The 57,671-nt window shown below is 68.9% G+C and carries 47 protein-coding genes (1 of these 47 running past the window's edge); 21 read left to right on the top strand and 26 right to left on the bottom strand.

Going from position 1 to position 57,671, the window contains the following annotated elements; translation table 11 throughout:
• Both G582_RS0111450 and G582_RS0111445 read right to left on the bottom strand, forming a co-directional pair.
• Positions 1–972, bottom strand: the 5' portion of a protein-coding gene (locus G582_RS0111450) for a tyrosine-type recombinase/integrase (protein ID WP_028839952.1). It extends 270 nt beyond the left edge of the window; only the first 972 of its 1,242 coding nucleotides appear in the window; its start codon is at positions 970–972; its stop codon lies beyond the left edge, outside the window.
• A 201-nt stretch (positions 973–1,173) separates the two neighbouring features.
• Complete coding sequence (locus G582_RS0111445) at positions 1,174–2,157, bottom strand: LysR family transcriptional regulator (protein WP_028839951.1); 984 nt, start codon at positions 2,155–2,157, stop codon at positions 1,174–1,176.
• A 114-nt stretch (positions 2,158–2,271) separates the two neighbouring features.
• Here G582_RS0111445 and G582_RS0111440 point away from each other — a divergent pair, with 114 nt between their 5' ends.
• Entirely contained in the window at positions 2,272–2,856 is a 585-nt protein-coding gene (locus G582_RS0111440) for an FMN-dependent NADH-azoreductase (protein ID WP_028839950.1), read from the top strand.
• 206 nt (positions 2,857–3,062) lie between these two features.
• On the opposite strand, the gene serS is transcribed toward G582_RS0111440, so the two are convergent.
• On the bottom strand, positions 3,063–4,343 hold the full coding sequence (serS, locus tag G582_RS0111435; protein ID WP_028839949.1) for a serine--tRNA ligase: 1,281 nt from the start codon (positions 4,341–4,343) through the stop codon (positions 3,063–3,065).
• Between the two features lie 89 nt (positions 4,344–4,432).
• On the opposite strand from serS, the gene G582_RS0111430 reads away from it, so the two are divergent.
• Positions 4,433–5,089 (top strand): energy transducer TonB, encoded by a 657-nt coding sequence (locus tag G582_RS0111430; RefSeq protein ID WP_028839948.1) that lies wholly within the window; start codon positions 4,433–4,435, stop codon positions 5,087–5,089.
• Positions 5,090–5,132: 43 nt separating this feature from the next.
• Here the strand turns inward: G582_RS0111430 and G582_RS0111425 are convergent, their stop codons facing one another.
• On the bottom strand, positions 5,133–6,530 hold the full coding sequence (locus G582_RS0111425) for a class II fumarate hydratase (protein WP_028839947.1): 1,398 nt from the start codon (positions 6,528–6,530) through the stop codon (positions 5,133–5,135).
• Between the two features lie 119 nt (positions 6,531–6,649).
• On the opposite strand from G582_RS0111425, the gene purB reads away from it, so the two are divergent.
• The 10 genes from purB to pilH all read left to right on the top strand — a co-directional run bounded on the left by purB (position 6,650) and on the right by pilH (position 18,388).
• Positions 6,650–8,014, top strand: a complete 1,365-nt coding sequence (purB, locus tag G582_RS0111420; protein ID WP_028839946.1) for an adenylosuccinate lyase — start codon at positions 6,650–6,652, stop codon at positions 8,012–8,014.
• A gap of 28 nt (positions 8,015–8,042) precedes the next feature.
• The gene (locus tag G582_RS16440; protein ID WP_051247179.1) at positions 8,043–8,579 is read left to right on the top strand and encodes a hypothetical protein; all 537 of its coding nucleotides are present in this window, start codon (positions 8,043–8,045) and stop codon (positions 8,577–8,579) included.
• Complete coding sequence (locus tag G582_RS16435; protein WP_083961184.1) at positions 8,576–9,796, top strand: cupin domain-containing protein; 1,221 nt, start codon at positions 8,576–8,578, stop codon at positions 9,794–9,796. The genes G582_RS16440 and G582_RS16435 overlap by 4 nt, the downstream gene beginning before the upstream one ends.
• Complete coding sequence (locus G582_RS16430; protein WP_051247175.1) at positions 9,793–10,290, top strand: DUF7931 domain-containing protein; 498 nt, start codon at positions 9,793–9,795, stop codon at positions 10,288–10,290. Before G582_RS16435 ends, G582_RS16430 begins: the two co-directional genes overlap by 4 nt.
• A gap of 160 nt (positions 10,291–10,450) precedes the next feature.
• The gene (locus tag G582_RS0111400; RefSeq protein WP_028839945.1) at positions 10,451–13,285 is read left to right on the top strand and encodes a 2-oxoglutarate dehydrogenase E1 component; all 2,835 of its coding nucleotides are present in this window, start codon (positions 10,451–10,453) and stop codon (positions 13,283–13,285) included.
• A gap of 30 nt (positions 13,286–13,315) precedes the next feature.
• Entirely contained in the window at positions 13,316–14,536 is a 1,221-nt protein-coding gene (gene sucB, locus G582_RS0111395; protein WP_028839944.1) for a dihydrolipoyllysine-residue succinyltransferase, read from the top strand.
• Between the two features lie 93 nt (positions 14,537–14,629).
• Positions 14,630–16,060 carry a dihydrolipoyl dehydrogenase gene (gene lpdA, locus G582_RS0111390; RefSeq protein ID WP_028839943.1) on the top strand — a complete coding sequence of 477 codons (1,431 nt, stop codon included), beginning with the start codon at positions 14,630–14,632 and terminating at the stop codon, positions 16,058–16,060.
• A gap of 276 nt (positions 16,061–16,336) precedes the next feature.
• Positions 16,337–16,948, top strand: a complete 612-nt coding sequence (locus G582_RS0111385; protein WP_028839942.1) for an LOG family protein — start codon at positions 16,337–16,339, stop codon at positions 16,946–16,948.
• Positions 16,945–17,949 (top strand): YhdH/YhfP family quinone oxidoreductase, encoded by a 1,005-nt coding sequence (locus G582_RS0111380; RefSeq protein WP_028839941.1) that lies wholly within the window; start codon positions 16,945–16,947, stop codon positions 17,947–17,949. The genes G582_RS0111385 and G582_RS0111380 overlap by 4 nt, the downstream gene beginning before the upstream one ends.
• A gap of 58 nt (positions 17,950–18,007) precedes the next feature.
• Entirely contained in the window at positions 18,008–18,388 is a 381-nt protein-coding gene (gene pilH / locus G582_RS0111375; RefSeq protein WP_028839940.1) for a twitching motility response regulator PilH, read from the top strand.
• A 79-nt stretch (positions 18,389–18,467) separates the two neighbouring features.
• On the opposite strand, the gene G582_RS0111370 is transcribed toward pilH, so the two are convergent.
• Entirely contained in the window at positions 18,468–19,373 is a 906-nt protein-coding gene (locus tag G582_RS0111370) for a DnaJ C-terminal domain-containing protein (RefSeq protein ID WP_028839939.1), read from the bottom strand.
• A 99-nt stretch (positions 19,374–19,472) separates the two neighbouring features.
• Here G582_RS0111370 and G582_RS0111365 point away from each other — a divergent pair, with 99 nt between their 5' ends.
• A complete protein-coding gene (locus G582_RS0111365) occupies positions 19,473–19,955 on the top strand; it encodes a peroxiredoxin (protein WP_028839938.1) in 483 nt (160 codons plus the stop codon).
• Between the two features lie 58 nt (positions 19,956–20,013).
• Here G582_RS0111365 and pbpC read toward each other — a convergent pair whose 3' ends face one another.
• The 13 genes from pbpC to G582_RS0111300 form a co-directional block, all read right to left on the bottom strand.
• Complete coding sequence (gene pbpC, locus G582_RS0111360) at positions 20,014–22,401, bottom strand: penicillin-binding protein 1C (RefSeq protein ID WP_028839937.1); 2,388 nt, start codon at positions 22,399–22,401, stop codon at positions 20,014–20,016.
• A gap of 7 nt (positions 22,402–22,408) precedes the next feature.
• Positions 22,409–27,352, bottom strand: a complete 4,944-nt coding sequence (locus G582_RS0111355) for an alpha-2-macroglobulin family protein (protein ID WP_028839936.1) — start codon at positions 27,350–27,352, stop codon at positions 22,409–22,411.
• Between the two features lie 98 nt (positions 27,353–27,450).
• Positions 27,451–28,566, bottom strand: a complete 1,116-nt coding sequence (locus G582_RS16425) for an HDOD domain-containing protein (RefSeq protein WP_051247173.1) — start codon at positions 28,564–28,566, stop codon at positions 27,451–27,453.
• A 132-nt stretch (positions 28,567–28,698) separates the two neighbouring features.
• On the bottom strand, positions 28,699–31,266 hold the full coding sequence (gene gyrA / locus G582_RS0111345) for a DNA gyrase subunit A (RefSeq protein WP_028839935.1): 2,568 nt from the start codon (positions 31,264–31,266) through the stop codon (positions 28,699–28,701).
• 289 nt (positions 31,267–31,555) lie between these two features.
• Positions 31,556–32,623 carry an S-methyl-5-thioribose-1-phosphate isomerase gene (mtnA, locus tag G582_RS0111340; RefSeq protein ID WP_028839934.1) on the bottom strand — a complete coding sequence of 356 codons (1,068 nt, stop codon included), beginning with the start codon at positions 32,621–32,623 and terminating at the stop codon, positions 31,556–31,558.
• Positions 32,624–32,692: 69 nt separating this feature from the next.
• Positions 32,693–33,424 (bottom strand): DUF3011 domain-containing protein, encoded by a 732-nt coding sequence (locus tag G582_RS0111335; RefSeq protein ID WP_038053902.1) that lies wholly within the window; start codon positions 33,422–33,424, stop codon positions 32,693–32,695.
• Positions 33,425–33,570: 146 nt separating this feature from the next.
• Positions 33,571–34,542, bottom strand: a complete 972-nt coding sequence (gene epmA, locus G582_RS0111330) for an EF-P lysine aminoacylase EpmA (protein ID WP_028839932.1) — start codon at positions 34,540–34,542, stop codon at positions 33,571–33,573.
• Positions 34,543–34,612: 70 nt separating this feature from the next.
• A complete protein-coding gene (gene ligA / locus G582_RS0111325) occupies positions 34,613–36,985 on the bottom strand; it encodes an NAD-dependent DNA ligase LigA (protein WP_028839931.1) in 2,373 nt (790 codons plus the stop codon).
• Positions 36,986–37,114: 129 nt separating this feature from the next.
• On the bottom strand, positions 37,115–37,330 hold the full coding sequence (locus G582_RS0111320) for a hypothetical protein (protein ID WP_028839930.1): 216 nt from the start codon (positions 37,328–37,330) through the stop codon (positions 37,115–37,117).
• Between the two features lie 63 nt (positions 37,331–37,393).
• On the bottom strand, positions 37,394–38,110 hold the full coding sequence (gene zipA / locus G582_RS0111315; protein ID WP_028839929.1) for a cell division protein ZipA: 717 nt from the start codon (positions 38,108–38,110) through the stop codon (positions 37,394–37,396).
• 22 nt (positions 38,111–38,132) lie between these two features.
• Positions 38,133–41,636 carry a chromosome segregation protein SMC gene (smc, locus tag G582_RS0111310; protein WP_028839928.1) on the bottom strand — a complete coding sequence of 1,168 codons (3,504 nt, stop codon included), beginning with the start codon at positions 41,634–41,636 and terminating at the stop codon, positions 38,133–38,135.
• Positions 41,637–41,767: 131 nt separating this feature from the next.
• Positions 41,768–42,004, bottom strand: coding sequence for a BolA family protein (locus tag G582_RS0111305; RefSeq protein WP_051247187.1), 237 nt, complete (start codon positions 42,002–42,004; stop codon positions 41,768–41,770).
• Between the two features lie 71 nt (positions 42,005–42,075).
• Complete coding sequence (locus tag G582_RS0111300; RefSeq protein ID WP_028839926.1) at positions 42,076–42,375, bottom strand: YciI family protein; 300 nt, start codon at positions 42,373–42,375, stop codon at positions 42,076–42,078.
• A gap of 348 nt (positions 42,376–42,723) precedes the next feature.
• Here G582_RS0111300 and G582_RS0111295 point away from each other — a divergent pair, with 348 nt between their 5' ends.
• Genes G582_RS0111295 through G582_RS0111285 form a run of 3 tightly spaced genes read left to right on the top strand, consistent with a single transcriptional unit; the run spans position 42,724 to position 46,041 of the window.
• Positions 42,724–43,629 (top strand): segregation and condensation protein A, encoded by a 906-nt coding sequence (locus G582_RS0111295; protein WP_156880473.1) that lies wholly within the window; start codon positions 42,724–42,726, stop codon positions 43,627–43,629.
• A complete protein-coding gene (gene scpB / locus G582_RS16420; RefSeq protein WP_425476551.1) occupies positions 43,626–44,399 on the top strand; it encodes an SMC-Scp complex subunit ScpB in 774 nt (257 codons plus the stop codon). Before G582_RS0111295 ends, scpB begins: the two co-directional genes overlap by 4 nt.
• A complete protein-coding gene (locus tag G582_RS0111285; RefSeq protein ID WP_028839924.1) occupies positions 44,389–46,041 on the top strand; it encodes a pseudouridine synthase in 1,653 nt (550 codons plus the stop codon). Before scpB ends, G582_RS0111285 begins: the two co-directional genes overlap by 11 nt.
• Positions 46,042–46,149: 108 nt before the next feature.
• On the opposite strand, the gene G582_RS0111280 is transcribed toward G582_RS0111285, so the two are convergent.
• Positions 46,150–48,201, bottom strand: a complete 2,052-nt coding sequence (locus G582_RS0111280) for a GGDEF domain-containing protein (RefSeq protein WP_169380626.1) — start codon at positions 48,199–48,201, stop codon at positions 46,150–46,152.
• A gap of 144 nt (positions 48,202–48,345) precedes the next feature.
• Here G582_RS0111280 and G582_RS0111275 point away from each other — a divergent pair, with 144 nt between their 5' ends.
• Entirely contained in the window at positions 48,346–48,729 is a 384-nt protein-coding gene (locus G582_RS0111275; protein WP_028839922.1) for a hypothetical protein, read from the top strand.
• Positions 48,730–48,853: 124 nt separating this feature from the next.
• Positions 48,854–49,723: a pirin family protein gene (locus tag G582_RS0111270; RefSeq protein WP_028839921.1), complete on the top strand. Its 870-nt coding sequence runs from the start codon at positions 48,854–48,856 to the stop codon at positions 49,721–49,723.
• A 111-nt stretch (positions 49,724–49,834) separates the two neighbouring features.
• On the opposite strand, the gene tpx is transcribed toward G582_RS0111270, so the two are convergent.
• From tpx to G582_RS0111240, 6 genes are all read right to left on the bottom strand, one after another.
• Positions 49,835–50,335: a thiol peroxidase gene (tpx, locus tag G582_RS0111265; RefSeq protein ID WP_028839920.1), complete on the bottom strand. Its 501-nt coding sequence runs from the start codon at positions 50,333–50,335 to the stop codon at positions 49,835–49,837.
• A 65-nt stretch (positions 50,336–50,400) separates the two neighbouring features.
• Positions 50,401–51,171 carry a lipoate--protein ligase family protein gene (locus tag G582_RS0111260; RefSeq protein ID WP_028839919.1) on the bottom strand — a complete coding sequence of 257 codons (771 nt, stop codon included), beginning with the start codon at positions 51,169–51,171 and terminating at the stop codon, positions 50,401–50,403.
• On the bottom strand, positions 51,168–51,512 hold the full coding sequence (gene lplB / locus G582_RS18225) for a lipoate-protein ligase small subunit (RefSeq protein ID WP_248642771.1): 345 nt from the start codon (positions 51,510–51,512) through the stop codon (positions 51,168–51,170). The genes G582_RS0111260 and lplB overlap by 4 nt, the downstream gene beginning before the upstream one ends.
• Positions 51,509–52,327 (bottom strand): amidohydrolase, encoded by an 819-nt coding sequence (locus G582_RS0111250; RefSeq protein ID WP_038053898.1) that lies wholly within the window; start codon positions 52,325–52,327, stop codon positions 51,509–51,511. The genes lplB and G582_RS0111250 overlap by 4 nt, the downstream gene beginning before the upstream one ends.
• A gap of 5 nt (positions 52,328–52,332) precedes the next feature.
• A complete protein-coding gene (msrA, locus tag G582_RS0111245) occupies positions 52,333–53,547 on the bottom strand; it encodes a peptide-methionine (S)-S-oxide reductase MsrA (RefSeq protein ID WP_038053913.1) in 1,215 nt (404 codons plus the stop codon).
• Between the two features lie 142 nt (positions 53,548–53,689).
• Positions 53,690–54,838, bottom strand: coding sequence for a pyridoxal phosphate-dependent aminotransferase (locus tag G582_RS0111240; protein WP_028839915.1), 1,149 nt, complete (start codon positions 54,836–54,838; stop codon positions 53,690–53,692).
• Between the two features lie 115 nt (positions 54,839–54,953).
• Between G582_RS0111240 and ccmA the strand changes: the two genes are divergently transcribed.
• Both ccmA and ccmB read left to right on the top strand, forming a co-directional pair.
• Entirely contained in the window at positions 54,954–55,601 is a 648-nt protein-coding gene (ccmA, locus tag G582_RS0111235) for a heme ABC exporter ATP-binding protein CcmA (protein WP_028839914.1), read from the top strand.
• Positions 55,598–56,269 (top strand): heme exporter protein CcmB, encoded by a 672-nt coding sequence (gene ccmB, locus G582_RS0111230; protein WP_028839913.1) that lies wholly within the window; start codon positions 55,598–55,600, stop codon positions 56,267–56,269. The genes ccmA and ccmB overlap by 4 nt, the downstream gene beginning before the upstream one ends.
• 22 nt (positions 56,270–56,291) lie before the next feature.
• On the opposite strand, the gene G582_RS18220 is transcribed toward ccmB, so the two are convergent.
• Entirely contained in the window at positions 56,292–56,459 is a 168-nt protein-coding gene (locus tag G582_RS18220; protein WP_169380624.1) for a hypothetical protein, read from the bottom strand.
• On the opposite strand from G582_RS18220, the gene G582_RS0111225 reads away from it, so the two are divergent.
• Positions 56,445–57,668 carry an ISL3 family transposase gene (locus G582_RS0111225; RefSeq protein ID WP_083961090.1) on the top strand — a complete coding sequence of 408 codons (1,224 nt, stop codon included), beginning with the start codon at positions 56,445–56,447 and terminating at the stop codon, positions 57,666–57,668. The genes G582_RS18220 and G582_RS0111225 overlap by 15 nt on opposite strands.
• The last annotated feature ends 3 nt before the right edge of the window (positions 57,669–57,671 follow it).

The following is a 57,671-nucleotide window of genomic DNA, read 5'->3' as shown; positions in this document are numbered from 1 at the left end:
CGTCGCAGCAATGGTCAACGGCCCCGGCTTGCGGCCCGAACCCGGAAACACCCAGCCATCCCGGTGCGGCATGGCCTCCAGCAGCGCCATAAGCTCATCCGACAGCGGTACGCGGTGATCCTTGCCCGCCTTCATCCGTGCGCCCGGAATCGTCCAGACCTTCGCCCTCAGGTCGATTTCATCCCAATGCACGGCGGTCGCCTCACTTGGCCGGACAGCGGCCAAGATTTGCAGCCGTAGCGCCTTGCTTGCCAGCGTGTCGACGGCGACAAGCTCGCGCCAGAATGTCCCCATGTCGGCATAAGGCAATGCAGCGCGCGGCACCCTCTGCCTCACCTTGTTGGCTTCCGGCAGCAGGTTTTCCAAGTGTCCGCGCCAGCGGGCGGGATTGTCGCCCTTGCGATAGCCGCGCGCTGCGGCCCAGTCCAGCACGGCCTCGATGCGTTGCCGGACGCGGGTTGCCGTTTCCGTCTTTGTCGTCCAAATGGGTTCCAGCGCGCCCAGCACTAGCGCCGTGTCGATTGCCTGCACTGGCAGCGGCAGCAGGTCGGCCGCGTGGGCGTCCAGCGTGTTTCCCCACTGCTGCGCATGCTTGGCGTTGCGCCAGCCCGCACGGTGCGCGCTGATAAACGCGTCCCGGCACTCCAAAAACGTCTTTTGCTTCGCCCGCTCCAGCTTGGCCGCCAGATCGGCCTCGCGCTTCGCCTGATCCGCGTCGCGCTTCGCCTGAATCGGGTCTAGGCCATTTCTTAGGCCGTCGCGCGCCTTGCCGACCTCAACGCGGGCATCGGCCAGCGTGACAGCAGGGAACGCCCCTAGCCCCTTGTCGCGCAGCTTGCCGGTCACGCGGTCGCGGTAGCGGAAGATCCACGAACGCGAACCGCTCGGGCGGACATTCAGGTAAAGCCCGTCGCCATCGTTGTGCATCCCCTCCGGCAGCTTGCCCAGATGCTTTGCAACCAGCTTACCCATGACAGCCTCCGCCCCGTGCCCGCCCATACTCTAGCCCATACTTCAGCCCATACAAAATGCGCCGGTCACGGACGGACGGAAAAGGACGGTTGTGGACGGGTTTCGCAGGAAAGCTAGCTGCAATGCGGCTTTCAGGCAGGATGCGCGGACGGGCACGGACTCGGAAAAACGCTAGTCAGGCAGACACCGCTTCCGCCACCCCTACGCCGCCTTGGCCTTCCCACCCGCACGCGCTTTCGCCTTCGCCTTCAGGCATTCCGGGTCGCTGCATTCCAGCCGTGCTTCCTCCAGCATCTTCGGCAATTTCTGGGCGAGGAAATCGATGAACACCCGCACCGCCGGCAGCATGCCGCGACGCGAGGCGAACACCGCGTGCGCGATGCCTTGCGGCAGTCGCCAGTCCGGCAGCACCACTTCCAGCGCGCCGCTGCGCACCGCCTCGGCGCAGATGGTTTCCGGCAGCAACGTGATGCCCACGCCACCTTCCGCCATCGCCTGCATCATCGGGAAATCGAAGCCGGTGACGCGCGGCTGCAGCTCGATGCGGCGCACCTCCCCATTGGGGCCGTGCAGCTCCCAGCGCTGCCGCGCCTCGTCCTCGCTCACGCTCAGGGTAACGTGGTCGGCCAGTTCCTCCGGCGTGCGCGGGCGACCGGCGCGGTCCAGGTATTTCGGGCTGGCGACCAGCAGCTCCTGGATCTGGCCGAAGCTGCGCATGACCAGGCTGCCGTCCTCGTCCAGCTTGCTGCGCACGCGGATGGCCACGTCCACGCCTTCGTTGATGACGTCGATGCGGCGGTTGCTGACGGTCAGCAGCACCCGCACCTTCGGATGCAGGGCCATGAACTCCGGCAGCAGCTTGGGCATCTGCTGCTGCGCCATCGACACCGGCACGCTGACCCGCACGCTGCCGCGCGGCTCGGCGCTGAGCCGGTCCACCGCCTCGCGCGCGGCCTGCGCTTCGGCCAGCATCGACTGCGCGTGGCGATGCACGCTGGTGCCGACATCGGTGACCGCGAAACGGCGGGTGGAACGCTGCAGCAGGCGCACGCCGAGTTCGGCCTCCAGCGCGCTGATGCGCCGACTCAGGCGCGACTTGGGGATGCCCAGCGCGCGTTCGGCAGCGGCGAATCCGCCGTGGTCGACCACCGCGGCGAAGTAGTAGAGATCGTTGAGATCCTGCATCAGGGTAATTCCAAATATGGAACGTAAAGTAGCATTTGACTAACTTTATCCCAAAAAAGCAACAATCTACATTGATCCCATCGCGGCTCGCCGCACCCACAGGGATCGCACACCATGAAACTGCTGCATCTTGATTCCAGCATCCTCGCTGAAAACTCCGCCAGCCGCGAGCTGTCCGCCGCCATCGTGGCCCGCTGGCAGCGCGACGTGGCCGGCATCGAGGTGATCCACCGCGACCTGGCCGGCAGCCACGCCCTGCCCCATCTCGATGGCGCCAGCCTCGCCAAGGCGGACGCCGTGCAGGCCGCCCGCGCCCAGCGCGCGCTGGACGAGTTCCTGGCCGCCGACGTGGTGGTCATCGGCGTGCCGATGTACAACTTCGGCATCCCCAGCCAGCTCAAGGCGTGGATCGACCGGGTGGCGGTTGCCGGGCAGACCTTCCGCTACACCGAAGCCGGCCCGGTCGGGCTGGCCGGCGGCAAGAAAGTCATCGTGGCCGGCACCTACGGCGGGCTGTATCCGCTGGAGGAAGGGCGCAATTTCATCGAGCCCTACCTGCGCCAGGTGTTCGGTTTCTTCGGCATTAACGACGTCAGCTTCATCACCGCCGAAGGCCTGGCCGTTTCGCCGGAAATGCGCAGCGACGCAATCGCCGCGGCGCACGCCCGCATCGGCGAAGCGCAGGCGCTGGCGGCCTGAGCGTTTCGCGGGTATTCGCAGGCGCGCACTGCGGGCCAGGACGCTGCGCGACACGCCGTGAATCCATCCATGGTGGCTTCTCGGCGGCATCCATGCCGCCGAGAGTCGCACACCGCCCTGGCCCGCAGTACGCGCCTGCGATTTCAATTGCTTCTCACGAAAACGGGTCCCCGCGGACCCGTTTTCGTCGACACATATCGGCGCGCTCAACCGATCCGTTCGGCCCCACCCATGTACGGGCGCAGCACTTCGGGCACGTCGATGCTGCCGTCGGCGTTCTGGTAATTCTCCATCACCGCGATCAGCGCGCGCCCCACCGCCACGCCGGAACCATTGAGCGTGTGCACCAGCTCGGGCTTGCCGGTGGCCGGGTTGCGCCAGCGCGCCTGCATGCGGCGGGCCTGGAAATCGCCGCAGTTGGAGCAGGAGGAAATCTCGCGATAGGTGTCCTGCGAAGGCAGCCAGACTTCCAGGTCGAACGTCTTGGTGGCGCCGAAGCCCATGTCGCCGGTGCACAGCAGCACCTTGCGGTACGGCAGGCCCAGTCTCTCCAGGACGGTTTCGGCACAGCGGGTCATGCGCAGGTGCTCGGCGTCGGATTCCTCGGGCCTGGCAATACTGACCAGTTCGACCTTTTCGAACTGGTGCTGGCGGATCATCCCGCGCACGTCGCGACCACCGCTACCGGCTTCGGAGCGGAAGCACATCGAATGCGCGGTCATCCGCAGCGGCAGTCGATCGGCATCGAGGATCTCGTCGCGGACGATATTGGTCAGCGGCACTTCGCTGGTCGGGATCAGGTAGCGCTTGTGTTCACCCAGCTGGGTGGAAAACAGGTCCTCTTCGAACTTGGGCAATTGCCCGGTGCCGCTCATCGACTCGGCGTTGACGATCACCGGGACGTTGGTTTCCTCGTAACCGTGCTCGCCGGTGTGCAGGTCCAGCATGAACTGCGCCAGCGCGCGGTGCAGGCGGGCCAGCTGGCCGCGCAGCACGGTGAAGCGCGAGCCGGACAGCTTGGCCGCGGTCTCGCCGTCCAGCCAGCCGTGGCGCGCGCCCAGCTCGACGTGATCCTTGACCGCGAAATCGAAGCTGCGCGGAGTGCCCCAGCAGTGCTGCTCGACGTTGTCGGCCTCGCCGCCGCCCAGCGGCACGCTGGCGTCGGGCAGGTTGGGAATGCCGGAGGCGATGGCTTCGATCTCGCCGCGGATACGCTCCAACTCCACTTCGGAAGCCTTCAGCTCTTCGCCGAAGCCAGCCACTTCCGCCATCACCGGCGCCACATCCTCGCCCTTGGCCTTGAGCATGCCGATCTGCTTGCTGCGGGTATTGCGCAGGTTCTGCAGCTCCTGGGTGCGGATCTGGATCTGCTTGCGGCTGGCTTCCAGCGCTTCGATGCGGGCGACGTCGAGTTCGAAGCCGCGGCTGGTGCGCAGGCGTTCGGCAAGGTCGGCAGGATTGGAGCGCAGCAGGGCGGGATCGAGCATGGGAGGTTCGCGGTGCAAGGTGAACGCGCATTATCGCCGAGCGCGCCCGCGATGAAAGCGCGGTGCGGCGGCTGTGCAAGAATGCGGCCATGTCCGCGTCCGACCCGCAGCTCCCGCAGCGCAAGCCGCTGCTGCCGCCCCAGCTGGCGATCCGCCTGGCCATCGCCTTCGGCGTCGGCCTGCTGCTGTTCCTGCTGGTCTGGCTGAATTCACGCCGCAACTACGACTTCTACAAGGCCGACGGCACCGAGGCGGCCGCCGGCCAGTCCGACGCCCTGCCGGTTCCGCTGCCGCCGGATCTGGCCGGCAGCGACGGCGGCGATGGCAACGCCAGCGGCCTGCGCACGGTTGGCCGCGACGGCGTCACCGACCCGGTCGCAGTCCCGGCCAGCGACCAGCCGCGGATCATCGAAGCACCCGTGCGCCCGGCACCGCCGCCCGTGGCGCAGGCCGCCCCGGCGCCCGGCGACCGCGCCCAGCCACAGCCGCTGTCCACCCCTGCCCCGCGCTACCCGCGCGAAGCGCTGCGCATGGGCGCCGGCGGCACCGTGCGGATCACCGTGACGGTGGCGGCCGATGGCAGCGTGGAACGGCAGGAGCTGACCGACAGCAGCGGCAACCGCCATCTCGACCGCGCCGCGCTGGAGGCGGTGCGCCGCTGGCGCTTCCAGCCGGCCACCCGCAACGGCAAGCCGGTGGCGGCCGAGGTGTCGGTGCCGATCGTGTTCAATCCCGACGGCAACTAGCGATCGCTTCGATTCCGCGGCTCCGTGCGCCAGTGGCGCGCGCTCAGCCCTTGATCCCGCCCTTGGTCAGTGCCGCCGGGTCCAGCAGCTTGCGCAGCTGCTTTTCGGTCAAGCCGCTGTCTTCGAGCGCCACTTCCAGCACCGGACGGTTTTCCGCGTAGGCGCGCTTGGCGATCTTCGCGGCCATTTCATAGCCGATCACCGGGTTGAGCGCCGTCACCAGGATGGGATTGCGCTCCAGCGCCTGCGCCACCACGTCGCGGCGGATCTTCAGGGTGGCGATGGCATCGTCGGCCAGCGCACGCATGGCGCTGGCCAAAAGACCAATCGCCTCATCCAGATTGCAAGCCAGCAGCGGCAGCATCACGTTGAGCTGGAAATTGCCGCTCTGGCCGGCAACGGTATTGGCCTGATGCAGCCCCATGACCTGCGCGCAGACCATGCACAGCGCCTCGGGAATGACCGGATTGACCTTGCCCGGCATGATCGAGCTGCCCGGTTGCAGCGCCTGCAATTCGATTTCGCCCAGGCCCGCCAGCGGGCCGGAATTCATCCAGCGCAGGTCGTTGCCGATCTTCATCAGCGCCACCGCCAGCACGCTCAGCTGGCCGGACAGTTCCACCAGGTCATCTTGCGCCGCCAGCCCCTCGAAAGTATTGGGATTCTGGCTGAAACCGAGGCCGGTGGCGGCGTTCATGGCCTTCGCCACCGCTTTGCCGAACTTCGGGTGCGCGTTGATGCCGGTGCCGATGGCGGTGCCGCCGATCGGCAGCCGCGCCACCCGCTTCAGGCTGTCCTCGATCCGCGCCTGCGCCGAGGCCAGCTGCGCCTCCCAGGCGCCGAATTCCTGCGCGAACGTCAGCGGCATGGCGTCCATCAGGTGGGTACGACCGGTCTTCACCACCGCGCCGATCGCCTTGGCCTGGGCGTCGATGGTGTTGCGCAGATGCTCCAACTGCGGCAGCAGCGCGGCTTCGGTTTCGCGCACCGCCATCACCCGCAGGGCGGTGGGAATGGTGTCGTTGCTGCTCTGGCCAAGATTCACATGATCGTTGGGATGGATGGCCAGCCGGCTGGCCTTGCCGGCCACGTGCGCGATCACCTCGTTGGCATTCATGTTGGACGACGTGCCCGAACCAGTCTGGTAGCGGTCGATCGGGAACTGTTCGGAATGCGCGCCGCCGGCCACGGCGGTGGCGGCTTCAACTATTGCATCGGCGCGCTTGCCATCCAGCAACCCCAAGTGCCCGTTGACCAGCGCCGCCGAGGCTTTCACCAGCGCCAGCGCGCGGATGAACGCCGCCGGCATCGGCCGCCCGGAGATGTGGAAGTTGGCCAGCGCCCGCTGCGTCTGTGCGCCCCACAGCGCCGCCTCCGGCACCAGCAGTTCGCCCATGCTGTCGTGTTCGCTGCGGAAACCCCTGCGCTTGCTGCCGGCCATGTCGCCCTGCCATTTGTTGATGGATGGAGGGCAGCTTGCCCCGCCCGGCCGCACTTCCACAAGGCAGCGCGGCAGGCTCCGCTCTACAATGGCCGCCCCGTTGCCAGCCGCTGCCGCCCATGTCCCACGCCCTGACCGCCCTGTCCCCGCTCGATGGCCGCTACGCCGGCAAGGTCGATGCCCTGCGCCCGATCTTTTCCGAATACGGCCTGATCCGCGCGCGGGTGAAGGTGGAGGTGGAATGGCTGCTGGCGCTGGCCCGCGAGCCCGGCATCCCCGAGCTGGCTGCGTTTTCCGATGCCGCCGCGGCGCGCCTGCGCGCACTGGCCGACGGCTTCAGCGTGGAGCATGCGGCGCGGGTCAAGGCCATCGAGGCCACCACCAACCACGACGTCAAGGCGGTGGAATACTTCATCAAGGAGCAGCTGAAGGACGACGCCGAGCTGGGGCCGGCGCTGGAATTCGTGCACTTCGCCTGCACCAGCGAGGACATCAACAACCTGTCCTACGCACTGATGCTGAGCCAGGCGCGGCAGGACGTTCTGTTGCCGAAACTCGACGCGCTGATCGGGAAGCTGCGCGCGATGGCGCACGAGCACGCCGCGCTGCCGATGCTCGCGCGCACCCACGGCCAGACCGCTTCCCCCACCACCGTCGGCAAGGAGCTGGCCAACGTGGTGGCACGCCTGCAGCGCCAGGGCGAAGTGCTGGCCGGGCTGCCGATGCCGGGCAAGATCAACGGCGCGGTGGGCAACTACAACGCCCACGTGGCGGCCTACCCGGACGTGGACTGGCCGGCGTTCTCGCGCCGCTTCGTCGAGTCGCTGGACCTCGACTGGCAGCCCTATACCACCCAGATCGAGCCGCACGACGGCGTGGCCGAACTGAGCGACGTCTGCAAGCGCATCGACACCATCGCCATCGACCTGTGCCGCGATATCTGGGGCTACATCTCGCAGGGCTACTTCAAGCAGGCGGTGAAGGCCGGCGAAGTAGGCAGCAGCACCATGCCGCACAAGGTCAACCCGATCGACTTCGAGAACGCCGAAGGCAACTTCGGCATCGCCAGCGCGCTGTTCGAACACTTCGCGATCAAGCTGCCGATCAGCCGCTGGCAGCGCGACCTCACCGACTCCACCGTGTTGCGCGCACTGGGCACCGCCTTCGGCCACATGCTGATCGGCTTCGACGCCCTGCAGCGCGGCCTGAACAAGCTCAGCGTCAACCCGGAGCGGCTGGCCGCCGATCTCGACGCCAGCTGGGAAGTGCTGGCCGAAGCCGTGCAGACGGTGATGCGCCGCCACGGCCTGCCCAATCCCTATGAGCAGCTCAAGGCGCTGACCCGCGGCCATGGCATCAACGCGGCATCGATGCGCGAATTCATCACCGGCCTGGATCTGCCCGCAGCCGACAAGGCGCGATTGCTGCAGATGACCCCGGGCAGCTACACCGGCCTGGCCGAACGCCTGGCACGGGAAAGCTGAGCTTCACCCCACCCCACCAGGAGCTGCCATGCCCCCCTACGCACGCCTGCTGACCCTCTTCCTCCCGCTCGGCGCGTTGGCCTGCACGCCGCAAACACCCGCCGCGCAGCAGCCCGCGCCGCCAGCGATTCCCGCACCCGCCGCGCCGGCCGCCGCCTCCACGCAAGGTGCGGGCAGCCTCACCGATCCCGCCAGCGGCGCCCAGTGCGGCGGCCAGAACGTGCGCATCACCCGTGACGATTTCCAGCTGGTGCTGGAGGGCGACTGCGGCGAGATCGTGATCGCGGGCTCCAACGGCTCGCTCAACGTCGACAAGGCGCGCGCCATCCGCGTGCAAGGCAGGCACGTCACCATTCTCAACATGAAGGTGGATGCGCTGGCGGTGACCGGCTCCAGCAATACCCTCAACATGACCGAGGTCGCCGAAGCGGTGGTCGAGGGCGACGACAACGGCCTGCTGGGGCAGCACTACGGCAAGGTGGTGTTCCGCGGCCAACGCAACTACGTCAACACCAACAACCAGCCGCAGGTGGAAGACAGCGGCACCGGCAACAAGGTGATCTGAGCATGTCCGGAAGCGCGCAGCCTGCGCTGGAGATCGACGCCGCCCGCGGCCCGTCGCCGCTGGGCATGCCGCCGGCGGAGTTCCTGCGCGACTATTGGCAGAAGCGGCCGCTGTTGGTGCGCAACGCATTCCCCGGCTTCGTCTCCCCGATCGAACCCGAGGACCTGGCCGGGCTGGCCTGCGAAGACGGCGTGCTGGCGCGGCTGATCGAGCACGACCAGGCCAGCGACGGCTGGAAGGTGCGCCACGGCCCGTTTGCCGAAGACGATTTCCCTGCCCTGCCCGACCACGATTGGACGCTGCTGGTGCAGGACGTGGACAAGTGGGACGCCGACATCCGCGCGCTGCTGGCCCATTTCGGTTTCCTGCCGCGCTGGCGGATCGACGACGTGATGGTCAGCTTCGCTGCCACCGGCGGTTCGGTGGGCGCGCACGTGGACCAGTACGACGTGTTCCTGCTGCAGGCCCATGGCCAGCGGCGCTGGCAGATCGATACCTCGCCCGCGCCGCCGCTGGATTTCCGCAATGACGTGGACATCCGGCTGCTGCGCGAATTCCACCCGACCCACGATTGGGTACTGAACCCCGGTGACATGCTCTACCTGCCGCCGGGCGTGCCGCACCACGGCGTGGCGGAAAATCCCTGCCTGACCTTCTCGGTGGGCATGCGCGCGCCCGCCGCCGCGGAGCTGCTGGGCGACTATGCCGACACCCTCGCCGCCGACGCCCCGGACGAGCTGCGCTATGCCGATCCCGACCTCGCGCTGCCTGGCGATGCGGGCGAAATCGACGAGGCCGCCATCCAGCGGGTGGAAGCCGCCCTGCAGCAGCTGCGGATGGATGATCCGGACCGCTTTGGCGACTGGTTCGGCAGTTTCATCACCACCTACCGCAGCGCCGTGCTGCCGGCTGCCGACGACTATCCCCTGCCGCGCCCCGCGATGGAACAGGCGTTGGCCGATGGTGCCCTGTTGTGGCGCCATCCCTGGTCGCGCATGGCCTGGCGCCGCGCCCGCCAAAGCGACGCCGCGGCTCCGGCACGGCTGTATGCGGGCGGCGCGCCCTATCCATTGGCCATCGACGACGCCCGCCGGCTGGCCGCCGCGGACAGCATCGACGCCAGGCTGTACGCTGCGCTGGGCGAGGCGGGACGGGCTGCGGTCGCGGCCCTGCTGGCCGCCGGCCACTACCGGCTGGAACAGGAGGACGAAGCATGAACGGCGACCCCGGCAGCGAACCGATCCGCATCACCGACCACCCGGCGGCCGTCGAAGCCGCCACCCGCATCGCCGCGGACGCGCGCCGCGGCCTGTGGATCCGCAGCCTGGATCTCGAAGGCTGGTTGTTCGACCACCCCGACTTCCTCGCCGCGCTGCGCGGCTTCGCCACCTCCGCGCGCGATGTGCAGGTGCAGGTGCTGCTGCACGACGCCGCCGCCCCGCAGGCCGCCCACGCCAAGCTGCTGACGCTGGCCCAGCGCCTGCCCAGCGTGTTCCAGTTTCGCGAAGTGGACGATCCGGTCTACCGCGAGGAGCGGGTGGCGCTGGTCGCCAATGACGCCGGCGGGTATTACGTCCGCACCCAGGGCGACCGTGTCGAGGGCGTTGCCGCGTTCGATTCACGCGGGCGGGTGCGCCAGCTGCAGCAGCGCTTCGATGAAATCTGGGAGCGTTCCCGTCCGGTAACTGAATATCGCGCCCTCGGAATATGAAATCGCCGCGTTCTTGACTTTGGTCGCATGCGCCGGCGACCCCCCTGCGGCTATAATTCCGGCTCTTTGCTTGCGCGCATTCAGAATTTGTTCCGCCCCGGTCTGACGCCAGTACCGGCGGGCACACCCCCCACCCCACCGATAGGTTGCTAGCCACACCGTGGACAGTCTCCTCAAGCAGTTCGCTCAAACCTCCCAGCTCGGCGCCAACGGCGCGTTCATCGAAGACCTCTACGAGCAGTACCTGGTCGCGCCCGACAGCGTCGATCCCAAATGGAAGCAGTACTTCGATGGCCTGAAGGGCCGCGAAGCCGGCGACATCCCGCACTCCGCGGTCATCGACCAGATCGCCGAGGCCGGCCGCCAGGCCGCGCGCGGCGTGGTCGCCGCCAGCAGCGGCAGCGGTGACGAGCGCGAGCGCCACGTCGGCCGCCTGATCACCGCCTACCGTTCGCGCGGCCACCTCGGGGCGCACACCGACCCGCTGGGCCTGACCCCGCCGATCAATCCGCCGGACCTCGACCTCGCCTTCCACAAGCTGTCCGGCAGCGACCTCGACACCGAATTCAGCACCGGCGGCGTCGGCGGCCAGGCGCGGATGAAGCTGCGCGACCTGTACGCGCGCCTGCGCGCCACCTATGCCGGCAGCATCGGCGCCGAATTCATGCACATCACCGACGCCGACCAGCGCCGCTGGCTGTACGAGCGGCTGGAAACGGCGGCCGGCAACTACGGCCGCAGCAAGGAAGACAAGCAGCGCATCCTAGAGCGGCTGACCGCTGCCGAAGGCCTGGAACGCTACCTGCACACCAAGTACGTCGGCCAGAAGCGCTTCTCGCTGGAAGGCGGCGATTCGCTGATCCCGCTGCTGGACGTGGCGATCCGCCGCGCCGGCCAGGCCGGGGTCAAGGACGTGGTGCTGGGCATGGCCCATCGCGGCCGCCTGAACGTGCTGGTCAACACCCTCGGCAAGCCGCCGCGCAAGCTGTTCGACGAGTTCGAAGGCAAGTTCGAACACAGCCGCCAAGGCGACCACACCCACACCGGCGACGTGAAATACCACATGGGCTACAGCGCCGACGTCGCCACCCCCGGCGGCCCGGTCCACCTGGCGCTGGCGTTCAATCCCTCGCACCTGGAGATCGTCGATCCGGTGGTGGTTGGCAGCGTGCGTTCGCGCCAGCACCGCCGCGGCGATGGCGAGCGCAAGCAGGTGATGCCGGTGCTGATCCACGGCGACGCCGCGTTCGCCGGCCAGGGCGTGGTGATGGAGCTGCTGCAGATGTCGCAGGCCCGCGGCTTCCGCGTGGGCGGCACCCTGCACGTGGTGGTCAACAACCAGGTTGGCTTCACCACCAGCGCCGCCGAAGATGCGCGTTCGACGTTCTATTGCACCGACGTGGCCAAGATGGTCGGCGCGCCGATCCTGCACGTGAACGGCGACGACCCGGAAGCGGTGGCGTTCGTGGCCGAGATGGCGTTCGACTTCCGCCAGGCGTTCGGCAAGGACGTGGTCATCGACCTGGTCTGCTACCGCCGCCACGGCCACAACGAAGCCGACGAGCCGGCCGCCACCCAGCCGGTGATGTACAAGAAGATCCGCGCGATGAAGACCACGCGCGAGCTGTACGCGGAGAAGCTGGCGGCGGAAGGCACCGTGGCCGCCGCCGAAGCGCAGGCGCTGGTCGATGCCTGCCGCGACCGCCTCGACGCCGGCGAAGTCACCACCGAGATCGTGAAGGCGCAGCCCGACGCGCTGACCGTGGACTGGTCGCCGTACCTGGCCGGCAAGCTGTCCGACCCGGTCGACACCAAGGTGCCGCGCAAGGCGCTGGACAAGCTGGCCGCGCAGATCAACACCATCCCGGACGCGGTCAAGCTGCATCCGCGCGTGGCCAAGATCTACGACGACCGGCGCAAGATGGCCGCCGGCGAACAGCCGGCCGACTGGGGCTTCGCCGAGAACCTGGCCTACGCCACCCTGCTGGCCGATGGCTACCGCCTGCGCCTGGTCGGCCAGGACTGCGGTCGCGGCACCTTCTTCCATCGCCACGCGATCCTGCACGACCAGAACACCGACCACTACCACCTGCCGCTGCGCGAACTGGTGCAAAACCCGGAAGACGTCACCATCATCGACTCGCTGCTCAGCGAGGAGGCGGTGATGGCGTTCGAATACGGCTATGCCACCGCCGATCCGATGACCCTGGACATCTGGGAAGCGCAGTTCGGCGACTTCGCCAACGGCGCGCAGGTCGTCATCGACCAGTTCCTGGCCGCGGGCGAAGCAAAATGGGACCGACTGTGCGGCCTTGCGCTGTACCTGCCGCACGGCTACGAAGGCCAGGGCCCCGAGCACAGCTCGGCGCGCCTGGAGCGCTTCCTGCAGCTGTGCGCGCTGGACAACATGGTGGTCTGCACGCCCACCACGCCGGCGCAGGATTTCCACATGATCCGCCGGCAGATGCGCCAGAGCACCCGCAAGCCGCTGGTGGTGATGACGCCGAAGTCGCTGCTGCGCCACAAGCTGGCGGTATCGAGCCTGGACGAACTGGCCAGCGGCGAGTTCCAGCGCCTGATCCCGGACACCACCGCCACCGCGAAGAAGGTCAAGCGGGTGGTGGTCTGCGCCGGCAAGGTCTATTACGACCTGCTGGAAGAAGCCCACAAGAAGGAGATCAAGGACGTGGCGCTGGTCCGCGTGGAACAGCTGTACCCGTTCCCGCGCCCGGAGCTGGTGGCCGAACTGAAGCGCTTCGGCTCCGCCACCGACGTGGTCTGGTGCCAGGAAGAGCCGCAGAACCAGGGTGCGTGGTACCAGATCCAGCACCATCTGCGCGCCTGCCTGCAGCCCAAGCAGGTGCTTGGCTACGCCGGCCGCCTGCGCTCGCCCTCGCCCGCCGCCGGCCACATGGCCGAGCACGTGGCCGAACTCAACAAGCTGCTTGCCGACGCACTGGTGAACCCGGTCGGCAACGACAGCGACGCCGACTAATCCCCCTCCGAATTCCGACAGGACGCCCTCATGGCCATTGAAGTCAAAGTCCCGGTTCTCCCCGAATCCGTTTCCGACGCCACCATCGCCAGCTGGCACAAGAAGGCCGGCGACGCGGTCAAGCGCGATGAAAACCTGCTCGATCTCGAAACCGACAAGGTGGTGCTGGAAGTGCCCTCGCCGGTCGATGGCGTGCTCAAGGAGATCAAGTTCGAAGCCGGCGCCACCGTCAACAGCCAGCAGGTGATCGCGGTGATCGAGGAAGGCGCCACGGCCGCTGCCGCCGCCCCCGCCGCCGAAGCGCCCAAGCCGGCCGCCGGTGCCGAGCAGGTGATGCCCAAGGCCCAGGCCGCGGCGCTGCACGCGGCGGCGCCGGCCAGCACCACGCCCAACCCCGTGGGTGGCGACCTGCCGCCGGGTGCGCGCTTCGCCGCCACCACCTCCGGCGTGAACCCGGCCGACGTGGCCGGCACCGGCCGCCGCGGCATGGTCACCAAGGAAGACATCGTCAACTACGCCAGCGGCAAGACCGCCGGCGTGACCGGCGGCGCGCGTCCAGAGGAACGCGTGCCGATGACCCGCATGCGCGCCCGCATCGCCGAGCGCCTGATGCAGTCGAAGAACTCCATCGCCATGCTGACCTCGTTCAACGAGGTCAACCTGGCGAAGGTCATGGAGATGCGCAAGGAGCTGCAGGACGACTTCGTCAAGGCCAACGGCATCAAGCTCGGCTTCATGAGCTTCTTCGCCAAGGCGGCGGCGAACGCGCTGCAGCGTCATCCGGCAGTCAACGCCTCGGTCGATGGCAACGACGTCATCTACCACGGCTATGCCGACATCAGCATCGCGGTGTCCACCGACAAGGGCCTGGTCACGCCGGTGCTGCGCAACGTCGAGCGGATGGGCTTCGCCGAGATCGAGCAGGGCATCGCGGACTACGCCAAGAAGGCGCGCGACGGCAAGCTGGGCCTGGACGACCTGCAGGGCGGCACCTTCACCATCACCAATGGCGGCACCTTCGGTTCGCTGATGTCCACCCCGATCGTGAACCCGCCGCAGAGCGCCATCCTCGGCATGCACGCGATCAAGGAGCGCGCCATCGTCGAGAACGGCCAGGTGATCGCCGCGCCGATGATGTACATCGCGCTGAGCTACGACCACCGCATCATCGACGGAAAGGACGCGGTGCTGTTCCTGGTCGACATCAAGAACCAGCTCGAAAACCCGCACCGCATGCTGCTGGGAATGTGATTCCGGCGACGGGAACCGGCAACGGTTCCCGTCCTGTTTCGGGGCACCGCGGGCCCGGAGCCTGCCCCCGCTACCAAGTTCAGGAATGAAGCAATGAGCGAACAACAGCAATTCGACGTCGTCGTCATCGGTGCCGGCCCGGCCGGCTACCACGCCGCCATCCGCGCCGCGCAGCTGGGCCTGAAGACCGCCTGCATCGACGCCGCGCTGGGCAAGGACGGCAAGCCGGCGCTGGGCGGCACCTGCCTGCGCGTAGGCTGCATCCCGTCCAAGGCGCTGCTGGATTCCAGCCGCCAGTTCTGGAACATGGGCCACATCTTCGACCAGCACGGGATCAGCTTCGACAAGCCCGCGATCGACGTGAAGAAGATGGTCGCCCGCAAGGACGGCATCGTGAAGCAGTTCACCGGCGGCATCGCCGCGCTGTTCAAGGCGAACAAGATCACCGCGTTCTACGGCTTCGGCCAGCTGCAGCCGGGCAACGTGGTGACGGTCAAGCAGCACGACGGTAGCGAAGTCGCGCTGAAGGCCACCAACGTCATCCTCGCCGCCGGTTCCGATTCCATCGAGCTGCCGTTCGCCAAGTTCGGCGAGCACATCATCGACAACGTCGGCGCGCTGGACCTCGAGAAGGTACCGAAGCGCCTCGGCGTGATCGGCGCCGGCGTGATCGGCCTGGAACTGGGCAGCGTGTGGAAGCGCCTGGGCGCCGAGGTCACCATCCTCGAAGGCCTGCCGAACTTCCTCGCCGCCGCCGATGCGGAAGTGGCGAAGGTCGCGGCGCGCGAATTCAAGAAGCAGGGCCTGGACATCAAGCTGGGCTGCAAGTGCACCGCCACCGAGGTCAAGAAGGACGGCGTCCATATCAGCTACACCGACGACAAGGGCGCGGCCCAGGAACTGGTGGTCGACAAGCTGCTGGTGGCCGTGGGCCGCCGCGCCGCCACCAAGGGCCTGCTGGCCGATGGCACCGGCGTGCAGGTCAACGAGCGCGGCCAGATCGTGGTCGACGAGCACTGCCACACCGGCGTCGATGGCGTGTGGGCGGTCGGCGATTGCGTGCGCGGGCCGATGCTGGCGCACAAGGGCTTCGAGGAAGGCATCGCGGTGGCCGAGCTGATCGCCGGCCTGCCCGGCCACGTCAACTTCGACACCATCCCGTGGGTGATCTACACCGAGCCGGAAATCGCCTGGGTTGGCAAGACCGAGGAGCAGCTGAAGGCCGAAGGCACCCCGTACAAGGCCGGCAGCTTCCCGTTCGCGGCGGTCGGCCGCGCGGTGGCGATGGCCGAGCCGGCAGGCTTCGTGAAGGTGCTGGCACATGCCGAAACCGACACCATCCTGGGCATGCACCTGGTCGGCGCCAACGTGTCAGAGCTGGTCCACGAAGGCGTGCTGGCGATGGAGTTCAAGGGCAGCGCCGACGACCTGGCGCGCATCTGCCACGCCCACCCGTCGCTGAGCGAAGCCGTGCACGACGCCGCGATGGCGGTGCACAAGCGGGCGATCCACAAGGCCAACTGATCTCGCTGGCGGCCGGATCGTGGCGCGGGGTTTCCGCGACACGCCGCAAGTACGTCCATGTAGGCTAATCGGCGGCCTGCTCGCATGCGCTTTCCTGCGCATGCGGCAGGACCGGGGCAGACCATCCATGGTCTGCCCGTCCGGCGCGATGCGCCGAACCCATGCCGCCGATTGTCGCGAAAACCCCGCGCCACGCTCCAGCCTTGTCGGATACCACGCGAAAATCACGGCCACCCCGGTGCGCCGTTTTTCGTTCGGGCGCGCGATAATCCGCGCATGAAAACACTCTGCGTCTACTGCGGCTCCAACGCCGGCAACGATCCCGCCTACGCCATCCTCTCCCGCGCGCTCGGCAAGCGCCTCGCCGGCGAAGGCATCGCGCTGGTCTACGGCGGCGGCAACGTCGGCCTGATGGGCATCGTGGCCGATGCCGTGCTGGAACACGGGGGCGAGGTGGTCGGCGTGATCCCGCAACAGCTGGTGGATTGGGAGGTCGCTCACAAGGGCGTCACCCGGCTGGAAGTGGTCGACTCCATGCACAGCCGCAAGGCGCGCATGTTCGAGCTGGCCGACGGCTTCGTCGCCCTTCCCGGCGGCTTCGGCACCCTCGATGAAATGTTCGAGATGCTGACGTGGCGCCAGCTGGGCCTCGGCAAGAAGCCCTGCGCCTTCCTAGGCGTCAACGGCTTCTGGCAGCCGCTGATGGCGATGCTGGACACGATGGTGCGCGAGCGCTTCCTGCATCCCGAGCAGCGGCAGGACATGTGGCACGGCGGCGACATCGACGCCCTGCTGGCATGGATGCAGGCCTACGTGCCCGCGCACGCCGACAAATGGCTGGACGAGAAGCGCCGCAGCCAGCTCAACCTCACCCCGGAGGATGTATGACCATTCCGGCGACGTTCCGGGCCTTCCGCATCCACAGCGACGCCGCCGGCTACCGCAGCGGCATCGAAACCCTGTCGCTGGACGACCTCAACCCCGGCGAAGTGGTGGTGAAGGCCGCCTACTCCTCGGTCAACTACAAGGACGCGCTGGCCGGGACCGGCAAGGGCAAGATCCTGCGCAGCTTCCCGCTGGTCGGAGGGATAGACGTCGCAGGCCACGTGGTGGCGTCCACCGATCCCGCGTTCCGCGAAGGCGACGCCGTGCTGGTCACCGGCAGCGGGCTGTCGGAAACCCGCGACGGCGGCTATTCGGAAGTCGCGCGGCTGGATGCGCGCTGGGTGATCCCGCTGCCCGCGGGCCTGAGCCTGCGCGAAGCGATGATCCTGGGTACCGCCGGCTTCACCGCGGCGCTGGGCCTGCTGCGGATGACCGAAAACCGGCAGACCCCCGCGCTCGGCCCGTTGGCCGTGACCGGCGCCACTGGCGGCGTGGGTTCGATGGCGGTCGCCATCTACAGCAAGGCCGGCTATGAGGTGCACGCGATCAGCGGCAAGCCCGAACATGCGGACTACCTGAAGTCACTGGGCGCGTCCGACGTGCTGGGCCGCGACGCGCTGGCCACCACCAAGCCGATGGACAGTGCCCGCTTCGGCGGCGGCCTGGACAGCGTCGGCGGGCCGATGTTGGCCGCCCTGCTGGCGCAGACCGCCCCCTACGGCAACGTCGCCAGCTGCGGGCTGGCCGCATCGCATGAGCTGCACGCCACCGTGATGCCCTTCATCATCCGCGGCGTCTCGCTGCTGGGCGTGGCCTCGGCCGGCACCGCCCGCGACATCCGTGACGAGGTCTGGCGCCGCTTGGCCGGCGACTGGAAGCCGGACAACCTGGCCGCGATCTGCACCCGCGAAGCCAGCCTGGACGAACTGCCGCAGGTGTTCGACGGCATGCTTGCCGGCGGCGCGCTGGGGCGTACGGTGGTGCGCATCGCGCCTGTCATCTGACCGCGCTTGCAGGCCGCGGGCCTGCGGCTACAATCGACCCGCATACCCGGGGATTCACATGGCACGCATCCTGATCGTCGACGATTCGCCCTCCCAGCTGATGAGCATCCGACGCATCGTCGAGAAGCTCGGCCACGACGCACTCACCGCCGAGGACGGCGCCGCCGGCGTGGAAGCGGCCAAGCGCGAGCTGCCGGACCTGATCCTGATGGACGTGGTGATGCCGAACCTCAACGGTTTCCAGGCCACCCGTTCGATCAGCCGCGAGGCCACCACCAAGCACATCCCGGTCATCCTGGTCACCACCAAGGACCAGGACACCGACCGCGTCTGGGGCATGCGCCAGGGCGCCAAGGCCTACATCACCAAGCCGTTCAGCGAATCCGAACTGGCCGATGTGATCAACCAGTATCTGGTCACCGGCCCGAGCGCCGCGTAACTCCTGCGGGCGCGGCCTCAGCAGCGAACGTCACCGCAGCCGGTGGGGCTTAACCTGAAACCCCACCCGAGAGGCCGGCTCACCCCCGCCGCCAGTCGTCGCCGAAGGCATCGCGCATCTTCGTGTAGGCCTTGCGCTGGGCGTCGTTGTGCGCCTTCGGGGCGAGGACTTCCAGCTCGACGATCTGGTCGCCATCCGCCGCGCCGCCGCTGCCCGGCAGGCCGCGCCCGCGCAGGCGCAGCTTGCGGCCGGATTCGGAATCGGCCGGAATCTTCAGTTCCACCGGCCCGCCCAGCGTGGGCACGCTGAGGGTGGCGCCCAACGCCGCTTCCCACGGCGCCACCGGCAGCACATGGATGACGTTGCGGCCATCGACCTCGAACTGCGGGTCGGCGGCGTATTCCACTTCCAGCAGCAGGTCGCGGCCACCATTGCCCTGCCGGGCCAGACGGATCACCTGACCGGGGCGCACGCCCTTGGGCACGCGCACGTCCAGGGTCTTGCCACCCACGCCGATGCGCACGCTGCTGCCGTTGTAGACCGCGCTCAGCGGCACCGCCAGCTTGGCGCGGGTGTCGCCCGCCGGCTGCCCAGGGCGCCCACCGCCGTTGCCGCGGGCGCGCTGGCCGAACAGGTTCTCGAAGAAATCGGAGAAACCGCCGCCGGCACCACCGCCGGCGAAGATCTTGTCGTAGTCGAAATCCGGCTGCCCGCCCTGCCCGCGGCCGAAGCCGCCGGGCGGCGGGCGGATCTCGTCGCCGGGGCGGTATCCGCCGGCGCGCAGCTGGTCGTAGGCCGCGCGCTTCTGCGGGTCGCGCAGCGCTTCATAGGCTTCGTTGACCGCCTTGAACTTGTCCTCGGCGCCCTTTTCCTTGCTGACGTCGGGATGGTATTTGCGCGCCAGCCGGCGGTAGGCGGTCTTGATCTCGGCCTCGCCCGCGCTGGCTTCGACCCCGAGGATCCCGTAGTAGTCCTTGAATTCCATCGATGCTCCCTGCGGTCTGCGTGCGGGGATTATCCCACCGCGCAGCCCAAGTGCAGTCACAGGCCTTAGACTGCCTGCTCATCGAAGTGAGGCCCGGTCATGTCGATTCAAGTCGGTCAGCACCTTCCCGAAGCGGTCCTGCAGTACATCGACAACGGTGTGCACCGGATCGACACCCACAGCCTGTTCGGCGGACGCAAGCTGGTGCTGTTCTCGGTGCCGGGCGCGTTCACGCCGACCTGCTCCGAACGCCACCTGCCCGGCTTCATCCAGCATTTCGATGTGTTCCGCGCCAAGGGCATCGAGGTCGCCTGCATGGCGGTGAACGATGCCTTCGTGATGCAGGCCTGGGGCAACAGCCAGGGCGTGCCGCAGGGCATGAAGATGCTGGCCGACGGCAATGCCGACTTCACCCGCGCGCTGGGGCTGGAGCTGGACGCCAGCGGCTACGGCATGGGCGTGCGCAGCAAGCGCTTCGCGCTGTATGCCGAGAACGAGATCGTGCGCGGCCTGTGGGTGGAGGCGCCGGGCGAATACCGGGTGTCGTCGGCGGAAAACGTGCTGGCCAATCTTCCGGCCTGATTGCACCTGCGACCGCGGCGCGATGCGCATTCGCGCATCTTTGCCCGGCGCGTCACGGTTACCGCGGCAGGATCGAGAAACGCAAGCTGTCCCAGGCGCCGCTGTCGGCCAGCGCGGTGAGTTCGTGTCGGCCCGGCTCGGCGAATTCGTGCAGCAGCGGCCTGCCACCTGCGGTTTCACCGATCCAGCGGCCGTCCAGCAGCCACTGCACCCGCGCGCCGGCGCCCAGTGCACGCAGCGCAAGCCGCACGCCGGCGCCGCGGCCCGGCGCCGCAGCGAGCACAGCGCCATCGTTGACGCCTTCGATACGCAGGGTTTCCAGCGCGCCGCGGCCGTCGTCCGCGCAGTCGTCGGCCAGCGGCGGCAGGCTCGCCCCGGCACGCCAGGCCGCCGGCAGCCACGGCATCGCCAGCGCCGGCCAGCGCGCGATCTGTCGCGCCTGCGCGACATGCGGCAACCGGCAGTCGGCGGACAACCGGCGTCCGCTGCCGGCGTCCACTTCGAAGCGCTCGATGCCGGCGCTCCACAGCCGCGCCTGGCGCTCCGGCAGGGTCGGCGGCACCACTCCATCCAGCGTCCACGCCTCTCGTCGCCGCTGGCACAGCGCGTCCGGCTGCGCGCTGGCGGCAGTGCCCAGCGGCCAGCAGATGTCGGTTTCGGCCACGCTGCCGGGCATCGGCACGCGCCGCGAATCGCCGGGCGCGCGCGGCAGGCTGTCGACCACTTCGAACAGCAGCGGCAGTGCGGTGACCGCGCCGTACTGGCCGGGCAGCGGGGTGCCGTCCGGCCGCCCCACCCACACGCCCACGCTGTAGCGCGGCGTTGCGCCGATCGCCCAGGCATCGCGGAAGCCGTAACTGGTGCCGGTCTTCCACGCCACCTGCGGGCGCCGGCCGGTGTCGAACATGCCCTCGGCCTCGCCGGGGCGCGGATGGGCGGCCAGGATCTCGCGCACGATCCAGGCCGCGCCGGGCGACAGCAGGCGGCGTTCGAGCTTCGGCGCATCGCCGGTATAGCGCACCCGCCCGGCGATGCCGCCGCGCTGCAGGGCGGCAAACGCGCCAACCAGATCCTCCAGCCGCGCGCCGGTGCCGCCCAGGATCATCGACAGGTTCGGCGCCGCCCCACGCGGAAGCCGCAGGGTGATGCCCGCGTGCTCCAGCCGCGCGGCGAAGCGCGCTGGCCCGACCCGGTCCAGCAGGTCCACCGCCGGCACGTTGAGCGACAGCCGCAGCGCCTCGGCCACGCTGACCGGGCCGTTGAAAGCGGTATCGAAATTGGACGGCCGGTAGCCGCCGAACGACTGCGGCGCATCGACCAGCAGGCTTTCCGAATGCACCAGGCCTTCGTCCAGCGCCATCCCGTACAGGAACGGCTTGAGGGTGGAGCCGGGCGAACGCCAGGCCTGCACCATGTCTACATGGCCCAGCCGCGCCTTGTCGGCGAAGGCCAACGAGCCCACGTAGGCGCGCGCTTCCAGACTGGCGTTGTCGACCACCAGCAACGCCGCCGAGGTGCGCGGCGGCAGGTCGGAGAAATACGCCGCGACCCGTTCCTCCAGCGCACGCTGCAGGGCCGGCTCCAGCGTGGACACGATGCGGCGTGCCTGCGGCCGCGCGGCGTGCAGGCGCTGCGCCAGCAGCGCGGCGCCCATCGGCGCGCGCAGGCGGCGCGACACCACGTTCTCGATGCGCGCATCTTCCACCTGTGCGCGCGTCCACACGCCGCGCGCGGCCATCCGCGCCAGCAGCTTGTCGCGCGCAGCCTGCGCCGCGTCGGGATAGCGGTCCGGGCGCAGCCGGCTGGGCGCCTGCGGCAGCACCGCCAGCAGCGCGGCCTCGGCATGCGACAGCCGCGCCGCCGGCTTGCCCAGGTAGGCCCAGCTGGCGGCCTCCACGCCTTCGATGGTGCCGCCGAACGGCGCGCGCTCCAGGTACAGGGTGAGGATCCCGCGCTTGGACAGATGCACCTCCAGCTGCAGCGCGCGCAGCAGCTGGCGCAGCTTGCCGGCGACGCTGCGGGTGCGCGCGCCGTGCAGGCCGGGATCGATGATCCGCGCCACCTGCATGGTCAGGGTGGAGCCGCCGGAGACGATGCGCCGGCTGGCCAGCATCTGCGCGCCGGCGCGCAGCATCGCCACCGGGTTGATGCCGGGATGGCGCCAGAACCAGCGGTCCTCGTAGCCCAGCAGCGCCTGCACGTACAGCGGCGACACCTGCTCCGGCGTGGCCGGATAGCGCCACACGCCTCCCGCGTCGGCAAACGCGCGCAGCGGGCTGCCGTCGCGGGCGGTCACCACGGTGGCGGAATCGCGGCCCTTGGGCAGCGGCAGCGGAAAGGCGAAATCAAGGACCAGCAGGGTCAGCAGCAGTGCGGCCGTGCCCCAGCGCAACCACGCCAGCAGGCGCCGCCAGCGCTGGCGGCGCAACGCACTTGCGAACGTCATCGCGGCCTCAGGGCTGCACCACCGTGATCCGCTCCGGCACCGCCTTGCCCACCCCGCGCAGCGCCGGCCGGTACATGTCCTCCGCCAGCGGCGGCGGCACGGTGTAATTGCCGGGGGTGACCGCGCGCACGAGGTAGAACAGCTTGGCGGTGCTGCCCGCGTCCAGCTTGAGCGCGGCCACGTAGCGGTCGTCGCGGAACTCCTCGTGGCGCAGGTTGACGCTGTCGCCGCGTTCGCCGATGCCGATGCCGTCCACCACCACGTCGGCCCATTGCTTGGCATCGCCGAGGTTGAAGTTCTCGATCTCCAGCCCCGCCGGCAGCAGGTCGGTGAGCAGCGCGTCGGGCATGTCGCGGTCGGCGGTGATGGCAACCCGCACGATCAGCGCTTCGCCTTCCTTCAGCGGACGCGGCACCCACGGCTTGCCGTCGGTGCCAAACAGCGCGCGTTCGACCTTGATCACGCTGGCATCCGGCGCAGGTGCGGCGCGCGGCACGCCGGCCACATCGAGGCTGGCGTAGAACGGCGGCTCGCCGCTGGGCATGAAGCGCAGGCCCTTGGACAGGGTGGCGTAATCGACGTCGCGGGCAAAGCTGCGCGCCTTGGCGATGGCCTCTTCGACGCCGCCGGTGACCAGCTTGCCGGCCACTTCCTTTTTCACGTCCATCAGCAGCGCCTTGCCCAGCCGCGCCAGCGCGATCTGCTCCTGCGTGCTCAGCCAGAACCACGACGAGGCGCGACGGCGCGCGTCCAGTTCGCGGCTGACCTCGATCACCTTGGCATCAAAGGCCGGCCTGGCATAACCGCGCTCGTGGGTCATCGCGATCATCAGCGCCAGGTCGCGCAGCGGCGTGCCGTAGTCGCCCAGCCAGTCGTGGCGGTCGCCCTCGAAGGCGAAGCCGGCGGTGATCGCCTTGCCGCCGCGCACCTTGTCGCCCTGCATCGACAACGCCAGTCCGAGCTGCACCAGCGGCAGCCCTTTCAGCGCCTGCTTGCGGTCGTTGTCATACAGCGCGCGCAGCGTCCCCAGCGGCGCGCGGTTGACCCGCGCCAGCACGTAGCCGGCATGCGCCTGGTAGGCGAACTTGAGGTACTGGCGGTGGCTGCGGCCGTAGAACTCGTTGCCTCCGGACAGCAGGTCCTCGCTGAGCCGCTGCAGCGCCTTCTGCAGCACCGCCTCGGGCACCACGAAGCCGGCCTGCCGCGCGTCCAGCAGGAATTCGGCGATGTAGGGCGTCAGCAGCGGATCGACGTTGTCGTCGTCCCCCCACATCGAGAAGTGGCCGTTGCCCGCCTGCATCGAGGCCAGCCGCCCGAACGCACCCTCCATCCGCGCGCGCCGCTTGCCGGCATCCAGCCCCGCCACGCCGAAGCGCTGTGCCGTTTCCGCATCCAGCGCCAGCGCCGCATAGCCCTTGCTGGCGGTCTGCTCGGCGCAGCCATAGGGATAGTCCAGCGCGCCCTTCAGCGCGGCGCCGAACGGGATCGGCGGCAGCGCACTGACCAGCATGCGCGCGCGCACCGAGCCCGGCAGCAGCCCCTCGGCGAACCCGGCATCCATGGACGCCGCCTCGCCTGCGCCCAGCACCTGCGTGCGCGAGCGCAGCACCTGCGGCCATGCCGCGCGCACCGGCAGGTCGTATTTCCGATCCACCTTGAAGCCGTTGCCATCCACCCGCACCCGCACCTGGGCAACGCCATAACCGTCCTGCGCGGTGAGCGGGAAGCTCAGCGTGGACTTGGCCTCGCTGCCCAGCTTCAGCGTGCGGCTGGCGTCGCCGATCGCGGCAGGCCCAATCCCGTCCAGCTTCACCTTGAACTCGCCGGCCTTGCCGGTGAAGTTGGTGATGTCCAGGCTGATCATGCCGCGGTCGCCCGGCGCCATCGCCCGCGGCATGCTGGCCTCGGCGACGATCGGCGCGCGCACCACCACCTCGGCGTCGCGATGCCCGTACTGCGCATCGGCATAGACCAGCGCCGACACCCGCAGGGTGCCGTTGAAATCCGGCACCGGCAGCGACACCCGCGCAATGCCCCTGGCATCCAGCTTCACCGGCCCGGAGAACAGGTCCACCGTCTGCACCCGCGCGGTGGGCCGGCGCGCCTGCGGCAGCGCGGCCAGCGCCATGTCGCCACCGAAGCGCAGCCTGGCGACGCCGCCGTCGAAACTCTCGATGACGCGGCCATAGATGTCGTAGGCATCCACGCCCAGGCGGCGCTGAGCGAAGAAGTGCGCGCCCGCATCCGGCACCGGGAAGCGGGTGATGTTGAGGATGCCCACATCGACCGCCGACAGCGTGGCGTAGGCGGTCTTGCCGGCCAGCTGCGGCACGCTCAGCGTCACCTGCAGCGGCTGCTGCGGGCGCACCAGCTTCTTCACCGCCAGGCCCACCGCCACGCTGCGGTCGCGCCGATCCATCGGCACGAACACCTCGCCCACCGCGCGCGCCGGGGTGATCTTGCTGGTCGCGCTGCCGCCGCGAAACACCAGCGCGGTCACGTACACGTCGTGGCGCTCCCAGTCCTGGGTCACCGGGATTTCCACCACGGTGCCAGGCTTCACGTCCACCGACTGCACGAACAGCATGCGGTCGCTTTCCACCATCACCACGCCCTTGCCGGCATGCGGCGGCGTCAGCGTGACCTTCAATTTGTCACCGGCGCGATAGGCGGTCTTGTCCAGCGCCAGCTTGACCTTGTCCGGGCGCGCGTCCAGCCCGCGGTTCTCGTCGCCCCAGCCCCAGCCGGCGCGGAACGGATAGCGCATGGTCAGTCTGGTTGCCGGGTCGAACACCTCCAACCGGTAGTCGCCCCACTCCACCGGGAAATTGATCCGCGCCGCGGTGCCGCCGGCATCGACGCTGCGCGTCTCCAGCGTCTGGAAGCGGCGGGTGAAATCGTGGCGCCAGCCGCTGTCCTCGTCATGGCTCCAGTGGTAGTCGCGGTGTTCGCGCACCAGTGACACCTTCAGCCCGGTGGCGGGCCGCGGCCGGCCGTCGCTGCCGTAGCGCATCAGCTCGAAGCCGGCGCTGGCATTGGCGTCGGCGCCATCCTCGTCGTCGAACAGCGGGCGCACGCCGACCAGCGCATCGGCCGGCCACAGCGTGCGCGCGAGGCTGCGGTTGACGCTGCGTCCGCCGGATTCGAACAGGCTGCCGGACACGATGGCCTGCACCGGCGTGCTGGCCTTCACTTCCTCGGGCAGGGCGATGTCCTTGCGCAGCTCGCCTTTCGCGTCGAGTTCGGCATCGACGACATCCACCGCGTCCTTCGGCAGCGCCACGGTGGGATCGCCGAAGAACCAGCCCTTCAGGTTTTCCAGCGGGTGCTGGTCCACCCTGACCGCCAGCTTGGCGGTGAAACGGTTGCCGGCGGCCGGCGCGCCGTACAGGTAGGCGCCCTTGGCATGCAGCGCCAGCGGCTGGCCGGGACGCAGGATCGATGCGGCGCTGTCGAGGTCCAGCTTCATCCGCTCCGGCAGGAATTCCTCGATGCGCAGGCTCATGCCCTGCACCGCTTCCTTGCTGGCGGGATCAAGGCGGAACTCCACCTGCCAGCGGCCGGTGGGCGCTTCGACCGGGATGGTTTTCTCGAAGCGGAAGTAGCCCTGCACACCGGGCTGGATGCGCGACTCGACGAAGGTCCTGCCATCCGGCTGCTTCAGCCGGACGAACAGGGATTGCGACTTGCCGCCCTTTGCCTGCACCGGCCGGCCGTCGAAGTCGCGCAGCAGCGCGGAGACGCGCACGGTTTCGCCAGGCCGGTAGAGGTCGCGACCCGACCAGGCGAACACGTCGAACCAGGCCTGCTCGCGGCCGGCCACCGCGAACTCGGACAGGTCCAGCGCCGGCTGGTTGAACGGCAGCATCGACATGTCCTTGCCGCGCAGCGCGGTGAGCACGTGCCCGGCGTCCAGCCGGTAGTCGAGCAGCGCGTTGCCGTTGCCGTCGGTGCTGCCCTTGAACACCGGCTGGCCGCGCGCATCCAGCACCCGCAGCTCGACGTTGGCAAGGCCGGCGCCGCTGGCCAGCGAGGCGGTGTGCACGAACAGCTTGTCCTTGTAAGCGCGCGCGTGCAGGCCGATGTCGCTGACGCTGAAGTAGGCGACGTCGAACTCGCCCTTGAAGCTGCCGGTCCGCTTCATCACCGCGAAGTACAACCCCGGCTTCTGCAGCTCGACGATGTCCTGCAGCGGCAGGTAGGTCAGCACGCGCTCGTTGCGCTCACCGCCCAGCACGAAGCGGTTGACATAGACCGGTTCGGCCAGCTTGCCGATCGGCGCGCGGCTGTCCGCATCGTCCGGGTCGTACCAGGACGGGTCCAGCTCCCAGCTGCCGCGACGGCCGCCGCGCTGGTAGTCGGCGAAGAACTTCGGCAGCGCGTCGTCGCGCACGCGCAGGAACTCGACATCCACCTCCGCCACGTTCACCGACACCACCGGCAGCCCGCGCGATTCCTTGGCCGGGATCACGCTGCCCTGCGAGGCGAAACCCACCGCGGGTTCCAGCTCGCCGGTGAACACCTTCAGTTCCAGATCCTTGCCCAGCTTGCTGCCGTCGGCGGCGGTCAGCGCGGCGGAAATCCGCAGCGTGTAGTGCTTGTTCGCCTCGACATAGGGGAAGCGCAGGGTCTTGCCGTCGTCGGACAGCGCCCAGCCGCTCTGGCCGTCGCCCTTGGCATCGATCACCAGCAGCTTGTCGAAATCCTGGGTGCCCACCAGCGGGCGCGAGAATTCCACCGCCACCGCCAGCCCGTCCGGGCGCTGGTCGGGCCAGGCGCGCGCCACCGCGAAGCCGGTGATCTTCGCGCGCTCGGCCTTGATCGCCTCGCCGCTGGGAGCCGGCAGTTGCCCGCCCGGGTCGCGCTTGCATCCGGCAATTCCCGTCGCCAGCAGTCCAAGCAACAGCAGCGCCAGCAGGCGCGCGGGCAGAAAGGTCCGTGCACGCATCATCGCGATATCCATTCCGAGGGATCGCGCCGAGTACAGGGGGCCTACGCGGGCTGGCACGCAGGATGGCGCGGCGCGGAACGCCCGGCCAGGACGCGCGGTCAGACCAGCAGGCGCTCCCACATGCCGGCGAAATCGGCGTGGATCCGGCGGTGCTGCGCCCATGCCTCCAGCATCGCCAAGCCTTCGTCGCGACTGAATTTCCCCTGCCGGGCCAGCATCGCCAGCGCCGCCGCCAGCCGCCCGGCGCGCAGCGCCCGCCCCAGCGGATCGGCCGGCATTCCGTCCGCACGCTGCGCATCCAGTGCGGTGCCGATCCGCTCGGACAGCTCCCACGACACCGCGATGCGGTGCGCCATCGGCGCCGTCTGTTCGTCGAGCACGCGGGCCACGGTGCGCGGGTCCGGCGGCAGGTGCGGGTGCAGCGCGTAGTTGTCGCGCAGCACCTGCGCCACCATGATCGCGCCCAGCCCGTGCAGCAGCCCCACCATCTGCGCGGCGAATGCGTCCTCCTGCCCGCGCCCGCCGCGAATCATGCCGGCGGCAACGTCAGAGGCCAGCTGGGTGTGTTCCCAGATCACCCCGGGCAGCCGGCCCAGCGGGCCTTCGCCGGTCTGCATGACCGGCTGCACCAAGGCCGCGGCGATGACCGGGCGCAGCCCGTCCAGCCCGAGCAGGGTGGCGGCGCGCATCAGGCTTTCGACCGGTTTTTCCTGGATCCGGTAGAACGGGCTGTTGGCGATGCGCAGCAGGTTGGCCGACAGCGCCGGATCTTCGCTGACGATGCGCGCGATGTGTTCCAGCGATACGTCGGGATCGTTGATCGCCCGCATCAGTTTGGGCAGCAGGTAAGGCCGGCGCGGCATGTGCCGGGCCTGGAACTGCGTCCGCGACAGCAGGTTGGCGCAGGCCGCGGCGATGGCCGCATGCGCGGACGCTGCTTCCTCCGGCGCAACCGCCACTGGGCCGGCCCCGACGGTCTTGGTGTCCACCGCCAGCGCATACAGTTCGCGCACCAGCGTGCGACCGCGCGGGATGCCGGGGTCGGCAACGTCTCCGGCATCTGTCGGCGGCCAGTCTTCGTCGTCATCCTGCGCATCCGCAGGATCGATTGGCGGGCGCCGATCCGTCGCGTCGGCATGGAACGACCACCATGCGCCGATCCCGGCCAGCACCGCCACCGTGCCCGCTACCGCCACCCATCCCACAGCATCCATCCGCGACTCCACCGGCCCCGTTGCACGTCCTGGATCCCGCTGCATCCTGTGCGGGAAGGGGACAGGCTAGCCGATGTAAGCACGGAGTGGCAGCCGCGCGCGCGCCGGGCCTCGTCGGCCCGGCGCCAGGACTCAGGCGACGGGATCTTCCGCGCCGTCGCTGCTTTCGTCGTCCAGGGTGGCATCCAGGCGCTCGATCGCCTGCAGCTTCTCGTCCGCCGCCAGCCGCATCAGGGTCACGCCCTGGGTATTGCGGCCGACCTGGGCGATCTCCGCGGCGCGGGTGCGCACGAGGGTGCCGCCGTCGGAAATCAGCAGCACGTCGTGGCGTTCGGTGAGCTGGATGGCGCCGACCAGCGCGCCGTTGCGCTCGTTGGTCTTGAGCGCGATCACGCCCTGGGTGCCGCGGCCCTTCTTCGGGAACTCGTCGATCGGGGTGCGCTTGCCGAAGCCGCGCTCGCTGGCGGTGAGCACGTCGCCGTCGCCATCCACCACGATCAGGCTGCGCACTTCCTCGCCGTCGGCCAGCTTCATGCCGCGCACGCCGGTGGCGGTACGGCCCATCGGGCGCACGCTGTCGCCACCGAAACGCACGGCCTTGCCATTGCTGGCGAACAGCATGATGTCGCGGGTGCCGTCGGACAGCTCGGCGTTCACCAGCGCATCGCCCTCGGCCAGGTTGATGGCGATCTTGCCGCGCGCCAACCGGAACGCGTATTCGGTCAGCGGGGTCTTCTTCACCGTGCCGTTGCGGGTGGCGAAGAACACGTACTTGCCGTCCTCGTACTCGCGCACCGGCTGCACCGCCTGCACCTTCTCGCCTTCTTCCAGCGGGATCCAGTTGATGATCGGGCGGCCGCGCGCGTTCGGCCCGGCCTCCGGCAGCTGGTACACCGGCAGCCAGAACACGCGACCGTGGCTGGTGAAGGTGAGCAGGGTGTCGTGGGTGTTGACCAGCCACAGCTGGTCGATGAAATCCTCGTCCTTGGTCGCCGCCGCGTTGCGGCCCTTGCCGCCGCGCTTCTGCGCGCGATAGGTGGTGGCCGGCTGGCGCTTGGCGTAGCCGGCGTGCGACAGCGTGACCACCACGTCTTCCGGCGCGATCAGGTCGAGGATGTCGAGGTCTTCCTCGGAGGCGCGGATCTCGCTGCGGCGCGGGTCGTTGAACTCGGCCTTGACCAAGCGCAGCTCTTCGCGGATTTTCTCCAGCAGCACGTCCGGATTTTCCAGAATCAGGATCAGCCCGGCGATTTCTTCCAGCAGCTGGCGGTATTCGTCGGTCAGCTTCTCCTGCTCCAGCCCGGTCAGGCGGTGCAAGCGCATTTCCAGGATCTGCTGGGCCTGCGTCTCGGTCAGCTGGTAGCCATCCGCCTGCAGGCCCACGCCGGCCGGCAGGTCTTCCGGCCGGCTGGCCTCGGCGCCGGTGGCGGCCAGCAGCGCGCCTACCAGCCCCGGCTGCCAGCGCCGCGCCAGCATGCGCTCGCGGGCGACGCCCGGGTTCTCCGAGCTCTTGATCAGCTCGATCATCTCGTCGATGTTGGCCAGCGCAACGGTCAGGCCTTCGAGGATGTGCGCGCGCGCGCGCGCCTTGCGCAGCTCGAAGATGGTCCGGCGGGTCACCACTTCACGGCGGTGCCGGACGAAGGCCTCGAGGATCTGCTTGAGGTTCAGCAGCCGCGGCCGGCCATCGACCAGCGCCACCATGTTGATGCCGAACACCGACTCCATCTGGGTCTGCGAGTACAGGTTGTTCAGCACCACGTCGGCGGATTCGCCGCGCTTGACCTCGATGTAGATGCGCATGCCGTCCTTGTCGGACTCGTCGCGCAGCTCGCTGATGCCCTCGAGCTTCTTCTCCTTGACCAGCTCGGCGATCTTCTCGATCAGCCGCGCCTTGTTCACCTGGTAGGGAATCTCGGTGACGATGATCGATTCACGGCCGTTGTCGGCCACTTCGATGTCGGCGCGGGCGCGCATGCGCACCCGGCCCTTGCCGGTGCGGTAGGCGACGTGGATGCCGCCAACGCCGTTGATGATGCCGGCGGTGGGGAAATCCGGGCCGGGGATGTATTCCATCAGCCCGTCGATGTCGATCTGCGGGTCGTCGATCAGCGCCAGCAGCGCGTCCACCACCTCGCCCAGATTGTGCGGCGGGATATTGGTGGCCATGCCCACCGCGATGCCGGCCGAGCCGTTGACCAGCAGGTTCGGGAACCGGGTCGGCATGACCGTGGGCTCCAGTTCCTTCTCGTCGTAATTGGGCTGGAAATCGACGGTGTCCTTGTCGATGTCGGCCATCAGCTCGTGGCTCAGCCGCGCCATCCGCGCCTCGGTGTAGCGCATCGCCGCAGCAGAGTCGCCGTCGACCGAACCGAAGTTGCCCTGCCCGTCCACCAGCAGGTAGCGCAGCGAGAACGGCTGCGCCATGCGTACCAGCGTGTCGTACACCGACTGGTCGCCGTGCGGATGGTACTTACCGATCACGTCACCGACGATGCGCGCCGACTTGTAGTACGGCTTGTTGCTGTGCGCGCCCAGTTCGTTCATCGCGAACAGCACGCGGCGGTGCACCGGCTTCAGGCCATCGCGGACGTCCGGGAGCGCGCGCCCCACGATCACGCTCATGGCGTAATCGAGGTAGCTGCGACGCATCTCGTCTTCCAGCTTGACGGGGATGATTTCCTTGGCGGATTCGGCCATCGTGCGTCCGTTTTTCGTGGTGGTGCCTATCGTGAATTCCGGCCCGCAGGCGACCAGCGGAAACCTGTTCCGCAAGTGCGTCCGGCGGGAATATCAACAACACGGAATCATACCATCCGGGGGCCTTTAAAGCACCCCGATTCCATCGGAAATCAAGCAGTTGCGCGGCTTCCAGGGCGCCATGCGTCGCCCCGCAGCGGCATTTCCCGGTGCCTGAAGCGGGATCGCGGCCGAGAGGGCGAAGTCCACGCCGCCCGCCCGATCACGGGAACGGTGCGAAAGCCGCGTCTCAGGCGCCGAACAGCGCCCGCATGCGCGCCGCGTCCGGGCGTTCGACCACCCCTTTTTCGGTGACGACGGCGTCGATCAGCGCATGCGGGGTCACATCGAAAACCGGATTCCACGCGCTCACGCCGTCGGCCACCACGCGCTTGCCGCGGAACGACAGCAGCTCGGCCGGGTCGCGCTCCTCGATCTCGATCAACTCGCCGGAAGCCGTGCCCATGTCGACGGTGGAGGACGGCGCCACCACCATGAACTTCAGCCCGTGGTGGCGGGCCGCGATGGCCAGCTGGTAGGTGCCGATCTTGTTGGCGGTATCGCCGTTCGCGCAGATGCGGTCGGCGCCCACCACCACCCACTGCACCTGTCCGGTCTTCATCAGGTGCGAGGCGGCGGCGTCGGCGATCAGGGTGGCGTCGATGCCGTCCTGCGCCAGTTCCCACACGGTCAGCCGCGCGCCCTGGTTCCACGGCCGGGTCTCGGTGGCGAAAACGCGCGCGATGCGGCCGTCGGCCACGCCGGCGCGGATCACGCCCAGCGCGGTGCCGAAGCCGGCGGTGGCCAGCGAGCCGGTATTGCAGTGGGTCAGCACGCCGCTGCCAGGCGCGATCAGCGCGGCGCCGGCGCGGCCCATCGCGCGGTTGGCGGCCAGATCCTCGGTTTCGATGGCAAGTGCCTCGTTCTCCAGCGCCGCGCGCCAGTCGTCGCCCGGATCCAGCGCAGCCAGCGCGTCGCCCATGCGCGCCAGTGCCCAGGCCAGGTTGACGGCGGTGGGGCGGGCGGCGTTGAGTCGCTGGATGGCGGGCTCCAGCAGGCGCGAAGCTTCGGCCGCATCGGCGGTTTCCAGCCCGCGGCCGGCCAACACCACGCCCCAGGCCGCGGCGATGCCGATGGCGGGCGCGCCGCGCACAGTCAGCGCGCGGATCGCTTCGGCGACCTCGTCGCTGCTGCGGCAGATCTCGTGGACCACGGTGAACGGCAGCACGCGTTGGTCCAGCAATTCCAGCGTCTCGCCGTTCCAGCGGATCGGGCGGACGTGGTCGTAGCGGTCGTAATCGATGGCGGAATCGTTCATGCCCGCATTTAACCACGGCCATCGCGGGGTGCTTGCGCACCCCGCAATGCCGTCACGCGCCCGCTGCGATCAGAAGCTGCGGAATTCGGCGCGGCAGCCCTGCGCCACCCAGATGCCACTGCGGCCATAGCCCCAGCTGCGACCTTCGATGCAGGACGCGCGCGACAGCTGGCGAACCAGCTGCACGCCGGCGCGGGTGTTGGCCGCGCATTCGACGTAGCGCCCGTCGTTGGATTCGCAGCGGAACATGCGGCCGCCGTAGCCGTAATCCGGGCGGTCCCAGCTGCCACCGCGGCGCACCGCGAACTCGCCGCGGCAGCCCTGCGACACCCACACGCTACCGCGCTCGGTACCCCAGCTGCGGCCCTCGATGCAGGCCGAACGCGACAACTGCCGCACGAGTTCAGCGCGTCCGCGACCGGGGAACGCGCAGCGGTTGTAGCGGCCATCGTTGGAATCGCAGCGCACGATGTTGCCGTAGCCCTGCCCGTATCGGTCGTCCCGGCCGTAGCGGTCACCGCCCCGGTCGGTCAGGCGGAAGTCGGCGCGGCATCCCTGCGACACCCACACGCTGCCGCGTGCGGAACCCCAGCTGCGGCCCTCGATGCACGGCGCTTTTGATAGCTGCCGTTCCAGCATCGCCCGCGCACCTCCGGTGGGGCATTCGCGGGTGCGGCCGTCGTTGGATTCGCAGCGGATGACCTGATCGCCATAGCCGTCGCCGCCGTAGTACTGGGCGGCAGCTGGAGCCGCGGCGGAGCCGGCGAACAGGGCGATGGCAATGACAAGCTGGCTACGCATGGGCTGGCTCCTTCTGGCTCGGCCCGGCATGGGCACGATTCACGGCTCCGACTGTAGGCGCGCCGGATTAACCGCAGGCAAAAATAACGCGTCCGCCAGGCGTATGGACACGACGCATTCAGATTTAGCTTCGGCTGCCTTCGCGCTCAGGCGCGGGCGAAATCGAATGCCAGCACATCGGCGATGCGCGGCGTGCCCAACAACGACATCAGCAGCCGGTCCACCCCAAGCGCCACCCCGGCGCAGGCCGGCAGGCCGTGCTCCAGCGCCGCCAGCAGCGCGGCATCCAGGGGAATCGCCGGCTGGCCGCGCTGTGCGCGCACCTGCACATCGCGTTCGAAACGCGCGCGTTGCTCGGGCCCATCGCGGAGCTCGTGGTAGCCGTTGGCCAGCTCCAGCGGGCCCAGATACAGCTCGAAGCGTTCCGCCACCGGCGGATCCTCGGCACGGATGCGCGCCAGCGCCGCCTGCGACGCCGGCCAGTCGTGCACCGCCAGCAGCACGTCGTTGCCGAACAGCGGCTGCAGCCGGTGGGTCATCAGCAGGTCCAGCCAGTCGTCGCGGTTCAGGCCATCGGGATCGATGCGCACCTCGCCCAGCGCGCTGCGCAGGGTATCGATGTCGGCGGTCAGGGGATCCAGCTGCAGGTGCTGCCAGTAGAGGTCGCGGAAGCTTGTGACCACCGGCGCTGCATCGCGCCCGACCAGCGCCAGCGCGGCGCGCACCAGCGCCACGGTTTCGTCGAGCAGGCGCAGGTGGTTCCAGCCGATCCGGTACCACTCCAGCATGGTGAATTCGGGGTTGTGGCGACCGCCAGCCTCGCCGTCGCGGAACACCCGACCCAATTCGTAGCAGTCGCCGATGCCCGCCGCCAACAGGCGCTTGAGCGCGAACTCGGGCGAGGTGCGCAGCCAGCGCGTGCGCGGCGCGCCGTCGGTGCGGCCGGAAAACTGCAGCGAAAACGAGGCGATGTTCGGCTCGGTGTTGCCGGCCAGCGACAGCACCGGGGTTTCCACCTCCAGCACGCCGCGGGCGTGGAAGAATTCGCGCACCAGGCGGTTGAACGCGGCGCGCAGGCGGAGCGCATCGAACGTGGCGGTCGGTTGCCAGCCGGTCACGGCCTGTCCCGTTCGCTCTGGCGATGCTTTGGGCGGTCATTCCCGCGGGCAAAAGCAAAATCGGAAACCCTCATGCGTGCTTCGCCAGGAACGCCAGCAGCTTCGCTTCGTCCCAAACCTCAACGCCCAACTCCTCGGCCTTGGCGAGCTTGGAACCGGCAGCTTCGCCGGCCACCACGAACGAGGTCTTCTTCGACACGCTGCCGGCCGCTTTCGCACCCAGTGCTTCCAGCTTCTCCTTCGCTTCGTCGCGGCCCATCGACACCAGCGTGCCGGTCAACACCACGGTCTTGCCTTCCAACGGCCCGGCCGCCTGTTCGCCACGTTCGGGCAGGCGCCCGCGCAGCTCCGCCTGCGCCTGCGCGGTGCGCAGCAGCAGGCCGGCGTTGGCCTCGATCTCCAGCCACGCAACCAGCGCGCCGGCGGTCTCAGCCGGCAGGCCGGCGGTGACGAGGTTGTGCACCGGTGCGTCCAGCAGGGCCTGCGCGTCGGCGAACGCACCGCCGAGCTGGGCGGCGCGGACCGGCGTGATTTTCGGGACTTCCAGGTCGACCAGCAGTGTCGCCAGGTCCAGCGCCTCGGCCAGCTTCGGATTCGGCGCACGCGCATCGGTGATGCGCACGCCGCGCGCCAGCAGCCGATCGATCACCTGCTGGTTGCCGGGCTGGTCGAAGAAGTGGCCCAGCGCGCGCGCGACTTCGCCACCGATGTCGGGCACGCGCTTGAACAGCGGCCAGGGCAGGTGGCGGATCAGCTCGAGGTCGCCGAACCACTGCGCCAATGCCTTGGCGGTGCTTTCGCCAACGTGTTCGATGCCGAGCGCGTACAGGAAGCGGGCCAATGTCGTCTCGCGGCTGCGGTCGATCGCCTCGATCAGGTTGTCGGCCCATTTGGTCGCGATCTTGCCGGCCTTCACCGTCTCTGGAACGGAGCCGTCGCGCTCGTCCACGCGGCGCTTCATTTCCAGCAGGTCATCGAGGGTCAGGCGATACAGGTCGGACACGTCCTGCAGGTAGCCGAATTCGGCCAACGATTCGATGTAGCGCTCGCCGAGGCCGTCGATGTCCATCGCGCGGCGCGAGGCGAAGTGGAACACCGCCTGCACCCGCTGCGCCGGGCAGCTCAACTCGCCCGAGCAGCGCCACACCGCAGCGCCCTCCTCGCGCACCACCTCCGCGCCGCAAACGGGGCAGCGCATCGGCATCGACCACGGCTGCGTGCCCGGCGGGCGCTGGTCCAGCACCACCTGCACCACCTCCGGGATCACGTCGCCGGCGCGGCGCACGATCACCGTATCGCCATTGCGCACGTCCAGCCGTGCCACGTGGTCGGCGTTATGCAGGGTGGCGCGGGTGACGGTGACGCCGCCGACCTGCACCGGCTTCATCAGCGCCCACGGCGTCACCGCGCCGGTGCGGCCGACGTTGACTTCGATCGACTCCAGCACGGTCATCTGTTCCTGGGCCGGGAACTTGTGCGCGATTGCCCAGCGCGGCGCGCGCGAAACAAAGCCGAGCTCGCGCTGGCCGGCGTAGTCGTCGAGTTTGTAGACCACGCCATCGATGTCGAACGGCAGGCCGTCGCGTGCCGCGCCGATGCGCCGGTAGTAATCCAGCAGGCCGTCGACACCCTGCACCACCATCGCCAGTTCGCTGACCGGGAACCCCCATTCGCGCAGCAGCGCCAAGGTGGCCGAATGGGTGGCCGGCAGCGCGCCGCCTTCCACCAGGCCGATGCCGTAGGCGAAGAAGCTCAGCGGCCGCTGCGCGGTGACGGCCGGGTCCAGCTGGCGCAGCGAACCGGCGGCGCCATTGCGCGGATTCGCCAGCACCTTGCCGCCGTGCAGGCGCGCGTGTTCGTTGTACTTCTCGAAGTCGGCGCGCGGCATGTAGACCTCGCCGCGCACTTCCAGCACATCCGGCCAGCCGCTGCCGCGCAACTTCAGGGGAATCGCCTTCAGCGTGCGCAGGTTCGCGGTCACGTCCTCGCCGCTGGCGCCGTCGCCGCGGGTGGCACCCTGCACGAACACGCCCTGTTCGTAGCGCAGGCTGATCGCCAGGCCGTCGAGCTTGGGCTCGGCGGAAAACGCGAGCTCGCCACGATCCAGCGTCTCGTCGATGCGGCGCACGAAGTCGCGCACTTCCTTGTCCGGGTCTTCACCAGGTTTCGGATCGGGGTTGCTGAACGCATTGCCCAGCGACAGCATCGGGATGGCGTGGCGGACTTCGGCAAACCTGCCCGACGGCGCGCTGCCGACGCGACGGGTGGGCGAATCGGCAGTCGCAAGCTGCGGGTGCGCGGCCTCCAGTTCGTCCAGCTCGCGCAGCAGACGGTCGTACTCCGCATCCGGGATATCCGGCGCATCGAGGACGTGGTAGCGGTAGCTGGCGTCTTCCAGCTTCTTTCTCAGCTCGGCGGCGCGTTCGGCGAGGGTGGCGGTCATGCCGCGATTTTAGCGTTGCCGAGGTGAGCGCCAACGGACGGTGGCGGGTTCCGGCTCTGTCCGCATTCGCCCCGGTCGATCACGCCAAGCCCAAGCCCACCAAAGTCCGATCCGGAATCGAGGTGGGTTTCAGAGCATCCGCGGTGCGCTGGAAAAGTACCCGCCGGTGGTTTCGTAGCTGAGCGCGCTGCTGGCGTTGAACAGCGCGGCGGTGGCGGTGAACTGGGTGGGGCTGAGGAACACCTGGGTGGTCGCCGACGAGCCTTCCAGGGTGTAGTAGAGCCAGTATCTCTTGTCGCTCGGCTTGTAGCCGAAGCTGTAGCTCTCGACCTTCTTCCACGCCATGGCCTGTTCCCGCTGTGTGTGTGTCCCTGCAACAACGGAGGATCCGGGCCGGACAGGCCGGCGCTACCAGCGCGACGTTTTGCCCAGCGGCGGCGCGGCGTTCTGGCGGTCGTAGGCGCGCAGTTCGTCGCGGATGTGCTGGATGCGCTGGCGGCCCAGCGCGCTGCGCTCCTCGTCCAGCACCACACCGTCCAGCAGGTCGGCCATGCGCTGCGCGGCGGGCTCCATGGTTTCCCAGGCGTTCAGTGCCGGCAGCGGCGCCGGCAGGGTGAGGAAGAAGGCGATGGCCGGGGTTTCGACCTCGGCGATGCGCGCCATGTCGAAGCTGCCAGGCTTGATGATGTTGGCCACGCTGAAGATCGGGCCGGCTTCGGGCCGGCCGTCCACCAGGCGGTGGAACACGTCCATGTAGCCGAAGGTCAGGCCAGCCTTCTCGGCGGCGACCACGATGTCGGACCCGCGCAGCTTGTTGCCGGCCTTGGCGGCGACGTACAGCGAAATGATGCGGTCGAACTGATCGACCGGACGCTTGCCCAGCTCGCTCTGCGGCGCGCCGGTGGCCAACGGCAGTTCGTCCTGCTCGGCATCGCCATCGCCCCAGCTGTCGGCCAGCTGCTCGCCGAGCGAAGGCTCGGTGCGGTCGCCGGCCTCGCGTGCGGACTCGCGCGGCAGGCGGCGGCCCTGCCCGTCCTTGCGGCTGCGGCCGAAGAAGATGATCGCACCGAGCAGCAATGACATCGCCACCGCGATGCCGATCCGGAGCAGGGTCATGTCCGACATCAAGCAATCTCCATAAAGCGGTTCATGCGGCGCCGGCCAGGCGCGCGGCTTCGGCCAGGTCGACCGACACCAGGCGCGACACGCCCGGCTCGCGCATGGTCACGCCGGAAAGCTGCCGCGCGGCTTCCATCGTCGCCTTGTTGTGGGTGACAAACAGGAACTGTACCGCCTCGCTCATCTCGCTGACCATCGCGGTGAAGCGGCCGACGTTGGCTTCGTCCAGCGGCGCGTCCACCTCGTCCAGCAGGCAGAACGGCGCGGGGTTGAGGCGGAAGATCGCGAACACCAGCGCCACCGCGGTCATCGCCTTTTCGCCACCGGACAGCAGGGTGATGTTGGACACGCGCTTGCCCGGCGGCCGCGCCATGATCGTCACGCCGGTGTCCAGCAGATCCTCGCCGGTCAACTCCAGGTAGGCGTGGCCGCCGCCGAACAGCCGCGGGTACAGCTCCTGGACGCCGGCGTTGACACGGTCGAAGGTGTCCTTGAAGCGGCCGCGGGTTTCGCGGTCGATCTTGCGGATCGCTTCTTCCAGCGTATCCAGCGCAGAGGTCAGGTCGGCGTCCTGCGCATCCAGGTATTCCTTGCGCTGCGCGGCCTCTGCGTGTTCGGCGATGGCGGCCAGATTGACCGGCTCCAGCCGACGCAGCTTGCCGTCCAGCTCGCCAACCGTGCGCTCCCACGCGCCCGCCTCGGCGTTTTCCGGCAGCGTGTTCAGCACCTCGTCCATGACGAAGCCGGCTTCGACCACCGCCGCCGTGAACTGCTCGGCCTTCAGCGCCAGCGCCTGCTGGTCGAGGCGACGCTGGCCGATGGCCTCCCGCTGCGCCAGCGCCTGCGCGTCGCGCTGTTGGCGCACCTGCTCGTGCTGGCGCAGCTCGGCGTCGATGCCTTCCAGCGTCGAGCGCGCCTGCGCCAGCGCGCGATCGGCGCGCACACGCTCCTCCAGTGCGGCCTGCCGCTCGGCTTCCAGCGCCTGCACGGGCGCATCGCCTTCGGCCATCTGCGCGGCCAGGTCGCCAAGCCTGGAATCCAGCTGCCCGCGCTGCCCGCCCATGCGTTCCAGCGCCTGCGCCAGCGCCACCGCCTGCACGCGCTGCGATTCCAGCGTCAGCGCCAGTGCGTGCGCGGCGTCGCGCGCCTCGCGGGCAGCGCTGCGGGCCGCCTCGCGCTTGTCGGTGAGGTAGCGACGCTCGTTTTCCAGGGTCTGCCGGGCCGACTCCAGATTGCCCATCCGGCCCAGCGCGTCGTCGATGCGGATGCGCGCCTCGGCGGCCTGTTCCTTGTTCGCCTCCAGCACTTCGCCCAGCTGCGCCAGCTCACCGTCGATGCGGGCGATGCGGTTGCGCGCGTTCTCCAGCCGGCCCTGCTGGCTCTGCAGCTGGCCGGCGAGCTCCGATACGTTGCGATGCGCCATGTACAGCTGGCGCTGCGCGTCCTCGCGCTGCTGCTCGGCCGCCAGATGGGCGTCGCGCAGCCGGATCAGCGCGGCGTCCAGTTCGCGTTCGCGCTGCTGGTGCTGTTCGATGTCGCCGCGCAGGCTCTGGATTTCCTTCTCGCGCAGCAGCGCGCCCTGCTTGGCCGCGCCGGAACGCGCGATGCGCACCCAGCCGTCGCCAAGCCGCTCGCCGCCACGGGTGATGACCGAATCGCCCTCGCCCAGCGTGGCCTGCAGCGCGCGTGCATCGACTAGGGTGTCGGCCGCGTGCAGCCGCGCCAGCAGGCGACGGATCGCGCGCGGGCCCTGCACTTTCGCCGCCAGCGAGGTGGCGGGATAGGTGGCGTCTTCGGCCGCGCCGGCGACCAGCGCCAGCCGGCCTTCGCCGAGCTCGCCCAGCGCATCGACCAGCTGCTCCGGCGCCTCCACGATGACCGCTTCGATCAGCTGACCCAGCGCGGCTTCGACCGCATTTTCCCAGCCGGCCTCGACCTGCAGGCGTTCGCCGACGCGGGCGGCATCGTTCAGGCCATGCGCTTCCAGCCACTGTTTGGCCGCGCCTTTTTCCTGCCCCAGCGCAGCCGCCTGCAGGGTTTCCAGCGAAGACAAGCGGCCGCGCGCGCCCTGCGCTTGCTTGCGCAGTTCGGCCAGCTCCGACTGGGCAGCGCGCTGGCGCTCCTGCACCTCGCCGCTGGCCTGCTTGCGGGTTTCCACGTCACCGGTCAGCGACTCCAGCGATTCCTTCTGGGTTTCGTGCTGCAACTGCAGCTGCTCGAAGGCATCGCTGAGGGTGTCGAGGTCGAGCCCGGCGCGCTCCTCGCGCAGCTGCTGGCGGCGGCGGTCGGCGTCGAGGATCTGCCGGTCCAGGTGTTCGATGCGGGTGCGCTCGACGTCACCGGCGCGCGCGGCTTCGGCCTGGTCGCGGCTGTGCGTGTCCCAGCGCTGCTGCCAGTCGGCCAGCCGGGTTTCCGCCTCGCGCAGGGCGTCCTGGCGCAGCAGGTCTTCTTCCTGCAGCAGCTCAAGCCGGGGTTCGGCATCGGCCAGCGCCTCGCGCAATACGTCGAGCTTCTGCTGGTCGCCGCTGATGTGGCTGCCCAGTTCGGCCAGCGCTGCCTGCGCCTCGTCGCGTGCGCGCTGCAACCGCACCGACAGTTCGCGCTGGTGGGCGATCTGCTGTTCCACCCGCGCCAGCGTGCTGCCGACCTGGTAGACCGCGGCCTGCGCGGCATTGAGCGCATCACTGGCGGTTTCGCGGCGCTCCCGCCCGGTTTCCAGCTCGCTTTCGGCGTGGCGCTGCTCGGCGATCAGCTGCTCCAGCCGGGTTTCCTCGCGCGCCAGTTTTTCGCGCAGGCCCTGCAGGCGGGCGTCCAGCGCGCGGAACTCCAGCGCCTTCCATTCGGCGTCCTTGACCCTGCGTTCGGCCTGGATCGCGGTGTACTGCTCGGCCTGCTTGGCCTGCCGCGCCAGGTGCTGCAGCTGCTTGCCGACTTCCTCGCGGAGGTCGTTGAGGCGGTCCAGGTTCTCGCGGGTGTGGCGGATGCGGGTCTCGGTTTCCTTGCGCCGCTCCTTGTACTTGGAGATGCCGGCCGCCTCTTCCAGATAGACGCGCAGTTCTTCGGGCTTGGCCTCGATGACCTGCGAGATCATGCCCTGCTCGATGATCGAGTAGCTGCGCGGGCCCAGACCGGTGCCGAGGAACAGGTCGGTGATGTCGCGGCGACGGCACTTGCCGCCATTGAGGTAGTAGCCGCTCTGGCCGTCGCGGCTGACCGTGCGCTTGACCGAGATTTCGTTGAACGCCGCGTATTCGCCGGTGATGGTGTGGTCGCTGTTGTCGAACACCAGTTCCACGCTGGCCTGCGACACCGGTTTGCGCGCCGAACTGCCGGAGAAGATCACGTCGGTCAGCGAATCGCCGCGCAGGCGGCTGGCGGCGCTCTCGCCCATCACCCAGCGGATCGCGTCGATGATGTTGGACTTGCCGCAGCCGTTCGGACCGACGATGCCGGTCATGTTGGTCGGCAGGTGCAGCGTGGTCGGATCGACGAAGGACTTGAAGCCGGACAGCTTGATGGTGGACAGGCGCATGCGCGTCGGTGAACCCTTGGCGGCGCGAACCCGCGCCGCTGGAAAATTGGACTGAATCGATCCCCTAAACCATTGTTTTATCTAAGGGAAACTCTGCGGCAGGCAGATGCCGACAGATGAGTATAGCGGCGCTACGCGGCCTCGTCGGGGGTTCGCGCGCGGATCGCCAGGGCGTGGATGTCGGTCTGCATCATCTCGCCCAGCGCGGCGTAGACCAGCCGGTGCCGGGCCAGCGGCAGCTTGCCGGCGAAGGCGGCGCTGACGATATCGATGCCGAAATGGCCCTGCCCGCCGCGGGCGCCGGCATGGCCGGCGTGCCTGTGGCTGTCGTCGCTGACCTCCAGCGACAGCGGCGACAGCGCCTGCATCAGCAGCTCGCGGATGCGCTCGACCCGCGCCGGGTTCAGGCGCGGAATGTCGACCTCGCTCCAGCCGCCGCTCACGGCAGCACCTTGCGGAACGGGCGCACGTCCACCCGCGCGTACACGCCGGCGGCGCAGTAGGGATCGGCATCGGCCCAGGCGCGGGCGTCCTGCAGCGAATCGAAGCGGGCCACCACCAGGCTGCCGGAGAAGCCCGCCGGGCCCGGATCCTCGGCGTCGATGGCCGGGCATGGACCGGCCAGCAGCAGCCGGCCCTCGTCGCGCAGCGCGTGCAGGCGTGCCAGGTGTTCCGGGCGCGCGGCCTGCCGCCGCGCCAGCACGTCCTGTCCGTCATAGCCCTCGATCACGTACCACATCGCATCCGCCCTCCATGAACCGTTGCCGCCATTGTAGGGGCGGCCAGTGGACAGCCGCGGCGGCAGCCCGTACCCTTGGCCGATCGTGTTAAGGCCCGATCCCGCGGCCCGCGCGGCCATCCGGCGCCCCACACGCCGCCCCGCGCCCGCCGATCCGGCCTCCTGCCACCCGTTCCGATGCCGCCCGCTGGCCGGGTGCATGCGCGCAGTGGCGGATTGCTGCAGGCGCAAGGTGACCCGGCCGGTACGGCCATCGACACATGCTGTGGCCCGGAGGGGGCCGCAAACCAGATGACATCCGAATCCAGCAGCGGCCCGGCGGCCGATGCCCCCGCCCACAATCCGAGCATGCGCCCCGAACAACAGGCCGCGCCGCAGCAGCAGGAAATGCCGCTGGCGATGGTGCTTGGACAGCCGGTGGTGGAGATCCCGAAGGATCTCTACATCCCGCCGGACGCGCTGGAAGTCATCCTCGACGCCTTCGAAGGCCCCCTGGACCTGCTGCTGTACCTGATCCGCCGGCAGAATCTGGACATCCTTGACATCCCCGTCGCCGAGATCACCCGGCAGTACGTGGACTACATCCAGGCCATGCACGAGATGCGCTTCGAGCTGGCTGCCGAATACCTGGTCATGGCCGCGATCCTGGCCGAGATCAAGTCGCGCATGCTGCTGCCGCGGCCGCCCAGCGAGGAAGGCGTGGAAGACGATCCGCGCGCCGACCTGGTGCGCAGGCTGCAGGAGTACGAGCGCTACAAGAAGGCCGCCGAGGACCTGGACACCCTGCCGCGGCAGGACCGCGACACCAGCGTGGCCACGGCCCACCTGCCCGATCGCGCCGCGGTGCGGCTGCCGCCGCCGGTGGAACTGAAGGAAATGCTGCTGGCCCTGCACGACGTGTTCAAGCGCGCCGAGCTGTACACCCAGCACGCGATCAAGCGCGACGCGCTGAGCGTGCGCCAGCGCATGGGCGAACTGCTGGAGCGGCTGGCCGGCGGCGCCTTCCACCGCTTCGAATCGCTGTTCACGGTCGAGGAAGGCAAGCTGGGCGTGGTGGTCACCTTCCTCGGCCTGCTCACCCTGGCCAAGGAACAGCTGATCGACATCGTGCAGGACGAGCCTGTGGACGTTCGCCAAGGCGAACGTCGGCCGCTGGCGCCGATCTACGTGAAGTCGCTGACCACGGGCGAAGACGCGCCCGCGCTGGACGAGCTTTCCAGCGAGTTCGATGACGCAACCGGGCCGAATGCATGACCGAAATCGACCAATCCCTTGTCACCCGCGTCGTCGAGGCCGCACTGCTGGCCTCACACCAGCCGCTGACGCTGGTCCAGCTGAAGGGTCTGTTCCCGCTGGACGAACCGGCGCCCGAGGACAGCGTGGAAACCGCGCTGCGCGAGCTGCAGGCCGGCTGCGACGGGCGCGGCGTGGAGCTGGTTGAAGTCGCCTCCGGCTGGCGCTTCCAGATCCAGGCCGACGTGCACCCGTGGGTGGCGCGGCTGTGGACCGAGCGGCAGACCAAGTACACCCGCGCCACCCTGGAGACGCTGGCGCTGATCGCCTATCGCCAGCCCATCACCCGCGGCGAGATCGAACAGATCCGCGGCGTCACCGTGAACAGCAGCATCATCAAGGCGCTGGAAGAACGCGAGTGGATCCGCGTGGTCGGCCATCGCGACGTGCCCGGCAAGCCCGAGCTGCTGGCCACCACCAAGACCTTCCTGGACTACTTCGGACTGAAGCGGCTGGACGAACTGCCGCCGCTGTCGGAACTTAAGGAGATCGGCGAGCTGGAACCGCAGCTTCCGTTTGCCCCGGCCATTCCGGCCGGGATGGAAACGGGGTCGGAGAACATTTCCAGCCAAGCAAGCCCGAACGAAGACAGCGATGGGGAAATGGTCTCGGACCCCATTTCCGTACACGCTCTGCCCGAACAACCCCAACCCAACCAAGACCCACACGGAGACGACGCGAATCCCTCGGCTGACAGCCGCGCATCGTCGGAGCAAGCACATGAGCAATGAAGATTCCAAGACCCGCCGCCCGCTGAGCCTGAAGCGCGCCGCCACCGAAACCGCCGCCACCCCGCAGATCAGCGAACGCCTGCACAAGGTGCTGGCGCAGGCCGGCCTGGGCTCGCGCCGCGCGCTGGAAGCACGCATCGCCGAGGGCCTGGTCAAGGTCAACGGCGAGGTCGCGCAGACCGGAATGAGCATCACCGGCGGCGACAAGATCGAGATCGACGGCCGCACCTTCGTGGCCAGCGCGCTGACCGATCCGCCGCGCGTGCTGATGTACAACAAGCCGGAAGGCGAAGTGACCACCCGCGAAGACCCCGAAGGCCGCCCGACCATCTTCGACGCACTGCCCTCGCTGAAGGGCGCGCGCTGGATCGCGATCGGCCGGCTCGACATCAACACCACCGGCCTGCTGCTGCTCACCACCGACGGCGAGCTGGCCAACGCGATGATGCATCCCAGCCACGAGGTGGAACGCGAATACGTCTGCCGCGTGCGCGCGCCGGAAGGCGAGGAAAGCGTGTCCGACAAGCTGGTGGACCGGCTGGCCCGCGGCGTTGCGCTGGAGGACGGCCCGGCCAAGTTCGACGAGATCGAGCGCGTGACCGGCGCCAATGCCCCGCAGGAAAGCAGCCACGACTGGTTCCGGGTGCTGTTGAAGGAAGGCCGCAACCGCGAAGTACGCCGGTTGTGGGAATCGCAGGGCTGCCAGGTCAGCCGCCTGAAGCGCATCCGCTACGGCCAGGTGCGCCTGCCGCAACCGCTGCTGCGCGGACAGTCGCAGGAGCTGCCGCAGGCCGAGGTCGAGGCGCTGCGCAAGGCGGTGGGGCTGGAAGACGGCGCGCCGTCCGCGCTGACGCTGATGCCGGTGCTGGGCCAGCGCAAGGCTGGCAAGACCGTGGTGACCGGCAACGCCCGTGGCCACGGCTACGTGGGCGGCCACACCACCGCAGACGAAGGCCGCGAACTGCGCCGCTTCGACGCCTTCCGCGAGGATCGCGGTCGCCGCGGCGCCCCCCGCAAGCCCGGCGGCCTGACCGTCAGCGGCGAGATGGCCGCGGCGCAGCGTGACAAGCACCTGAAGATGAAAGGCCCGCGCCAGCCCGGCCAGCGCATGAAGCCCGGCGAGCAGCGCGGCGACAATCCGGCGGCGATGCGCACCTGGTTCGTGCCGGATGGCGTGGACACCGGCCCGTCCGGCCACCGCAACCCCGGCCAGCGCGGCCCGAAGAAGTTCGGTGACAAGCCGTTCGGCGAACGCAGCGGCGGCGCTGGCCGCCCCGGCGGCGGCAAGCCGCGCGGACCCGGTGCCGGCTTCGGCGGCGACGCTCGCGGCCCCAAGCCGTTCGGTGAGCGCGGCCCGCGCCGTGAAGGCGGCCCGGGTGCCGGCGAAGCGCGTCCGCAGCGCGCGCCCAAGCCTTACGGCCATCCGGGCAACGCCCCGCACTTTCCGTCCGACCATGCCCACGGCGGCGGCTTCAACCCGTACGGTGGCAGCGGCCACGGTGACGCCCGTGGCCCGCGTGGCCCGCGTCCGGGCGGCCCGCGCCCGGGCGGCAACCGCAATGGCCCCGGCAATGGCCCGCGCGGCCCGCGCGGCCCGCGTCCGGCCGGCGGCAACCGCGGCCCGCGCGGCGGCAGCAAGTAAGCCGCAGCGTTTTCCAGTCGAAGTCATGCCATCACGCCCGCAGCTGCGGGCGTGATGGTTTCAGCAAGGCGAAGCCTGCGCGCTGACGCACCGCAGGCAGCTTCGACGTCAGCCCTGCGTCGGCGGCGCGTCCCGGTGTTCGGGCCCGCCGCCATGGAGCGGCTGCACCGGCCCTTCGACCATCTGCCACTCGGCCTGCGCCGCCTCGCGCAGTCGCGCCAGATCGGCTTCGCTGCAGGCGGCATCAACCTCGACCCGGGTCAGGCAAATCGCCTGATTGCGGCCGCTGGCCTTGGCCAGATACAGCGCGGAATCCGCGAGCCCAAGCGCAGCCGCCCACGACTGTCCCGGCATCATCGGATAGGCGACCACGCCCAGCGACACGCTGACCGGAATCGCCTGCCCCTCGAACATGACCGGATCGCCGCCGATCGCATCCAGCACCTTTTTCGCCACCAGCGGCAGCGCCGCGGCCGGGGTGGTGGGCAGCACCAGCACGAACTCTTCGCCGCCCCAACGAGCCACCACGTCGTTCTGGCGCAGCTTCGCCTGCAGGCGCCTGACCGTTTCCACCAGCACCGCGTCGCCTGCCGCGTGCCCGCGGGTGTCGTTGATCCGCTTGAACAGATCCAGATCCAGCAGCATCAGGCCGATGCTTTGCCCACTGGTCGCCTGCTCCATCTGCTGCTGCAGCCCGTCCAGCATGGCCTGGGTGTGTCGGCGGTTGAATGCGCCGGTCAACGCATCGGTAGCCGACTGCAGGGCCAGCGCGGCATTGACATGGGTCAGCTTGCGGTTTGCCAGCCGCGCGCGCTTGATCGATTGCCAGGATCCCAGCAACACCAGCCCCAGAATCACCGCCAGCGCGATCCACAGGCGCTGCTTCCAGCTCTCTGCCTCCAGCTGGCTCTGTTTGGCCGTGTTCTGGGCAGCGAGCTTCTCGATCTCGTCGGCCTTGCGCTGGGCAGAGTATTTTTCCTGCAGCTCCAGCACTGCGGTCTCGCGCGCCTGAACCGCGCGCTTTTCCTGCAGCTCGGTGATCGTCTGCAGGGCATCCAGCGCTTCTTCATACCGCCCGGCCTCGCGCAGCACCCGCACCAGTTCCTGGGTGATGCCCAGCGTGTAGACCTCGATGTCGGCCTGTTTGGACAGCTCCACGGATTCACGCAGCACGGCCACGCCCCGGTCCACGTCTCCCATCCCCGCCAGTGCGATGCCGATGTTGGCCAGCGGCGCGATCATTTCCCGCTGCAGTCCCTGCTCCCGCGCCAGGGCCAGTGCCTGCCGCGCATACCGCAGCGTCTGCGCGTAGCCGCCGGGCTGCGACAGCCAGAAATCGGCCAGGTTGTTGAGGATGATGATCCTGTCTCGCAACAGGTCCGGGTCGTCACCCACCAGCGCCAATGCCTTTTCCAGCGCAGCGCGCTGCTTCGTGCGTTCCCCGGCAAGCGAATAGGCGTGGCCCAGGTCGAGCAGAATGGTGGGCCGCTCCACCAGATAGCCAATCTCTTCCGCCAGCCGGTAGGCCTCGTTCCCCATCTGGATCGCGCGCTTGGGATCGCCACGATCCGCATTCAGCGCGGCCATCAGGCCCAGGTATTCCACCTGCGCCGCGTTGCGGCCTTCCAGCTTGGCCAGCTCGCTGGCGCGGACCAGCAGGGCGATTGCATCGTTGTAGTTGCCCTTCCGCCTGTCCAGTTCGGCCTGCGCCGCCAGCAGCTTCCGCAAAGCGTCCCGCGAATCCAGCTGTCGCTGCAAGATCTCCATCTCCGCCAGTCGTGCTTCGGCATCCGCGCGCGCTGCCTTGTTGATGACTCCCTCGCGGAACGCCGACAAGGCCAGGTCGAACCTGCAGCGCACGCAGCCTTCCTTGTCTGCCATCAGTTGCAGCGCAGCGGCGCTGGAGCGATGCACCTGCGGATGCCGGCCGCCCCTGGACAGGTCCAGCAATACGCCGTGATAAGCGGCGCGGCGCGCCAGCGGCGCGTCCTGGCCGGGCACGTCCTCGACCGACTGCAGGCGCTGGATCGCCGCCGCCACTGACGGATAACCATGCTCGCGAAAATCCTTCAGCACGTCGTCCATGCGCGCCTGCGCCGCGGCCAGCGACGACAGCATGCACAGCAGCAATCCGGCGACCAGCCGTAGTCCAGACTTCATCGACACCCCATGCTCCCCATGCTCCCCATGCGATTGTTGTACTCCACCGCGCATCGCCGCGATGCGACTCCTTCGGCAAAAACCGCAACCCGTCCGCCCGGCCCATGACCCGCGTAAGCTCGCAGCATCATCACGGAGGCCTCCATGCACGTTGTCCTGTCGCTACTGCTTCTGTTCGCCGCCCCGCAGGCAGCAACCACCACGGCCATGGACTATAGCGAAGCCAAGCGCCTGGCCGATGCCGACGAGGCCGCGGTGACCGGCCCCGCCAAGGAAAGACTGCTGGCGGCGCAGGCAGCGCTGCTGGATGCCGGGGTGGCCGAATGCAATCGCTTCGATCTGCGCGGCGACCTCACGCCGTTCGTGGTGGTGATGCAGCTGGATGCACAGGGCCGGGTGCAGCAGACCTGGCGGCAGGGCGGCTCGCCACTGGCGATCTGCCTGCAACGCTATGTGCGCGGCCGGACGCTGGTGGCGCCGCCGAAAGCCCCATTCCACGCTTCGCTGGAAATCAGCTTCGACAAGTAGCGGAGCGAATGCGGCAAAAATAGAACAATCCGTAGTTTTATACCGGATTGAACGCAATTTTCAGACAATCCATCATGACACCCAAGGCAACCGGCATCGCGCCGGCCCGCATTGGAGCAAAGCCATGAAGAAGGTCCTCGAAGTCGCCGGTGCGCCCGGTCGACACTCGGTCGGCAACGGGTTTCCCGTGCACGGCATGTTCGGCTACAGCGGCCCCGGGGTGGCCGAGCGCAGCCCGTTCCTGATGCTGGATTACGCCGCACCGTTCCGGTTCGAGCCGACCACGGAACGGCGCGGCGTCGGCCAGCACCCGCACCGCGGATTCGAGACCGTCACCATCGTCTACGAAGGCGAGGTGGAACACCGCGATTCCACCGGCAACGGCGGCATCATCGGCAAGGGCGACGTGCAGTGGATGACTGCTGCCGGCGGCATCCTGCACGAGGAATTCCACTCGCCGGCCTACGCGGCCGCGGGCGGGCCGTTCGAAATGGTGCAGCTGTGGGTCAACCTGCCGGCCAAGGACAAGCTGGCGCCGCCCGGCTACCAGGGCATCCTGGACGCGCAGATCCCCGCCATCGCCCTGCCGGGCGAGGCCAGCACGCTCCGGTTGATCGCCGGCGAGTACGCCGGCCAGCGCGGGCCGGCGCACACCTTCACCCCGATGAACGTCTGGGATCTGCGGCTGGCCGCCGGCCAGCGCGTGTCGCTGCCGCAGCCGGCAGGCTGGACCACCCTGCTGGTGGTGCTGGACGGCACCGTGCAGGTGAATGGCGAAGCCATCGTGCGCGCCGCGCAGATGGCCACCCTGGCCACCGCCGGCAGCGGAGTGGAAATCGAGACCAGCGGCGCGGCGAAGCTGTTGCTGCTGGCCGGCGAGCCGATCGACGAGCCGGTGGTGGGTCACGGCCCGTTCGTGATGAACAGCCAGCAGGAGATCATCCAGGCGATCGCCGACTTCAACAGCGGCAAGTTCGGGCGCATGGCCGGATAAGCCGGCCGCAAGCTCCGCACACGCTCCAAACGGAACTGGCGTCCCTGCAACAGGGACGCCAGCGACGGGAACCGTCAGGAAAACGCGCCCGCCCCAGCGGGCGAGCTGCCGTCAACCCAGCGCAGCGAGGGCGGCGGCGTAGTCCGGCTCTTCGGTGATTTCCGGCACCAGCTGGGTGTACAGCACCTTGTCGTGGTCATCCAGCACCACCACCGCGCGCGCGGCCACGCCGGCCAGCGGGCCGTCTTCCAGCGCCACGCCATAGTCGCGCAGGAACTCGTGCCCGCGCATGGTCGAGAGCATGGTGACGTTGTCCAGGCCTTCGGCGCCGCAGAAGCGCTGCTGGGCGAACGGCAGGTCGGCCGAAATGCACAGCACGGCAGTGTTGGCCAGCCCGGCGGCGTCCTGGTTGAAGTGGCGCACCGAGGCCGCGCAGACGCCGGTATCGATGCTGGGGAAGATGTTGAGGATCTTGCGCTTGCCGGCAAAGTCCGCCAGCGCGCGGTCGGACAGGTCGACGCCGACCAGACGGAACGCCGGTGCCTGGTCGCCGATCTGCGGAAGCTGGCCGCCGACGCTAACGGGATTGCCCTTGAGGGTGACGCTGGACATGTGGAACTCCTGAACGGAACGATGAATGGGACACCCATGCTAGGGCGGCAGACGTAAGCCTGCCGTCACGGCACCACGGCCGTCCATGCGGGGGTGGCGAACTTCTCCAGCACCAGCGCCTCGGCCCGCGCAAGCTCATTCGGGCGGACGGCGTCGTCGGACAGTCCGTGCGCCTCGCGGAAGGTGTCGATCATCCGCGCGATGACTTCCGCGCGGGCCAGCCCGGTCTGGCTGCGCAGCGGGTCGACCCGCTTGTTGGCGCTCTGGGTGGCCTTGTCGGACAGTTTCTCGCGGCCGATCCGCAGCACCTGCAGCATCTTGTCGGCATCGATGTCGTAGGCCATGGTCACGTGGTGCAGCACCGCCTTGCCGCGGCGCATCTGCGCGGCGCCGGCGATCTTGCCGGCCTTCGAGGCGATGTCGTTGAGCGGCTGGTACCAGGCCTCGATGCCCAGCGTGCGCAGCGCCTCCAGCACCCACGCGTCCATGAACGCGTAGGACTGCTCGAACGACATCCCGGCCACCAAAGACTCCGGCGCCGACAGCGAATAGGTGATGGTATTGCCCGGCTCGATGAACATCGCGCCGCCGCCGGTGATCCGTCGCACCACCTCGATGTCATGGCGGGCCGCGCCGTCGGGATCGACCTCGTTGCGCAGCGACTGGAAGCGCCCGATCACCACCGCCGGCGATGCCCATTCCCAGACCCGCAGGGTGGGGGCCCGGCGGCCGGCCGCCACCTCGTCGGTGATGACCTCGTCCAGCGCCATGTGCAGCGCCGGCGACTGCGGCCCGGCGTGGACCAGCTGCCAGTCGAATGCACGCCAGGCGCTCATGCCGCCTCCGCCGCGTCGATGGCGCGCCGCACCGCGACCGCAACCGCGTCGGCGCTGATCCCGTACATCCGCACCTGCGCCGGCAGCGCTGCCTGCACCACCGCCGCAAGCACGTCCACATCGGCATCGGCGCCCTGCCCGGCCAGCGCCGCATTGATCGCGTCCAGCGCTTCGTCGGGTTCGAGGAAGAAGTCCCCGCTCAGCGCCACCTGCGCCAGCCGGCCGTGTTCGATGGCCACGTCGGCCACCACCAGTTTGCCGCCCGGCATCTTGTATTCGCCATGTCCCTGCATGCCGGCATTGTCGGCTGGCATCGCGGTTGCCGCCATGACCTCGATCACGCCTCGAGGTTGAAGGCATCCGCATCGCGCAGCGCCGGGAAGCGCTCACGATGCGCCTGCAGTTCCGCCGCCTGCAGGGTGGTGGTGACCACCACTTCGGTATCCATGCACTCGCTGACCGGCTGGCCGAGGAAGTCGATCACCGCGCTGTCGCCGCTGTAGTGCAGGCCGTTGCCGTCGATGCCGACCCGGTTGACGCCGACCACGTAGCTGACGTTCTCGATCGCGCGCGCGCGCAGCAGGGTCTTCCACGCATGACTGCGCACCGACGGCCAGTTGGCGACGTACAGCGCGAGGTCGTAGTCCGGCAGGCCGGGACGGGCCGCGTCGAAACGATTGCGCGAGAACACCGGGAAACGCAGGTCGTAGCAGACCTGCAGCAGGATATGCCAACCCTTCCATTCCACGATCACCCGGCGGTCGCCGGCGGCGTAGCGTTCATGCTCGTTGGCGAAGGAGAACAGGTGACGCTTGTCGTAGTGGGCCAGCCCGCCACCCGGCGCGGCGAACAGCATGCGGTTGTAGACGCCGTCGCCGTCGCGCAGCTGCACGCTGCCGGTAACGGCGGCGTCCAGCCGGTCGGCCTGCTCCAGCATCCACGCCACGGTGGTGCCTTGCATGTCTTCCGCGGCACTCACCGCGTCGTTGGAAAAGCCGCTGGTGAAGGTTTCCGGCAGGACGACCAGATCGGTGGTGCCGTGCAACGGTGCGATCAGCCCGGCGTAGTACTCGCGGTTGCCCGCGGGGTCGTGCCAGCGGGTCTCGCCCTGCACGATGGAGACGCGCAGGTCGGACTGGGGGGCGGAGTCATCCATGAGTGTCATGCCTTGGGCGGATCGGGAAGGAATTTCAACACGTTGCCGTTGATGCAATAGCGCTTGCCGGTGGGCGGCGGGCCGTCGTCGAACACATGGCCCAGGTGGATGCCGGAACTGGTGCTGCGTACCTCGACGCGGCGCATGCCGTGGCTGTCGTCCTGCAGGAATTCCAGCGCGCCCTGCATGGGCTCGAAAAAGCTGGGCCAGCCGCAGGCGCTGTCGAACTTGGCGTCGCTGCGGAACAGCGCAGCCCCGCTGATCGGGTCGAAATAGGTGCCGGGGCGGGACTCGTACAGGTGCGCGCCGGTGCCCGGCAGTTCAGTGCCGGCTTCGAAGGCAATGCGGCGCTGCTCGGGACTGAGCAGGTGGAAGCCCAGCCACTGCCAGAACTTCTTCGGATCGCCCGCATAGCCGGTGAACCGCGTGACTTCCCTGCCCTGCTGGAACAGCACGATGGTCGGCGTGCCCAGCAGCGGCCCGGCCAGCGTCCAGCCGCTCGGCGCCTTCTGCGAACGGGTCTTGGCGAACGGCACGTCCGCGTTCCAGCCCGCCAGCACCTGCGCCTCGAACTTCTCGCAGTACGGGCAGTCCTCGGCGTCGTACACCACCAGCTGGCGATCATCACGCAGCGTGCTGCCATCCAGCGGCGGCGTGGTCACGACATCGGCATCGATGCCGTACTTCACCCCGGTGCCGCCCAGCCCGCAGTAGCCGTCGGGATTCTTCAGCAGGTAATCCTGATGGTTCTCCTCGGCGCGGCTGTAGTGGCGCAGCGGCAGGATCTCGGTACTGATCCGGCCGTGGCCGGCGCGCGTGAGGTTCTTCTGGTAGAGATCGCGGCTCTGTTCGGCCAGGATCTTCTGCGCCTCGCTGGTGAAATAGATCGCGCTGCGGTAGTTGCTGCCGATGTCGTTGCCCTGGCCGTCGGCCTGGGTGGGATCGTGGTTCTCCCAGAACGCCACCAGCAGAGTCATCAGGTCGAGGCGCTTCGGGTCGTAGCGCACCCGCACCACCTCGGCGTGGTTGCGGGCCTGGCTGCGGCCGGCGCGGATCAGCCGCTCCTCGCGCAGCACGTCTTCGTAGGTCACCTTGGGCGCATCGCCGCCGGCGTAGCCCACCTCGACATCAGCCACGCCCGGCACCGCGCGCAGGCGCTTTTCCGCACCCCAGAAGCAGCCCATGCCGAAATAGATGTCCTGCAGCTGTTGCGTGTCCATGGCGGCGGCTCCTGTCCGTGGCATGACCGGTCGGGCCTGCAAGGCCCGCCATCCCAAGAATGCCGCTGCGCCCGTCAGCAGCAGTGCGAACAACAGGGCGATGGTCTTGTCGGCCTGCATCACGGCCTCCAGTGGTTGGGTGCTACAGCTTGGACAAGCGTTCGATGGCGCGGTTCACCGTGTCCTCGTTCTTGGCAAAGCACAGCCGCAACAGGCGCTGGCCGGCCGGTGCCGAGGCGTAGAACGGCGATAGCGGGATCCCGGTGACCCCGTGCTCCACGGTCAGCCAGCGCGCGAACTCCAGGTCCGGCAGGTCGCTGACGGCCGAATAGTCCACCAGCTGGAAATACCCGCCCGGCACCGGCAGCGGCTTGAGCCGGGTTGCGGCCAGCTGCGCGCGGAAGCGGTCGCGCTTGTCCTGGTAGAACGCGCCGAGCTGCTCGTGGTGTTCCGGCTCCTGCATGATCATTTCGGCGAAAGCATGTTGCGACGGCGTGAAGCTGCAAAACACGTTGTACTGGTGGACCTTGCGGAACTCCGCCGACAGCGCCGGCGGCGCGATCGCGTAGCCCAGCTTCCAGCCGGTGCAGTGGTAGGTCTTGCCGAAGCTGGAGATCACGAAGCTGCGCTCGCGCAGGTCCGGGTAGAGCAGCGCGGATTCGTGGCGGGCGCCGTCGAACACGATGTGCTCGTAGACCTCGTCGCTGAGCAGCACGATGTCGGTGCCGCGCAGGATGTCCTGCAGCGCCTGCATGTCGGCGGCGGTGAACATCGCGCCGGACGGGTTGTGGGGGCTGTTGACCATCAGCATGCGCGTCTTCGGCGTGATCGCCGCGCGCACCGCGTCCCAGTCGGGGGCGAAGGTTGCCGGGTCCAGCGGCACGTGCACCGCGGTGGCGCCGGCCAGCTCGATGGCCGGCTCGTAGCAGTCGTAGCAGGGGTCGAGGACGATGACCTCCTCGCCGGCGCGCACCACCGCGTGGATGGCGTTGAAGATCGCCTCGGTGGCACCGCTGGTGACGGTGATTTCGGTGTCGGCATCGGGGCGCCAGCCGTAGCAGCGCTCGGTCTTGGCGGCGATGGCCTGGCGCAGCGCCGGGATCCCGGTCATCGGCGCGTACTGGTTGTGGCCGGCCTGCATCGCGCGGGTCAGCGCGTCCACCAGCCGCGGCGGCACCGGGAAATCCGGGAAGCCCTGGCCGAGGTTGACCGCACCGTGCTCGGCCGCCAGCTGCGACATCACGGTGAAGATGGTGGTGCCGACCTTCGGCAGTTTGGTGTCTGGACGCATGGCGATGCCGTTTGCAGCGGGCATTCCAGTGTACGGAATCCACGCGCAGGCGGATGCGCAGGCAGGCGCAGGACGGTGGGCGCGCGTCGGAGCGGGCCGGTAGAATCGGCGGCCCATGCCCGATTCCCGCACGCCTTCCCGACCCCTGCTCGCCGCGCACGGGCTGGCGTTCTCGCGCGACGAGACGCCGGTGTTCGGGCCGCTGGATTTTTCCGTCGATGCCGGCGAGGCGCTGCTGGTGCAGGGCGGCAACGGCGCCGGCAAGACCACCCTGCTGCGCGTGCTGGCCGGCCTGCTGCGCGCCGAGGCTGGCAGCGTGGAGATCGACGGCCTGCCCGCACGGCCCGCGTCGCGCGCGCGTCACATCGCCTACCTGGGGCACCTGCCGGGCCTGAAGGCCGACCTGTCGGCGCTGCGCAACCTGGAATACCTGTGCGGGCTGCACGGCCGGCGCGTCCGGCAGACGCCGGAAGCGGCAATGGCCATCGTCGGGCTCGGCGGTTTCGAGGATGCGCCACTGCGCACCCTCTCGGCCGGGCAGAAGAAGCGCCTCGGGCTGGCCCGGCAGTGGCTGTCGCCGGCGCCGCTGTGGCTGCTGGACGAGCCCTACGCCAACCTCGATCTGGACGGCATCCAGCTGGTCAACCGGATGGTGGAAGCGCATCTGCGCGAAGGCGGCGCGGCGCTGATCACCACCCACGGCGCCTACGCCGCGCCGCCGGTGCGCACCCGCCTGCTGGAACTGAAGAGGCCGGTGGCATGATGTGGCAGGCCGCGCGGGCGCTGATGACCCGTGACCTGCAGCTGCTGTGGGCGCGCCGCGGCGACGCCCTGCAGCCGGCGTTGTTCGCGCTGCTGACCGTGGTGCTGTTCGCGCTGGCCCTCGGCGGCGACGCCAAGTCGCTGGCGCCGGTGGCGGCGGCGGTGCTGTGGCTGGCGGCACTGCTGGCGGGGCTGCTGGCGCTGGACAACCTGTTCCGCGGCGATGCCGAGGACGGTTCGCTGGAACAGTGGATGCTGGCGCCGGTGCCGCTGTGGTGGCTGGTGCTGGTGCGCACCCTGATGCACTGGGCCACCACCGCGCTGCCGCTGATTCTGGCAGTGCCGCTGCTCGGCGAGTTGCTGCACCTGCCGCATGCGCAGCTGCCGGTGCTGATGCTGTCGCTGCTGCTGGGCACGCCGATCCTGAGCCTGCTGGGGGCAGTGGTCGCCGCGCTGACCGTGGGCATGCGCCGCGCCGGCATCCTGGTCGCGCTGCTAGCGCTGCCGCTGTACGTGCCGGTGCTGGTGTTCGGCGCCGGCGCGGTGGCTGCGCACGCGCAGGGCTTCGACCCCGTCGGCGCGCTGCTGCTGCTGGGTGCCGGGCTGGCGCTGGCGCTGGCGCTGGCGCCGGTGACTGCGGCCGCGGCGCTGCGAATCGCCCATTCATGAAGCAGCGTGCGCTTGAGATGGATCAATGTTCTTTTAACGGATCAGGGATGACAATGACGCGCCTGGCCGTCGCGGCCAGCCCCATTTTTTTGGGTTCTTCTCCCAACTGAGGGGAGAGGCGCACGGCCGACCGGGCAGACTTGCTGATGTCTAAGGCAACAAACTGGGGCCGGCCGTGGCCGAGGGTCATTGTATTTCCCAGCTGGGCGGCTGGGAGGGGTATCGGGTTGAGGACTGGCGGCACGAGCAGCGCGGAGAGCACCGTTGGCTGGTGCTGGAGCTGAGTCCGGCATCTGGCGAATCTCGCCGCTGCAGCGGCTGTGGTGAGGTCGTTGCGACGATCCACGACCGCACGCCGCGTCGGATACGCGATCTGCCGGTGTTCGGGACCCCGGTCGAGCTGCGCGTCGAGCGCCTGCGACTGGCTTGCCCTCGCTGCGGCCCGCGGCTGGAGCACCTTGCATGGCTGGATCCCCACTGCCGGGTGACGCGCCGCCTGGCCGACAGTGTCGCCCGCCTGTGCGCGGTGACCTCGGTGCTGCATGCCGCACGTTGGCATGGCATCGACTGGAAGACCGCCAAGACCATCGACTTCCGGGCGCTGGAGCGCAGCTTGGGGCCGGTGGACCTGGACGGCATTCGCCGGCTGGCGATGGACGAGTTCGCAATCCAGAAGGGCCACCGCTACGCCACCGTGGTGGTCGATGTGGAGCGCAAGCGGGTGCTGTGGGTGGGGCGCGGCCGTTCGCGGGCTGAGATCAGGCCGTTCTTTGAACTGCTCGGCGCTGCCCGCTGCGCACGCATCGAGGCCGTGGCCATGGACATGAACACGGCCTACGACCTGGAGGTGCGCCAGCACTGCCTGAACGCCCGGGTGGTCTACGACCTGTTCCACGTCATCGCGAAGTACGGCAGGGAAGTGATCGGGCGCGTGCGGGTGGATGCGGCCAACCAGTTGCGCCACGACAAGCCGGCTCGCAAGGTGGTCAAACGGGCGCACTGGCTCCTGCTGCACAACCCGGAAAAGCTCAGAACGAGCGAACAGGTGCGATTGGACGAGGTGCTAGCCGCCAACCAGTCGCTAATGACGGTCTACGTGATGAAAGAACAGCTCAAGGCGCTATGGTCGGTACCGACCGCATGGGCATGGAGGGGCGCGTGGACGCAGTGGCTGCGTCACGCCCGGGCAAGCGGCATCCCGGCCCTGATGCACTTCGCCAAGTGTCTGCGTCCCTACTGGCGCGGCATCCTCAGCCGGGTCCGCTGGCCGATGCACACGGGCATCGTCGAAGGCATCAACAACCGCATCAAGGTCATCAAGCGTATGGCCTACGGCTATCGCGATGACACCTACTTCTTCCTCAAGATCCGCGCCGCATTCCCCGGAGTTGGGAGATGAACC

It is taken from the genome of Thermomonas fusca DSM 15424 (assembly GCF_000423885.1).
GTDB classification, from domain to species: domain Bacteria; phylum Pseudomonadota; class Gammaproteobacteria; order Xanthomonadales; family Xanthomonadaceae; genus Thermomonas; species Thermomonas fusca.
This window is presented reverse-complemented; position numbering and strand designations above follow the sequence as displayed.

Excerpts from the sequence above, each read along its gene's own strand:
- G582_RS0111445 (WP_028839951.1), bottom strand. The coding sequence starts at position 2,157 with ATGCAGGATCTCAACGATCTCTACTACTTCGCCGCGGTGGTCGACCAC.
- G582_RS0111440 (WP_028839950.1), top strand. The coding sequence starts at position 2,272 with ATGAAACTGCTGCATCTTGATTCCAGCATCCTCGCTGAAAACTCCGCC.
- serS (WP_028839949.1), bottom strand. The coding sequence starts at position 4,343 with ATGCTCGATCCCGCCCTGCTGCGCTCCAATCCTGCCGACCTTGCCGAA.
- G582_RS0111430 (WP_028839948.1), top strand. The coding sequence starts at position 4,433 with ATGTCCGCGTCCGACCCGCAGCTCCCGCAGCGCAAGCCGCTGCTGCCG.
- G582_RS0111425 (WP_028839947.1), bottom strand. The coding sequence starts at position 6,530 with ATGGCCGGCAGCAAGCGCAGGGGTTTCCGCAGCGAACACGACAGCATG.
- purB (WP_028839946.1), top strand. The coding sequence starts at position 6,650 with ATGTCCCACGCCCTGACCGCCCTGTCCCCGCTCGATGGCCGCTACGCC.
- G582_RS16440 (WP_051247179.1), top strand. The coding sequence starts at position 8,043 with ATGCCCCCCTACGCACGCCTGCTGACCCTCTTCCTCCCGCTCGGCGCG.
- G582_RS16430 (WP_051247175.1), top strand. The coding sequence starts at position 9,793 with ATGAACGGCGACCCCGGCAGCGAACCGATCCGCATCACCGACCACCCG.
- sucB (WP_028839944.1), top strand. The coding sequence starts at position 13,316 with ATGGCCATTGAAGTCAAAGTCCCGGTTCTCCCCGAATCCGTTTCCGAC.
- lpdA (WP_028839943.1), top strand. The coding sequence starts at position 14,630 with ATGAGCGAACAACAGCAATTCGACGTCGTCGTCATCGGTGCCGGCCCG.
- G582_RS0111385 (WP_028839942.1), top strand. The coding sequence starts at position 16,337 with ATGAAAACACTCTGCGTCTACTGCGGCTCCAACGCCGGCAACGATCCC.
- G582_RS0111380 (WP_028839941.1), top strand. The coding sequence starts at position 16,945 with ATGACCATTCCGGCGACGTTCCGGGCCTTCCGCATCCACAGCGACGCC.
- pilH (WP_028839940.1), top strand. The coding sequence starts at position 18,008 with ATGGCACGCATCCTGATCGTCGACGATTCGCCCTCCCAGCTGATGAGC.
- G582_RS0111370 (WP_028839939.1), bottom strand. The coding sequence starts at position 19,373 with ATGGAATTCAAGGACTACTACGGGATCCTCGGGGTCGAAGCCAGCGCG.
- G582_RS0111365 (WP_028839938.1), top strand. The coding sequence starts at position 19,473 with ATGTCGATTCAAGTCGGTCAGCACCTTCCCGAAGCGGTCCTGCAGTAC.
- pbpC (WP_028839937.1), bottom strand. The coding sequence starts at position 22,401 with ATGACGTTCGCAAGTGCGTTGCGCCGCCAGCGCTGGCGGCGCCTGCTG.
- G582_RS0111355 (WP_028839936.1), bottom strand. The coding sequence starts at position 27,352 with ATGATGCGTGCACGGACCTTTCTGCCCGCGCGCCTGCTGGCGCTGCTG.
- G582_RS16425 (WP_051247173.1), bottom strand. The coding sequence starts at position 28,566 with ATGGATGCTGTGGGATGGGTGGCGGTAGCGGGCACGGTGGCGGTGCTG.
- gyrA (WP_028839935.1), bottom strand. The coding sequence starts at position 31,266 with ATGGCCGAATCCGCCAAGGAAATCATCCCCGTCAAGCTGGAAGACGAG.
- mtnA (WP_028839934.1), bottom strand. The coding sequence starts at position 32,623 with ATGAACGATTCCGCCATCGATTACGACCGCTACGACCACGTCCGCCCG.
- G582_RS0111335 (WP_038053902.1), bottom strand. The coding sequence starts at position 33,424 with ATGCGTAGCCAGCTTGTCATTGCCATCGCCCTGTTCGCCGGCTCCGCC.
- ligA (WP_028839931.1), bottom strand. The coding sequence starts at position 36,985 with ATGACCGCCACCCTCGCCGAACGCGCCGCCGAGCTGAGAAAGAAGCTG.
- G582_RS0111320 (WP_028839930.1), bottom strand. The coding sequence starts at position 37,330 with ATGGCGTGGAAGAAGGTCGAGAGCTACAGCTTCGGCTACAAGCCGAGC.
- zipA (WP_028839929.1), bottom strand. The coding sequence starts at position 38,110 with ATGTCGGACATGACCCTGCTCCGGATCGGCATCGCGGTGGCGATGTCA.
- smc (WP_028839928.1), bottom strand. The coding sequence starts at position 41,636 with ATGCGCCTGTCCACCATCAAGCTGTCCGGCTTCAAGTCCTTCGTCGAT.
- G582_RS0111305 (WP_051247187.1), bottom strand. The coding sequence starts at position 42,004 with ATGCAGGCGCTGTCGCCGCTGTCGCTGGAGGTCAGCGACGACAGCCAC.
- G582_RS0111300 (WP_028839926.1), bottom strand. The coding sequence starts at position 42,375 with ATGTGGTACGTGATCGAGGGCTATGACGGACAGGACGTGCTGGCGCGG.
- G582_RS0111295 (WP_156880473.1), top strand. The coding sequence starts at position 42,724 with ATGCGCCCCGAACAACAGGCCGCGCCGCAGCAGCAGGAAATGCCGCTG.
- scpB (WP_425476551.1), top strand. The coding sequence starts at position 43,626 with ATGACCGAAATCGACCAATCCCTTGTCACCCGCGTCGTCGAGGCCGCA.
- G582_RS0111285 (WP_028839924.1), top strand. The coding sequence starts at position 44,389 with ATGAGCAATGAAGATTCCAAGACCCGCCGCCCGCTGAGCCTGAAGCGC.
- G582_RS0111280 (WP_169380626.1), bottom strand. The coding sequence starts at position 48,201 with ATGAAGTCTGGACTACGGCTGGTCGCCGGATTGCTGCTGTGCATGCTG.
- G582_RS0111275 (WP_028839922.1), top strand. The coding sequence starts at position 48,346 with ATGCACGTTGTCCTGTCGCTACTGCTTCTGTTCGCCGCCCCGCAGGCA.
- G582_RS0111270 (WP_028839921.1), top strand. The coding sequence starts at position 48,854 with ATGAAGAAGGTCCTCGAAGTCGCCGGTGCGCCCGGTCGACACTCGGTC.
- tpx (WP_028839920.1), bottom strand. The coding sequence starts at position 50,335 with ATGTCCAGCGTCACCCTCAAGGGCAATCCCGTTAGCGTCGGCGGCCAG.
- G582_RS0111260 (WP_028839919.1), bottom strand. The coding sequence starts at position 51,171 with ATGAGCGCCTGGCGTGCATTCGACTGGCAGCTGGTCCACGCCGGGCCG.
- G582_RS0111250 (WP_038053898.1), bottom strand. The coding sequence starts at position 52,327 with ATGGATGACTCCGCCCCCCAGTCCGACCTGCGCGTCTCCATCGTGCAG.
- msrA (WP_038053913.1), bottom strand. The coding sequence starts at position 53,547 with ATGGACACGCAACAGCTGCAGGACATCTATTTCGGCATGGGCTGCTTC.
- G582_RS0111240 (WP_028839915.1), bottom strand. The coding sequence starts at position 54,838 with ATGCGTCCAGACACCAAACTGCCGAAGGTCGGCACCACCATCTTCACC.
- ccmA (WP_028839914.1), top strand. The coding sequence starts at position 54,954 with ATGCCCGATTCCCGCACGCCTTCCCGACCCCTGCTCGCCGCGCACGGG.
- ccmB (WP_028839913.1), top strand. The coding sequence starts at position 55,598 with ATGATGTGGCAGGCCGCGCGGGCGCTGATGACCCGTGACCTGCAGCTG.
- G582_RS18220 (WP_169380624.1), bottom strand. The coding sequence starts at position 56,459 with ATGACCCTCGGCCACGGCCGGCCCCAGTTTGTTGCCTTAGACATCAGC.